Origin of the sequence: Helicobacter sp. MIT 05-5294 (assembly GCF_000765675.1) — a bacterium.
Taxonomy (GTDB): Bacteria; Campylobacterota; Campylobacteria; order Campylobacterales; family Helicobacteraceae; genus Helicobacter_D.
In genome coordinates, this window is the sequence record NZ_JRPA02000011.1 from 1 (window position 1) to 57,671 (window position 57,671).

The window sequence follows — 57,671 nt, forward strand, 5'->3', positions numbered from 1 at the left end:
AAATAATAGTTAAAGAACATTTACTTTTTCACTCTAAAATATTTTTAGCGCAAAAAAGGAAATGGAATTTTAGCAAAGTTAGCTTAAGGGGAGTTGAAAGATTCAAATATTTTTTTAAAAATGTTAATATTTATAATTTTATAGATATATCTAATTTTTATTTATTAATAATTATTCTCTTTTAATAATAAAATGCTAAAATTAGTGCGTTCATTAACATTTAAGGAGAAAATATGAATCAAAAACTAACAACAGCGACCGGAACGCCATTGGCAGACAATCAAAATTCCCTTACAGCTGGCAAAAGAGGTCCTACGCTTTTGCAAGATACTTGGCTTTTGGAGAAATTAGCGCATTTTGATAGAGAAAGAATCCCAGAACGCGTAGTTCATGCCAAAGGAAGTGCTGCTTATGGTGAGCTAACCATCACGCAGGATATTACGCAATACTCCAAAGCAAATATTTTTAGTTCTGTGGGCAAGAAAACTAAAGCATTTTTAAGATTTTCCACCGTTGCGGGAGAAAGAGGCGCAGCAGATGCAGAACGCGATGTGCGAGGATTCGCATTAAAACTCTACACCAATGAAGGTAACTGGGATATTGTGGGAAATAATACGCCCGTATTTTTCATTAAAGACGCAATGAAATTTCCAGATTTTATCCATACACAAAAAAGAGATCCAAAGACCAACTTAAGAAGTGCTACGGCTGCATGGGATTTTTGGAGCTTGCATCCCGAATCCCTGCACCAAGTAACCATTCTAATGAGCGATAGAGGAATCCCGCGAAGTTATAGAGAAATGCACGGCTTTGGTAGCCACACTTATAGCTTTATCAATACGAATAATGAGCGATTTTGGGTGAAATTTCACTTTAAGAGTATGCAAGGAATCCACAATCTCACCAACAAAGAAGCAGAGGCAATCGTCGCTAAAGATAGAGAATCCCACCAAAGAGACTTGTTTGAAAACATTGAAAAAGGGAATTTTCCCAAATGGAGATTCTGCGTGCAGATTATGCCAGAAATTGACGCAGCCAACTACAAAGTCAATCCCTTTGATTTAACGAAAGTTTGGTCACACAAAGATTATCCGCTAATTGAAGTGGGAATTTTAGAGTTAAACAAAAACCCAGAAAATTATTTTGCAGAGGTGGAACAAGCAGCCTTTAATCCAGCAAATATTGTCCCGGGAGTTGGGTATAGCCCAGATAAAATGCTACAAGGAAGACTTTTTAGCTATGGGGACACACAAAGATACCGCTTAGGAATCAACCACTCCCAGCTTCCCATAAATGCTTCTATTGCGCCTGTTTCCAATACACACCGAGATGGGTTGATGCAAATGGGCAAATTTGGCGGAGCAAGGAACTACAATCCAAGCATTTATGGAGATTATAAAGAAGATATGAATGCGATTGAACCACCTCTGCACATACAAGAAGGCGATACAATGGATAGATATAATCATCGCGAATATGAGGAGGATCATTTTAGTCAAGCGGGGGATTTGTATCGTTTAATGAGTGAAAGCCAAAAGGAAGTCCTATGCCAAAATATCAAAGAAGCAATGGAAGGAGTCCCAGCGGAGATTTGTAAGCGACAAATTGAACATTTTACTAAAGCCGACCCCGCTTATGGCAAGAGAGTAAAAGAACTTTTGGGGCTATAAATGCAGTTTGCGGAATCCTTTTGGATTCTACAAACACAGAAAAATCGCTAAAATCCCCCCGCCCAAAGCTTTTTAAAAAAGCCTATTTTTCTATTGGAATATTTGGCAAGAAGCTCTAAAATTTCTTTTCTGCGAAACATAATCGCAAAGTCATAAGGCGTCATTCCCATAGGATTCTTAAAATCGGGGTTTGCTCCATTTTCTAAAAGAAGACGCGCAATTTCTGCATAGCCTTTATAGCATACACCCGAAAGCGGGGTAAGGTTTTTATCATTAGCTTTATCCACTTCAGCTTTGTATTGTAATAGCAGTTTGACACACTCTAGGCTATTATGATAGCTTGCAAGCATCAGCAAAGAATCCCCTTTATGATTTGTGAGGTTTGGATTTAATCCATTTTTGAGCAAGGTTTCTAGGTTTTGAAAGTCATTATTTCTTGCCATATCAAACGACATTGCACAAAGCTCTTCTAATTTGCTTTGTTCTTCGGGTGTGAGTTGCATGGGGTTGCTCCTTGATATTAAAGTTTAGATAGTTCTTCCGCTACAAGTTCGGCTTGTTCAATCACCCTATCCACCGCGAGTTTTTGCATATCTGGCGGATAGCCATATTTTTTAAGCACTCTTTTAACCGCCACACGCAGCTTTGCCCGCACGCTCTCTTTGTGTTGCCAATCAAGGGTGATATTTTGCTTGAGTGTATTAAAAATAGCAATGGCAAGTTCTTTGAGGTTACCTTTGCTCATTAGCTCTCTTGCGCTTTCATTTTGTGCGACAGCTTCATAAAAGGCATATTCATAATCTTTTAGCCCCAAATCTTGCTTTTGTTTCTCATTTAATATGAGTTCTTTGCTTAGGGAAATCAGCTCTTCTATCGCTTCACTCACGCTAATGAGATTGTTTTGATATTTGTGCATTGTCTTTTTGAGCCGCTCCATAAGACTTTGAGCCGAGATTGTATTTTTCAGTCGTGCAGAGAGTTCATCATTTAAAATCTTTTGCAAAGTTTGCAAGGCAAGGTTTTTGTGTCGATGATGTGCAATTTCACTTAAAAATTCTTCTGATAAAATGCAGAGATTTGGTTTTGAAATCCCCGAAGATTCTAATAAATCAATCACCCCATCGCTCACAATCGCATCATTAATGATTTGCTTGATTGCGCTTTGCGAAATTTGAGCCTTACTCTCCTCTTCTTGCTCATATTTCTTTAAACTTCTTTTTATCAAATCAAAAAACGCAACACCCCTTGCTAGATTCTCTGCTTCTGCACAAGGCAATGCCATAATATATGCTTTTAAAAGCCTTGTTGCAAAGTCTAAAAATCGTTTTTTGCCATTGTCTTGTGCAAGGATAGATTCGAGAGTTTGGGCGATAAAAGCGAGTTTGTCTTGAGTGGAGAGATTGAAATATTCCAAAGGGTTAATGCCACAAAGCATTTGCAAAAGAATCTCATAGTTTTCTTGCATTTTTGCAATAGCTTTGTCTTTATCCTCCACAAACTCACCCTTGCCACCGCTTTGGGTATAAAAATCTAGTGCGTTCTTTAACTCATTTGCGATTCCTAGATAATCTACAACTAGCCCAGCGGGCTTGTCTTTATACACACGATTCACCCTTGCAATGGCTTGCATAAGATTATGCCCACTTAAAAATTTATCCATATAGAGCGTATGCAAAGGTGGCACATCAAAACCTGTAAGCCACATATCGCAGACAATGACTAATTCTAACTCATCATCAATATCTTTAAACCTCTTTGCAATCTCGCTTCTTTGTTCTTTGGTCGTGTGGTGTTTGGCGAGCTTTACACCATCATCACTATTTGCAGTGATGATAACTTTGAGTTTGCCTTTTTGATAAAATTCATGATGCCAAGAGGGCATTAAAGCAATGATTTCATCATACAAAGAAGCCGCAATCTCTCGGTTCATACAAACAATCATTGCTTTTCCTCTTAACACCTCTTGCCTTTTACTAAAATGTGCAACAATATCTTTTGCTACAACCTCAAGCCGCTTTTTTGCACCAACAATCTCACAAAGTCGCGTGGCTTTGGCGTTGATTTTGTCTTGTTCCTCATTTGCAATCAACTTAGAATCAAGCTCTTTTAATATCTCTTGCCCCTCAACACTAAGCCCAATTTTAACCAACCGACTTTCATAATAAATCTTCACCGTGGCATTGTCTTCTACCGCTCTAGCAATATCATAAATATCAATATATTCTCCAAAAACGCGCCGCGTGTCTGCGTCTGCTTTTTCTATGGGTGTGCCGCTAAAACCTAGATAAGTCGCATTTGGCAAAGCATCTCGCAAATATTTAGCATAACCATAGCGGAGCTGTGCCTCGTCATTTAACCTTGCCTCAAAGCCATATTGGCTTCTATGGGCTTCATCGCACAAGACAATAATATTTTCTCGCATACTCAAAAGTTCAAAGCTCTCACTTTCGCTTCTAAATTTTTGAATCGTGCTAAAGATAACGCCCCCACTTGCTCTTTTGAGTTTTGTTTTTAAATCTTCTGTGCTTGTTGCCATTATGGGTTCTGTGCGTAAAAGCTCTTTTGATTTTGCAAAGGTCTGATAGAGTTGCTCATCAAGGTCGTTTCTATCGGTGATGATTAGTAATGTCGGGTTTCCAAAAGTTGCAATCGCCTTTGCACTAAAAAACACCATTGTAAGGCTCTTGCCGCTGCCTTGTGTGTGCCAAACCACCCCGCCTCTTTTATCATTACACATTGCAATTTTGACTGATTCTATTGCCTTTTGCACTGCATAATATTGGTGATATGCAGCAATTTTTTTAATGATTTGCATGGTTGATATACCCGATTTGTCGCTCAAAATTTGCTTTTCAAACACGACAAAAAAGCGCAAAATCTCTAAGAGCGTGCGAGGTTTTAAAACCTCAAGGATTTCTATGGAGAGCGATTTATCCTCGCTTCGCCATCGCATAAATCGCGTAAAATCTGCGCTTAAACTCCCAACCTTACTATTTAGCCCATCGCTTAGCACACACAAAAGATTTGGGATAAAGAGATGTGGAATCTGTGCTTTGTAAGTTTGAATCTGCTGATACGCACTTTCTAAAGTCGCGTTTAAGTCGAGAGGATTTTTAATCTCACAGACGACTAAGGGCAAACCATTCACAAACAGCACAATATCCGGTTGTTTTGGCATTTGCGCATGAAAATATAGTTGGTTACACGCGACAAAGGTATTATTTGCTAGATTCTCAAAATCAATCAGGTGTAAGAGAATGCCCCGCGTCTCACCCTCGAAAAACACTTCAAGCGGGATTCCGCGTGTGAGATAAGCGGTGCATTTGGCATTTGCCTCTAAAAGTTCAATATTTTCAAGGGCTTTGAGCTTTTGCAATGCCTCATCAAGTAAGCGTTCTTGTGTTTCGGTGTTTAGGTTGAGATTGCAAAAAGTCTTAGAATCTGCACTCAAATTAATCCTATGCACCGCTTCTCTAAAGACATTTTCTAACACCCACTCGCTGCTTGTGCGCTCTAAATCTTTGCCACTCTTGCATTGATAGCCTAGAGTTGCCAAATGCTCAAGGAGTAGATATTCTATGGCTTTTTCGTTGAGGGGGTTGGTGGGCATTATTTTTCCTTTCGTTGTGTTTGGTGATTTTGGAGGTGCGAATCGATTCGCACTAAATCTATATCTTACCCCAAAAACTCTTGCAAGAGTGTATCTCACATCTTTGAAAAGCTTAAAGAGTGGGGATTCTATGTTGATTTATTGAGTGGGTTTTGCATGGGGTTTTCCTTCTTCTGTTTCTTCCACGACCAATGATTAAGATGTTGCATCACTTAAAAAGTCTTTTTTAATGAAAGATACACCTTTTTGTTTAATTGTTTTCCAGTCATCTTTAAGAGATTTTTCATCTAATACTTCATATACAAACAACCAATATTCATCAATATTATCAGTAAATGATTTTGCTAATTTTTGATAATTTTTTACAGCTGAATTACCTATAAATTTTTTATCATGCAAGTATGCTAATAGTAACAAAACAGCGTCATCAGTTTTCTCAACAATTTCAAATAAATTATCCCGAATCTTAAAATTATATTTTAACGCAAAATATAGGGCATAACTCATTGCTTCAAAAGCATTTTTTTTTCCAAATTCAAAGATATTTGTTGCTATTGCTTTTATTGTATTTTGTGGTAATTTAAATATTGAAAAGACATATTCATCTATCATTCCAATTAAATATGGATAGATTAATACCAAATGATGAATGGTATTTATAAAATATTGTGTAGCTCTAAAAGACAGTTTCTTTTTTGCTATGACTTTTATTGCATATTTTAATATCGCACTATTTTCATTATTTTGAGCCGTTAAATCAAGTGCTGTATCTAAATATGCTCTTGTGGTGCAAAAATCAATTTCATTATTTTTCTCTGTATCATCTTTAGGATATTGGTTGTGAAATAAAAATAAATTTAACTTTCTTACCCAATGTTCAGTAGAAGCTATAGGCAATGAAAGTATTTTTGTTTTTTTGAGGTTTAATGTTAAATCATATTTTCTTAATTCCATAGACAAATCAATCAAAAATTGTTCAGCTTTTTCCATTGTTTCAACATAGCAATCATAATCATCAATATTTCTAATATAGCTATAATTTTTATTGTACATTTCTTTGTCAATAGCAGTTAAAATAATCTCCGAAATGAGATTTGATGAATGACAACCTATTAATATTCCATGTGTTTCCGAATCTTTTAAATTTCGTGTAGCTTCATCTATTTGATTAAAATATTTGTTATTATCCCTTCTACATTCTTTAGCTGTAGATTTTTCAGTTAAAGCCCAAGCTATAGCATGTGTGTATATACTCGGGAAACAATTTGATATGTCCGCCTTTACCAAATATTTTTTACCTATCAATAGGTTTGGTTCTGGATAATCATCAACTTCAAAGTTTTTATAATTCATTTCAAAAAGATGTTTTTTGTCTTTAAGCTTTCTTATATGAATCCTGCTTATTTTGTGTTTTTGTTCTTGTGTTTTCTCTTTAAAATGTTTAAGTAACTTATCCCAATTTTTGGATAAAATCTTACATTGATAATAGTATGCAAAAGGGTTCGGTATTCCTAGAATTCTAGGGATATTGGTATTTCTAATATTTTGGTAATTAACATATTTATGAGCTTTTTTATAAGCTTTTAATCCATTAGTATTATTTTCATCTTTACAAAAATCTAAAAAATACTCGGCAGTCAAAAATGGAGGAATTTTTTCTGCAAATAATCCATATCCAAGCAATCCATCAAATAATTCATCTGTCGAAATATCATGTAATAATTTGCAATAAGAATTGGTATCTACTTCGACTTGATTAGAAGATAAGATATTTCCATTTGTTTTACTCACTTCGCACCTCCATTTTTTCATTAAAAATTTTTGATAAAACCAAATCTCGCATTTGTTCGAGGGCTAGAATCTCTTTTGCATTGTGGGATATTTTATCAAAAAATCCCTTAGCCTGAATCTGAAAATAATCAAGTGTTTCTTTGTCAGGTAGAAGCAAGGGATAATTTTTTATTTTTTCTACATTAAGATTCTGTTGCGCTGAACCCGAAGCTAATAGGTTTAAGTTTTCCCTTTCATTTTTCAAAAATAAAAAGACAAACTCCTTACTACTTTTTGTCTCATCAACCACCAAACCGCAAGCCGCTTGATTAAAAGCCGATTCTTGAGTTAAGATTCCAAGCCTCCCCACCGTTGGGCTTGCATAAATAGCAATTATAACCGAATCTTTGGGGAATAATTTGGCAGATGAATTATTCAAGCCCTCATCTGTAATTTGTTGAATACTTTTAAATAGAAAATTATCATTTAATTCTTTGGTTGAATACCAATTTATGTTTCCACCATAATAAGAATGTTGTTTGGTAGAAGGTGTCCCTCCTGACTGAATTTTAAGACATATATTCTCTAGTGTTGTTTTCTCCCATTCATTGCAGTTGGGATTCTCTATAAAGTGATGGCGGAAGAGAGTGAGGGCGAGGGATTCTAAGGTTTGGTTTTGGCGGTGGAGTAAGTCGATTTTGTCATCAAAGCTACTTAAAATCTCCGCGATTTGGTTTTGGATTGGGAGAGGCGGGAGGGAGATTGTTAGGCTTTCAAAATCATTTTTATTTAAAATAGGAACTGCCGTTCCGTCTGTCCCAAAGATTCTTAAAATAGGATACATATCAACCAGAGAATAATATAAAAAGTTATAGTTTATCATATTGTTAGGGATAATAGCATTGATTTGCTGATTTGTTATGGCTTGCACTTTATTTATTGCTACTTTTCCCATATCTGAACCAATACAAGTTACTAAAACTGAATTTGGAGGCAAAACAATTCTTGAAAATCTATCTACGCCCTCATTAGAAATTTTTCTTGCCGAATCTGAAGCATACTTGCAATAGTTTTTATAGTCTGTGGGAGTAATAAATAGCATAGAATCTCCCCAATCTTGTGGGTTATTTTGTGAGGGTGTTTTACCTGTAATCACTTTACCCACTTCCCCCAACCTTACTTCCCTCCATTCCTCTTTATGGAGCGATTCGAAGAAGTTTGTAAGATTTTCATTGCACAAAGTCATTTTATTCACCATTGTTCCTAATTATCATAATGATATTGTAATGCAATGCAGCTTTGAATCTCCCCTATATTCGTAGCATCGTAGAGGTTATATCCTAAACGCAAAAGCAAGATTTCTAAATCTTTTTGAAATCGTATTTTGGTCGGCTTATTGTGAAAAATCTCATTTCTTGCGTTGCGGATTTGGTCGATTTTGTCTATCAAATGTGCTCTTGTGCCATAGCTTGGGAGTGGTTGGCTTTTGTATTCTTTGGATTCTGTGAATAATGAAGAAAGTTCGCTCCAATGATTGGCTAAAATTTGCTTTAAATCCCCTAAGGAAAATATGTCAAAAACATCAAAAGTATTTTGAAAGTCAGAGATTTGTAAATGTCTTTTGTGCGTAATGTCTGCAATTTGCTTTAAAAGTCTGTTTTCCTTTGCATTTTGGCTTTGAGATTTCAGAAACCAATCGTCTTTGTCATTGTTGTATAGATTTGCGATTTCTACTGCTAATGTGCTACGCAAGGCGTTTTCAAAGCAATGCAGAAGTAAAAATTTAGCTTGATGCTCTTTGCGTCTTTTATTGTAGATATTCATAATCGTATCAAAAAGATTATCAGTAGGGTATTTCGCTAATATTTTTTGCGTTTCTTTGCATGCTCCCCATAAGTATCGATGATGTAAAACCCTTATACTTTGCTTGATGCGGTTTTCAAAATCAGGCGTTAATAAATGTGAATAATGAGTAAAAAGTTCTTTTATCTTGTGTAAGTTTTGAGATTCTAAACTAAAATTACTCATCGCAATTTCCTTATTAATATTGTATTTATCTTTGCTTTGCTATAATCTCGCTAATTCAGAGGTCTTACTGCCATGAATGGCGGGTGCTCCTTAGTGAGAGGATACTCTGAATTTCTTTTTCACTATTTTATCTAACTAATCCTTACTTAATAAAATCCCATTTCTGAAAGTCTCATTATAGATTCTTTTTATGGATTTCCTCGCTTAAATCTACCTTGCAAAACCATCTTTAAGCATTATAACATAAACTGGCTACTTGTTTTCACCGCCCAGCAATGCTAGGTTTTGCAAGATTTTCTCGCTCAAAATCTGCTCCTGCGCAATCTGCTTTTCAAGCTCGGTTTTGAGCCGCGAAAACTCGCTTTCAAAGTCAAAATCTTGCTCATCTTCAGCCAAACCAACATAGCGTCCGGGCGTGAGGACAAACCCAAGCTTTGCAATCTCTTCAATGCTTGCACTCTTGCAAAATCCCTTGATGTCTTCATATCCCGCATTGTTTTGCCATTTATGGTAAGTCTCTGCGATAGTTTCTATATCTTTTTGGCATAAGATTCTGTTTTTGCGGTTAATGAGTTGCCCACAATTGCGTGCGTCTATAAAAAGTGTGTTTGGGTGGTTTTTGCCGCGTCTAATAAACCACAAACACGCGGGGATTTGGGTATTTAAGAAAAGCTTTGCAGGGAGATTGATAATACATTCTATCAAATTAGATTCGATAAGATTTTTGCGAATCTGCCCTTCGCTGCTTGTGTTGCTTGTTAGCGAGCCTTTGGCAAGCACAAACCCAGCTCTGCCTTGTGGGGCGAGGTGGTAGATGAAATGCTGAATCCACGCATAATTAGCATTTCCGCTTGGTGGTATTCCAAACTTCCAACGCCCGTCATTTTCTAGCAACTCACCGCCATAATCAGAATCATTAAAAGGCGGATTAGCGATAATAAAATCAGCTTTTAAGTCTTTATGTGCGTCATTAAGAAAACTTCCCTCGCTATTCCATTCAACCTGTGAAGAATCAATCTGTCGAATGGCGAGATTCATTTTCGCAAGTCGCCAAGTGGTTTGGTTGCTCTCTTGTCCATAGATTGAAATATCATCAATCTTGCCTTGATGACTTTGCACAAAAGCTTCACTTTGCACAAACATTCCCCCGCTGCCACAACATGGGTCAAACACGCGCCCTTTGTAGGGTTCTAAGCACGCGACAAGCAGTTCTACGACACTCTTTGGCGTGTAGAATTGCCCGCCTTTTTTGCCCTCACTTAGTGCAAACTCACCCAAAAAATATTCAAAGATATGCCCCAAAATGTCGTTATTATGGACACTATCACCCTGCAAGGATTGGTTTGAGAGTAAATCAATCAACCCACCAAGTGCGATAGAATCAAGATTTTCTTTGGCATAAACTTTGGGCAAAACGCCTTTGAGGCTTGCATTTTCTTGTTCAATTTCTTGCATTGCTTTATCTAAAATTGTGCCAATATTGCTTTGTTTAGCTTGGCTCATAATATAATCCCACCGCGATTTTGGCGGGACAAAAAACGCATTATGCGCATGGTATTCGTCTCTATCTTCTGTGTCTCCACCCTCATTTTGCACGATGTCAAAGATAACTTGAAAACTATCACTAATATATTTCAAAAACACCAGCCCAAGCACGATATGCTTGTATTCTGCTGCGTCTATGTTTTTGCGGAGTTTGTCGGCGGATTTGAAGAGGGTTTTTGCTAGATTTTGTGTTGTTGCCATTGTTTGTTTTGCCTTTTATATCTTTCAAATTTGGAACACTTATTTTGTGTGCTTTTTATAAGATTTTGTATTTTGGCATTATAGCCTATTTGTTTCAGAAATGAGATTCTAAAGTTTTTAGGGTATCCATTCGATAATTCCCTGTTGTGGGTGATTTGCCCTCCATTGCAAGAGTTCTTCAAGAGTTTTGACATTTCCCTCTATCACTGCCTGATAAATTTCTATTCCTGCAATATGTGTTTCATCAGGTATTTCATATTTGAGTTTAAGAATCGTCTCTTTTTGTTCTGTACTCATTATTGCAAGGATTGCTTCTGCTTGTTTTTCAAAATATCCTGCATATTTGCTGCCTTGCACGATATGAATCATATCAATTTGCCATTCTTGCGTGTCTTGATACCACGCGTGCCATTCTAGGCAATTATCTTCTTGGTCTAAAAGATTGCGATATTGTATATGAGTAATGCGAGGGTTGCTCGCAATTTTTGCGATAGCGGCAAAACTTTGTGCAATATTCAGTTGTGGTGTATAGATATGAAAGTCAATATCACGATGTTTGGCGAGCAAACCCATTTTGAGCGAACCAATAAGGTTAATTTGCGCACCGATACTTTGCCAAGCCTGCTTGATTTGGCATTCTTCGATAATCGCAAAAGCTTTTTGTTGGTTGGTCTGTGCGAGTTGGGAGGGGTGCATAAGAGTTCCTGCAAAATTTAAATATTAATACTAATTTTTATAAGTCTTCCAAACATCTTGTGATAGCTATTCTTATATCATCGGCTTCTGTATCTCCTTGTCCTTCAGCGGTGCAAATAAATACAGGCTCTTGAGTTTTAGCATTAAGAATCTGAATAGATACTTCAAGCGTATAACCAAACCCCACATCTCTTCTGCCTCCTTGTCCATATTTAACCACAAGTGTTTGAGTAGGATTAGTGATATTCTCTACAATGATAAATCCCTTTTTCATTAAAATACCAGAGATAATATCTGTCGGATTAATACTTTTAGATAGGCTGTAAGAATATCCTCCACTTGTCCCATATCCCACATAGCCACTCCCCACACTAGAATTTAAAATTTGTGTCTGCCCTACAAAGGCATATTTATAACTACTTATATCCCCAAATCTTTTTACCTCTACGGGCTTTAAAACAGCTGCACAACCCGCAATGAATAATAAACCTAAACATATTAATAATACCCTCACCATTGGCTCTCCTTTTGATTTTTATTTTGCAAAGCTTCTATATCCCAAATTTTGAAAAAATCTTGCATGAGTTTTTGTGTTCTTTCTCTTATATTATCTTCATTCCATATCTTTTTATCAAGTATTTCTCGAGTGATAAGCAAATCAGCACAATTTTTAATACAATTCTTGCGAGTGCCATCGCCCTCAAGCTTGATTTTCCAAGAGGCATTTTTGATTGAACTATTAAGAGAACCTTTTAGGAGTGTCATATTACCTATTTGATAAATCAAATCCTCCGCGTGTAATTCATCTTTTGCAATTTTTCTCCAATTTTCTTCCCAAGATTCAGGCATAAGATGTTCTAATGTCCATTTGTAAGAAAGCTCTATACTATCTTGCTTTTCTTTATTAATGTATCGTCTATAAAGCTCTATCCAAAATAAAATTAATGCCGCTTTTTTGTTTTCAAGATAATCATCTTTAGACATTAAACAATCTTCAATTTTATATTTTTTAGGAATATCTTTTAAATTATCCCTTAAAAATTCCAAAGGTTTATTTATGTCAAGTTTTCTTGTAATATTCGCAAACATTTTATTATACTCTTTTGTACTTTCACTGCACAACCAACGGGTTAAAATAAAAATCTCTAATAATTTTAAGCAATCTTTCAGTGCATCATCTTTATTTTTTAATTTCAATTTCAAAGCTAAGATTAAAGGCATTATAGTGTTTGTATCTGTGATATTTAAAATATGAAATAAACGCTGCTCATCATTTACAAAACACAAAGGAGTTTCTTTTGTGATGTGTGGGAAATTCTGATAAATCAAAGCATATTCTTTAATCTTTTTCAAAAAAGATTCTAGCTTCTTTGTATCAAAATTTTTTATTTGTGTCTTATAAATATCACTTAAATTTTCTAAAGTATCCTTTTCAACATCAAAAAAGCCTCCAATAATCGCAAAAGCGTGTAAGAAAATCTCACTTTGCACCCTTTTTAATCTTCCTGTGCTAACTTCTTCTTCCCAAAATTCTTTGTTCTCTTTTGTTTCAAATAAACACTCCCAATATTCTTGATAAAGTCTTTCATAATCAGAATTTAACTCCATAGCTTTTGCAAAAAGTGCATTTTTGATAATATCAGTTGCTGTTAATTTTAAGCCTGCAGTATTAATTGAGTCGAATATTTTTTGTTCATCTTCATTTGTATCCAAATTAATAGTTACCCATAATTTAGAATTAAGAATAAAATTTAAAAAATCTTTATAGGATTTTTCTTTGTTTATCTGCTCTGTAAAATATTCATAACAGCGAATTAATTTATCCTTTATCTTTCCCTTATGCTTACCTTCTTTATATCTTTCAATATCTTGCAAAGAAGCAAAATCCTTCGCTTGTAAAATTTCATTAAATGAAATTCTATCGATTTTAGAATGCTGAATTTTTGGACTTTTTTCCTTAGTCGGTTTCTTAAATAAATAATTTGCATAATCTACTTTATCATCAGATTCCAATTTATCATATAAAGACTTTACCAGAATAGAAAATGTCGTCAATCTTTGTTGCCCGTCAATCAAGCTTCTCTTTGTCCCCTCTCCTGCACTCGTAGAAAGTTGCTTGAGCACAACAGACCCTAAAAAATGCTCCCTCTTATTTGCGTAGCTATCTCTCAAGTCTTCAAGAAGTTGCTCCCACTGCTCTTCCTCCCATACATATGCCCTTTGAAAGAATGGAATTTCAATCAAAGATTCTTGCTCCATAAAACCAAAATTATTTTCATTTGCTTTCATTCCCCACTCCTTTTATTTTAATTTTAAACTCATTCGGCAATTTTATAAAAAACTTAAGAAACAAGAGCTTAAAACGCTTCTTCCGCTGAAGCTTTTAGAACAATAAAATAAGATAAAATGACAAGTTAAGATAACCACAATCAGTCATTTCTTACCCCATTTAGTCTATAATGCCATAAACCACCAAATCCAACAATAAACACGCCAAAGGAGCTACAATGCTAAATGTCATCTTTGATATGGACGGGACGCTGCTTGATAGCGAGGATTCTATTTGTGCAGCCATTGCGGAGATTCGCCATGATAGACATCTCCCTCCACTTCCCAAATCTACTATCCAGCACGCGATTCATACGCCCGGCATAGATTGTGCGAAAGTCTTTTATGAGATAGAGAATTTTCCGCATAGAAGTTATAAAGTCGGCTTTGAAACATATTTTAAAAAGCATTATGAGCAAGCAGTATTGTTTAAAGGGGTGCGCGAAATGCTTGCATCTTGCAAGACAAAAAACTACTTCTTAGCTCTCGCTTCTAATGCCCCACACGATGGGCTTCAACCTATTTTAGCGAGACACAATATCGCGGAATATTTTGATAGTATCATCGGCACGAATTCAAGCATAGAATCCAAGCCCAGCCCGATGATGATTTATAAGATTTTAGAATCTGCACCTTTTACGCAAAGTGTGTTTGTAGGGAATTGCGCCAAAGATGAGGGAGCAGCGCGTAATGCTAAAATTCCTTATCTCCAAGCAAAATGGGGCAGTGATGAGAAAAAAGAGAATGAGTTTTGCAATGCAGAGGAGCTTTTAGCCAAACTTGAAGCCTATGAGCAGGGTTCTAAACCAATGTGAATCTAGTGATATGGCATTAATTGCTCTAAATCGTGCTTTTTGGTAAAACATATCTTTAAAGATGAAATCGGCGAGGCTTATGCTAAAATCAAGCTCGTAACCTTTAGTTCGTATGATGTCAAGGATTTTGATGATGTGATTCATATTGGAGATTTTATCAATGATGTGAACGCTTTGCCAACAAAAAGAGGCTCGAGTAAAATGGTAAATTGCGCACTTATTACGGCGATGAGCCATTTTACCAAAGATAATGGCTTGAAAAAGGAGATTTACCTCATCACCGATAGAGACAAAAAGCGAGATTATCCCTAGCAAAACGCATAAAATCTATGACCCAGATAATCCCGATAATCCTGTGGAGTGATAGAAACGATAAGGGCAGTCACAAAAGCTTGATTATGGGCTTTATGATTTTGTCGCATTGCTAATCAAGTCGTAAAACTAATATATGAAAGAATTGGTTTTGATTTATGGTGGAATCTTTGGAATCCTTTAGTTTTTGTTTATCGCATTGACTGCAATAATCCAAAAAAGCTTTTTCTAATTCATCTAATGTTTTGTATCTTTCCCCTATATTTCCGCTTATTTCTTTATCAAGAAAAGAATATTTTATCCCATTGTTATTAGTTTTTCCTGCTAACACAAAGAACAAAATGCGAGTTAATGCAAATATTTCATGGTGTTTAGCATAGCCATCAAAACCCACCCTTGATAAATCCGAACAATCATTAAAAGAACCCTTAATTTCTGTATTTTCATTTGTTAATTCACTATTTGGTATTTTAACTAATCCAAAATCAGAAATTTTTACCACAAGTAAATCGTTATCATATTTTTTAAATAAAATATTATTTGAACTTATGTCTCTATGGAGTATATCTTTAAAAAGATATACTTATAAGGCTTTGATAATTTGTAAGCCTATATTTTTCCTTATTTGCATTTCTAAGCTATTGTTATGTTTATCAATATAAGACCTCAGGGCAAAATCAGCATATTCCATAACATATTCATTTCTTTGAGGATTAAACGAATAAACTTCCAATATATAGGGATTATTAAATGATTTCATTGTGTCAAATTCAAGTCTAAATCTTTTCAGCTCTTTTTCACTTAATCCGCTTTTTGCTCGTTTTAATACAAAATATTTATTATAAAACTCATATTTATATTTAAAAACTTGGGCATAAGAACCTTCGCCAACTAGTTTTAAATTTACTGATATTGTTGGATTCATTATTTATGAAATCCTTACGAACATAGCCTTTTATACCTACAATAGTATATCTTTGAATCTCTTTTCCACCCAAAACCTCATAAGAATCTTTGCTTTTGTTTTTTTGGATTTTATTTTGAAAACTTCCGCCTCTAAAACATTCTGCCAAATCTAATAAATTGATTTTGTGTTTTTTAATTTTAAGTCTAATTTCTAACTCTTCTTTGCTTAAATTATTAGGGGAAAAGTCAAATAAATCAAAATTTTTTATCAATCATTATAGGTTTGGGCTGTAATGCCTTTTTGCCTAGCAAAAATTATCATTTCAAGCAACACATAGCTCCACGCTTTGCCACAATCAGCAAGTAAAAAGAATGTTGGTTTGAGGAAATCTCTTACTTCTTTCCGATTTACAATATATACGAAAGATTTGGGAATAATCAAAGAATTAACTCCTTGATTTTTATATTCTCTACCCCTCAAGATTAAGCAACACCACCGCGCATAGCACGAGTGCGATGCCCACATAGCCGATTGCTCCAAGTCGTTCTTTGAAAAACACATATCCTCCCACCGCTGTGCCGATAATCCCTACTGCACCCCAAGTAGAATACGCGACGCTAAGGGGTAGGGTTTGTATCGCAAACATAAGCGCGGTGAATGCAGCCCAAACCATTAGAATACAACCAATTGTGTAGCCTTTATGTGTGAAAGCATTGGATTTTTTCAAAAATAAATTCGCGATGATGTCTAGCACCGCCGCCAACACCACAAGCCCCAACGCCCAGCTCATTGGCTCTCCTTTTGGGCTTCGTGCTGTTGGGAGTTGCGTTGGGATTCTTGCTCGTTTGATTCCATGCATTCCATAGATTCAGCCGCCTTTTTAGCTTCTTTAGCTTCGCTTTTCTGCGCCTTAATCTCGGCATAGTTAATCAGCCCAATGCCACAAAAGCTAAGCAGGATTCCCAACTTTTGTGTCCAAAATAGCTCCTCACCAAAATAAAAAAGGCTAATCCCCACGACACATACCGCACCCAAGACCTCCCAAATCGCGTATGCTACGCTGATTGAAAGTCTTTTGAGTGAGAGTGCCATAAAATAATACGAAACCACGAGCAAAACGAGCATTGACACAAAGCCAAATAACGCGCCCTCACTTGCTTTCATTAGATTAACCGCTAACACTTCAGTCGAGATTGCAGCGACTAAAAGGCAATACGCGACTTTAAGGCTCATTGTTTAGCCTTTGGCAAATGTGGTGCGAAAGGGCAAAACTCGCAATAACAGATTCTCACTACTTTTCCTTTAGATTCTTTGATGTCTCAAAGCATTATAACCCACGCAAGGTTTAAGGCGTCTTAAGCCCCTAGCGCGCGACCAGCTTTAGCCCCACCACGCCAATAAGCAACAACACAATCAGCCCGATTTTGAGTAGCGAAAACGGCTCACCAAACACCACAATTTCAGCTAGTTATTGTTGCTCCTTTATTTGATTTCTATAATTTCTGTTTATGCGTTCAGAATCTGAAATATCCCTAATCCTTTTTCCATACAATATGTCCATTAATATTATGCTTTTCATAAACTTCTAGCACATCTTCTAAAAAATCTATAAGTTCTTGTTGGTTTGATTCCTTTGTGCTTTCTAGCATTCTTAAAAACATTTTCTTACCTGTTTCGGTTTGTTTGAGATTCTTTTTGAGGAAATTATGTTTGCTGCAAAGCGTTTGCCCATTTTCTAAAGTCGCTTTGCCACCCAAATCTTTAGGCTTGATATGGTCAATATGGAGCTCTACTCTTTCTTTTTTGCCCATACCACAGATAACACATTGATAATTATCTCGCTCCAAGATTTGCTTTTTAAGTTTTGGGCTAAAATCCTCCAAATCATCTCTTAAACTCACAAAATCTGGGTCATAACGATAGATTTCTTTTGCAATTTTTACAAATAACCTTTTTGGTGCAAACTTCTTATGCCCCTATCTGGGTCGCGAAAAACTTTGCCTGTGCGTTTTTGCCACTCATTTACTACCCAATCCACAACTTCAGAGCGTGCAACATCTCTTTTAGGATTTGCCTTAAAAAATTCCATAATCAAATCAAGCTGACTACCTTGTTTTTCGCTCATTAAATAATCCTTTTTCTTTTTTCATTGTTTCTAAAAATCGCTTTTTACTAAGTTCACAATATTGCTTATCAAGTTCAATCCCAATAAATTGACGATGGTTAAGGCAAGATTCTATCATTGTTGTGCCACTCCCATTAAAAGGGTCGCACACCAACATCGCCCACAAAAGAAAAAAGCTTGATACATCGCTTGGGCAACTCTCTAGGAAAGGGAGCAGGGTGTCCGATACGCTTTTTGGATTCTCCATATAAATGTCCATAAACCATTTGTCCAAGCCATAAATTCTTCTTTGCTAATATCGCTCTCCCCTTTATGCTTTTTCTTCCACTCACCCTTATAAAGCACAAGAATCAACTCCACAGGCGCAATGACATAGGGGGCAGAAGCACTTAGCCAACTTCCCCGAGCAGTGCGGCGTGAGATGTTGCCCTCATTCCAAACAATTGTGCTATGATATTTCTAGCCAACTTCTTTAGCAATTCGTGTTAAATCCGCGCCTACAGTTTGTTGCCCACCTTTATTTTTATCCAGCGGAATATTAAGGCAAAATCGCGCTTCATCTTTTGCCCAAAAATAGCAATTTACTATCCATTGTGCGCTAAATTTTAAGTATTCTTCATAATTTTCAGAATCTACATTAGAATTGTAATCTATACCGACACTATAAGGAGGCGAAGTGATGATTAAATCAAGGCTTTGAGGTTGTAAAAGTTTTTTATCAAGCACAGAGGAATGATAGAGTATAATATTATCAGCAATAGACAATGGATCCCCATCATCGCTTGTCAATGTCTCTATTTGTGTCTTTATCATTTGTTTCTCTAGTGTTGAAATATTCCAATTATATCATCTTTTCACTATCGTTTAGAATCTGCGCATTTTATGTGCTTCAAGCCGCTCATTTTAAGTTTAGAAAAACTCCCGAATAATCAGTTGCGTTGAAATCGCAAAACACAGACAAATCACAACAGGTTTAATAATCTTTGTGCCATGTTTGAGTGCAAGTTTTGCTCCAGTCCTCGCTCCAAGTGCTTGTCCAACGCACATTATAATTCCCAAAACCCACAAAACATTCCCACTAAGCACAAAAAACAATGTCGAGGCAATATTGATACTAAAAACTATCCAACGCGAAGATGCTAAGGCTTTACTAAGTCCATAGCCCCCAACGCTAACAAGCATTGTGAGAATGAGTGTGCCAATTCCCACACCCAAAAACCCACCATAAAAACTCGCACCCGCGCAAGTGCCATAGAGTAGGGCTTTGTGCGGTGTTGTCGCTCTGTCGGTGTCGCTGATGTTGCGCGAGAGCAAGAAATACGCGCCAATGGTAATCATCACAAAGGGCAAAATTTTTGAGAGAATCACGACTTCTACAACCTGCACACTAAGCGCACCAATGCTTGCAAACACGACCGCGATACCGATACACACAGCGTTTGTGCGCATATCGACCAAGCCCTGTGCATAATAATGCGCCGCACCAGTAAATGAGCCAACACACGCTTGGAGTTTGTTTGTCGCAAGCGCGGCGAGGGGGTTTATCCCACTCAAAAGCAAGAGTGGCATGGTGATCATTCCCGCCCCGCCCGAGAGCGAGCCAACAACCCCGCCAAAGATTGACGCAAAAAACAAGATAAGATACCAATAGAACGCGACATCTTCAAAGCTTGGTGTGGTGATGAGTTCAAGCATGGGGTCTCCTTGTATTTTTAAGGTTTGAAATTATAGCATTTACGACAAGCCCCCTGCGCTCATTTGCATTAATTGCGTGGAGCATACATTATAAGACAAACGCCAAAAAGCACTAAGATTCCGCCTATAATGTCCCACATATCGGGCTTAAAACTATCAAATTTCATTGCCCAAATAATAGAAAATACGATAAAGATTCCCCCATACGCAGCATAAACTCTGCCAAATCCTTGCACTTGCCAAGTCGCCACCACTCCATACAATGCAAGGCAAATCATTCCGATTATGCCTAGCATCAACCCTTTTTCTTCTTTTAGCCAAATCCAAACCAAATATCCCCCACCCACTTCTAAAAAAGCTGCGAGAACGAAAACCAGCAATGATTGCAACACTATAAGAACCTTACGCGTCCCAACCAAAAAGGCTTTTGTTAGTATCAAGCTTTTTGATTGCGCTTAAATCTTGCAAATCAAGCTTAAAATCAAAAATGTTGATATTTTCTATCATGCGCTCTTTTTTAGAGGTTTTGGGGATTACATTAATCCCGCGCTGCACCAAATAGCGCAACCCGACTTGCGCAGGAGTTTTGCCATATTTTTCACCGATTTGTATCAAAGTAGGATTCTTAAAAAAGTCGTTATTGCCATTAGCAAAAGGACTCCACGCCTGCATAATCGTGCCGTGTTTTGCCATCGTTTCTTGCAAAGCTTCGCGTTGAAAAAACACATGGGTTTGCACCTGATTAACCGCCGGGATAATTTGGCAAGACTTAATAAAATCAAGATAGGCTTTAGTATCAAAATTTGAGATTCCGAGTGCTTTAATCTTGCCTTGTGCATAGGCTTCTTCCATTGCCTCATACATTTCTTTTGACTGCGCATAAGGGCTGTGGATTAACAGCAAATCCACATAATCAAGCTTGAGTTTATTCAGCGATTCTGCAATGCTTTTTTTGGTCGCCTTATAGCCCATACCGCTTGAAAGTTTTGTAGTGATAAAAAGCTCCTCGCGTTGATAGCCATTTTTGAGACTTGCATTAATTGCCGCTCCCAAATCTCGCTCATTGTTATACATCTGTGCACTATCAAAAAGGCGATAGCCCACACTAAGTGCGTCTTTAACCGCCCTCTGACAATCCACCTCGCGCAAAGCATAGGTCCCAAGCCCAATGATTGGCATCATCACGCCATTATTAAGCGTAAGATTCGGGATTGCATTTGTGTCTTTTGAATTCTCATCTGCCAAAAGTGTTCCGATTCCAAAGTTTGCTAACGCCATTGTTGCTCCTATCTTTGCCGAAGTTTTGAGAAACTCACGGCGGGTATTTCTCGCCTGATTTGTCTGAAGATTCCAAGTGTTGTGATTCATGATTTTTCCTTTGATTCAAGATGAATTTGTATGTGCATTGAACGCTCCTTTTAATATTTCTTTTGTTTCGCGCATTCAAGATTTTCATACATCTTGTGTTTTTCTTCTAAGATTTTTAAAATCTCTTTTGTTTTTGCCAAATCTTTTTTGACAAATTCTACTTGCTTTTTGATGATGTCTTTACGCTCTTTTAGGGTTTTGTCGCCCTGAAAATAGAGGTCAATATAATGCTTTATCGTCTTAATGTCCATTTTGGTTTCTCGTAAATACTCAATCCAACGCAACGCGTCAATATCGTTTTGGCTAAAATACCGCACTTTATTCTTGTCGGTTTCCAGATAGGGGAATAGCCCCTTTTTAATCCAAAAGCGAATCTTGGTTGAGGGGATTCCTGTTTTTCGCTCTACTTCTATAATCGTCCAAGCCATTTGATTTCCTTTAGTGGTTTTGTGATTCTTTTGCCCATACTATCTTGCAAAAAATGTTTCAATCGTAACGACTGCGGTATTTTGTTGGTGCTGTGGCGCAATAGAATCGGTGAGGATTCTTAAAATCTCTGCACCTAGAATATATCCTCTTGCTACTTCACTTGCACTTAAATCCTCAAACCGCCTTGCCATTGGGGGCAAATCAATCGTAAGATGTCATTGCTATCTATCTGCATTTTTTATTGCAAAGGCGCAATCGCATCAATCGCACTTAACGCATTAAGGCTTCTTGGGTAGCCAATATATGGCACAAGCGCGGTAACCACAGCGATAAGTTTTGCTCTATCATTGCCAATTCTAATATTCCCCGCGACATGGGCTTTGACTTGAGAATCTGCCCCACCCATTGAGAGGATATACACAAAAGTTAAGAGTTCGCGGAATTGCAGCTCTAAACCTGTGCGCGTGTAATAATCACCAAAGCAATTTGCTGATAAGAATCTGCGGATATGCTGATAGTCTTTGGGTGCATTTGCATTGCCTTTGTCTATCGCTTCTCCAAAAAGCTCTCTTTGGGTCTCTAAGCCTTTTTCTTGGCGGTTTTCTCGCGTGGTGGTGCTTTGGGCTTCTAGGGGCAAGGTGATATGATATGCTTTGAAAATCTCATTGGTTGCGGTGATAAAGTCAATGCTCTTGCCCATTCCGACATAAGGTGTCGCTTGGTAGAGTATCTCTTTAATCGCTATGGGCGAAACACCATTTTTAAGTGCGGCATTTAGAATCGTCTTGTATTCACTTAAAGCAGGGATTGCCACGAGTGAAGCAAGGATTATCAGTAGTCGTTCTTGTAGTTCTAGCTTAGAATCGACTATGACTTCATCAAAACTGAAATTGACATAATTGCTAAAAAACTCGGGGTCGGTTTTTGCCAGATCGCTTTGAGCGGGCGAAACACCAAAGAGGGTTTCAAAGTTTGCTCTTGCATTTTCTGTGAGGTTCATTGTGTCTCCTTGTGTGAGTTTGGGGGTGTGGTTTGATTCTATTGCGCTTTGGGTATGAGAATCTTTGCATGCACTAAGCGAGATTCCAAGCCCGCCTAAGCCAACTAAGCCCCCAATTTTTACCGAAGTTTTTAAAAACTCGCGGCGGGTTTTAGAATCTAGTTTTTGCGATTCTGTTTTCATTATTTCTCCTTTTGGTTTAGAATCTTAGGCTTTGCCTTAGAATAATAAATCCATCGTCATACAAATCGCATGACTCCTTGCATAGAAGTAAAAATGAAATTATAAAATATGAGAGTTAGTATCAGTCAAGGGACTTGAATTGATAAAAATAAAAATTATGATTTTCTAATTGCCTCTTCTACTTTTGCTTTAGCCTTTTCTAGCAATATCTTTGCTTCTGTTCGTAGAGCAAAGCTTTGAATGATTTTAGATTCTATGGTTTGTTGAATCTGTTTATTAAGGATTGGGATAAGCACATTTTTAATCTCATCAAGCTTCCAATGTGCAATAATCGAACCTCCACTATCCCGCTCTGCTTGAAGCTCGGTTGTAAGGGAGTTGAGAATTAAGGTTAAATATTGAGGCAGAATAAGACTTTTGTCTTTTATCTGCAAATGCAAAATCGCCCCGCTTGTGATACATTCTAAATCTTTTTCTAAACAATAAGCAAGCCCTATACTCCCATCTTTGCTTAATAAAATCATATCTTTTTTCGGATATAAGTTTTTTAATTCTTCTTCATTAAAATCTGCAGAATCTAAATAGATTTCACTTTGATTGATTCCAAAATGGCTAAGATTACTCACACGAATAAAAGGGATTCCGCTTTCTCTGTATGCTTCACTACCGGGTTCTATGGATTTTTTGATTTCTACCAAATCTCCCAATCTTGCATAGTGTTGAGATTTGATTAAATTTTCATTTTGCTCATATTTGGTTTGATAATATTCAGAATCTAATCTACTAGTTTTTAGGAAAGATTCTTTTAAAGTTTTAATCGTGTAATTTATGGGTTGGGTGTTGGCATTGAAATGCTTTTGTGCGATTTCATTTGCGCTTTGAGATTCTGTATTACAAAATACGAGTTCTTCATATAACAGCCATTCGCCCAAACGATATTCTTGTTTTGACTCTTTAAGTTTGGCTTTGATTTGCGGGTAGTAGATTCTAAAGATTTTGCTTATAAGGAGGGCATTATTCCCCCCCCCCCCCCCGCACAATAGCAGATTCTACTTTTTCTTTAGCAACTTGTAGAAGATTTTTCGCCTCTTTGCGTAATGCGAAGCTTTTTTGAATATGAGCGGCGATTTGGGTTTGAATCTCTAAGGAGATTTTGGGGATAAGTATATTTTGTAATTCCTCTTTGGAAATAGCTGTTAAAATTGTCCCACTTGGAAATTTTTTCAAATATTCTTGAAATATTTGAGATTTAAACAAAACAAGCAAGGTTTCACTATTGATAGATTGTGCTTTCAATACATAGAATCCTGTTGAAACAATACAATTATCAAATTCTTCAGTAATTAAAGCACAACTACTCAAGCTCCCCTCAATACTAGAAATAATCAAGTCCCCTTTTTTAACAAGTCGTCTAGCCCTTGTAGGGAGATTTTCTCCTAGCTCCTCTAAAGGCTCATTAATATTGCCATTACCTCCAATGTTTGCAAGCTCTATATAGCGATATTTTTCTTTAGCATTTGGAGTAAAATTAGAATCCTTAATCTCAATAAGGGTTAATGCCATAAAACCGCCTTGATAGTTTTTGATATATGATTCGATTTTGTCATATTTGGTTTGGTAATATTCGCTATCCAGCCTGCCAGTTTTGAGGAAAGATTCTTTGAGTGTGCGAATGGAGATATTTATAGAATTTTGCTTATCTTGCAAAAGACTTTGCAAGGGATTTTTAGGGTCAAGTCCTAATTCTGCATATAAAATCGCTTCTGCCTCTTTATACAACTCTTTGCTTTGTTCTAGGGAAAAATGAGAATCTTTAACAAGCTTTTCAATTTCTAATTGAAATTCCATAGAAAAAAGGGGAACTAAAAGTTTTTCATAAAAATCGGTTGGCACTCTTTGTCTTCCACTTGTTCCAACCATATTATCAGCAGCAATCTTTCTTATAGATTCTCTATTTAAATAGCAAAATACAAACTCTTTTAGAAATCTTGAATCCTGTATGCGAAACACATTAAATTCTGTGCTACCAAAACCAATTTTATTTTCCAAATCAAAGGCTATCCCACATTTCCCGTGCTCCATACAAGGGGTTATTTTTGCAATTAAAATATCATTTTCAGCAAAATAGGTATAGCCCTTTTCAAAATCTTGTATTTCTCCACATTCTCTATCATTAATAACTCCATTTCCCAAATTTTGCATTGATAAAAAAGTAACTTTTGTATTCTTGTTTAAATGCGAAATTTCAGTTTTTGAAGGATTAATAAGTGCAATTTTAGATAATTTTTCATATACTAAATTCTTATTGATACATAAATTTGATTTTTTAAAAGGTTCGCTATCAATTCTAAAACTATCATTATCCTTTTGCACTTCGCTAAGCTTAAGCACACTCACTTCCAAATGCGGAAATTTATCTTGCAAGGTTTGGTTTGGATTCATTAATAGCACTCCTAATAATTTAATAAAATTTTAAGCAAAAATATAATAAATCTTTGCTATGATTACATTTCTTTCAAGGCGGATCCTTTTCCGCCATTTCCACTTTATATTTATTTCCATCATTTTCCCTTATAAGTAAAGTTGAAATTTAAGATTTTTATATAATATCTGTTCTTTCTAGGGGGCACTTGCCACCATTTCTAATTTTGCGCATAAAACACCAAATCCTTATGAAAACTTACTAACAAATCATCAAGAAAATCTTTAATTTTGTTTGGGTGTATAGAAATAATTGCGCTTTGGTTAAAGCTTTGTATCATCCCCTTCCTTTGATATGTTTAAAAAAACTAAATATTTATATATATTTATACAATATGTTAAAAAAAATAAAAAATTTTAACATATCATATCATATCAGTGGGTTACTTAAAATTTTAAATAACCTCACATTAATAAAATACTTATTTCTGCCAATTTTAATACACTCCAAAAGGGTTAATTTTTCGCAAGTTTTAAGGTATTTGGAGGCACTTTGTCGGCTTATTTTTAGTTTTTTTTCTAAAAATTCTATTTTTGTATAAGGATAAAAAAACAGGGCTTCAATCAAGTCTTTGCTATAAATTTTATCAGCATTGTTTTGTAAAACTTCAGCAGCATCTTTCATTGCTTTATCAATATCTTTGATTCTTTGAATTGTAGCGATTGAGGTTTTTTCTATGCCTTGTAGAATATAGACTATCCATTCATTCCAAGCCGCATTTTTGCTCACTTGCTCTAAAAGATGATAATACTTATCTTTATGCTTGATAATATAAGCACTCAAATACAAAATGGGTGTATCCAAACGCTCCTTGAAGACAAGATAAAGGATATTTAAGATTCTGCCTACTCTGCCATTACCATCATAAAAAGGGTGGATTGTCTCAAATTGATAATGAATAATCGCAAGTTTTATTAAGGGGTCAAAATTATCTAAATCTTCATTGATATAACTTTCTAAATTATTCATAAGCCTTAAAATATCGTCTTTGTGCTGTGGGGGGATATGTTTAATCTCTCCTGTGGCTGGGTTTTTGAGCATTGTCCCGCTTTGGGTGCGAAAACCTGCATAATTTCTCTCTAGTCGCTTTTGAATCTCTAAAATATGTTTGTTGCGCAAAAGATTTTCTTTTTTAATCAATCTAATACCAAGCTTAAGTGCTAATTCATAATTTTGCACTTCTTTAGCATTTTTGGTAATTTTACTTTCGTCAATCTGTGCTAAAAATAGCTCATCATGTGTAGTGATAATATTTTCAATTGCATTAGAATCTTTTGCTTCTTGTAAAAGTAAAGAATTGATTAAAATATCTTGATTGGGGATAGTTTTTGCAAACCCCTTAAGCTCTCCTAATCTACCTGAAGCTTTGCTCAAAAGCTCATAAATTTTTATATCCAAATGAATGTTAATTGGCAATTCTTGAGGGATAAATTCTTTTTTGCTCATGCTTACTCTCTCCAAAAGCTCAAATTTTCTGCTTTGGCAAATTCTATAAAGGCTTCTGTGATTCCATCTCGTTGCAAGTCTTTGTATGTTTCATATCGCTTTTGGTATTCGCACATTCTTTCATTGAAAGATTCGTCGCTTTCATTTGATTGTCTGATAGGCTCTTCACCCTCAAGATGTGGGTGAAATAAATCATGCCTAACAACCAAATGCCCATGAGAATCTAAAAGCGGATAATAAATCTTTTCCCCTGAATTGTCCTTGCTTGGCTCACTCATTGTTGCAAAGAAAATGTTGTAATCTTCACATTTTGGGCAAAGCTCTTGACCGCTCTCATCTTCGCCTCCCCATTTTTGCAAAAATAGCACAGAAGTTTTTGTGCCTGTGTGAGGCTTAAAGACATTACCATGCAGTCCTACAACAGCTAGGATTCTCGCTTTATCCGCAATAAACTCCCTTATATATTTATCGCTAGAGTTATTGAATCTCCCCTGTGGAAGCACAATAGCCATACGCCCACCGGGTTTTAACATATCTAAGTTGCGCTCAATAAATAAAATATCGCGTCCTACTTTGCTTTGTAGCTTACCATTGGCATTTTTGCTTAGTTCATATCTGCTTAGAATTCTGCTTTCTTTAATATCTCCTGCAAAAGGTGGATTTGCCATTAAAATATCAAAACTAAAATCGCGATTTTCATTTTTATTTACCCTTAGTTTTTTGAGTTTCTTAAAACCCTCATTATAGACATCATTCCAATTCTCATCTTTTACCCATTCTTCCCAACGCTCATAATCAATAGAGTTAAGATAAAGCACATTCGTATGCCCATCACCTGCGATGAGATTTAGCATTTTGGAAACTCGCACGCTTCGCTCATCAAAATCTACGCCAAAGATTTTTTCTTTGACATAATCTTCACATTCTGGGATTTTTTTCTCCGCTGTGAAAAGGTGGCTTGCTTCAATGCCTTTTTCTTTATAGATTTGCTTCCATACATAAAAGCAAGTATGGATAGGGAATCCGCAGCTACCACTTGCAGTGTCTATCATGGTTTCTTCTTTTGTGGGATTAAGCATTTTTACACACATATCTATCACATAACGCGGGGTAAAATATTGTCCTTTCTCACCTTTGGCAGATTTATTGACAAGGTATTCAAACGCATCATCAATGACTTCTAAGTTTGAGTTAAAAAGCTTGATTTTTTCTAATGAACCAACACAAACGCTTAAATGTGAGGGGGAAAGTTTAATTTTTTCGTCTTCATTAAACACGCCCTCCCATTTTTTCTTTGCTTTATTAAAAAGTTTTTCTATTTTTACTTTGAGTTCCGAATCTGATTCACCATAGTTTTTAAAATCAAGATTACGCGTTTTGTCCCTTGCCCCTTCTAACTCATCATAAAGCTTGATAAAAATGAGTTTGAAAACTTCTTCAAATACATCAACTCCAGCATTTGCCAAAACTTCATCTTCCATTTCTGTAATAATATCTCTTAGGCTTCTTTTTTGTATCGTTAAAATATCTGTTTTTATCAAGTCATCAAAGGTAAAAGGCTCATTCAAAATATCTTTAAGGCTTTTATCGCTTGTAGGGATATTGGGGATAGATTCAAAATAATTGGGGTCTTTGCGGTGGTAATAGCTAATTTGGTTACCATTGCTCCATACTGCCATTGTCGCACCTGTGGCATTACAATAGCTTTTAAGCTGCTCTTTGCCTTCTTTGAGCTTTGGCTTTTTAACTTCTATGATAATATAAGCTGAAGTGATTTGGAGTTTGTCCATTACCACAATATCTGCCCTTTTCACCTCGCGCCCAAAATGAACAGAATATTCTACTTGGATTCGTGATTTAGGATATTGGTATTCATTGATGAGCTTATCTAAATAAAGTTGGCGAACGATTTCTTCGGGGGTGAGTTTGATTTCTTTATCGCGTATGAGGCATAGCACATAATAACTTATGCCACTTTTACTTTCTTTTGTGGTGATTTTGGATTCTAGTTGCATTATAGAATCTGCACTAAACAAATCAAGCTTATAATTGGAATTTTTCAAGATTTCTTGTAATAGCATTCTTTCTCCCCAATGCAAAATGTTTTTAAAAGCGTAACAAAAGCCCCTTTAAAATTCGCTTCTTTCCATGTAGGATTTCTGCTTTAAGGAGAAAATTGTGCCAACTTAGGACTTCTCAATATTTTCTTTACATAGTGGCTTCTACTCAAACTCCAACATCTTTAGCACCCTTGCGGGGTTACCCCCAACTATCGCATTTTCTGGCACATCTTTAGTAACCACCGAACCCGCTGCGATAATCGCATTATCGCCAATTGTTACGCCCGGGCAAATGGTTACATTAATCCCAATCCACACGCGATTACCAATCACAATGGGCTTACAAAAGGTCGCGGTGCGATGATAGGGGTCAAAGTCATGGTTAATGGTTGTAAGGCATACTTTGGGCGCAATAAACACATCATCACCAATTGTGATTCCCCCTCTGTCCATAAATGTGCAAGCCTGATTCATAAAAAAGTTTTTACCCACGCGGATATTTTTCCCAAAATCTACATAAAAAGGTGGGATAATCCACGACTTATCATCAAGCTTTTGCCCAATGATTTTGCTAAAAAGTTTGCGTGATTTTTTAGGGCTGTGTGCGCTAGAGTTAAACTTATGGGTAAGCTTAATCGTCTCACGAATCACCGCTAAAATCTTTTCGCATTCTGGGTCGTTCATATCGACAAGCTCGCCTTCTAAATCGCGTATAAAAATATCGCGATTCGTTGTTGGTGCGGGTGTGCTGCGCGCTGAAAGTTTGGTGATGAGTTTCTTTTTATTGCTTTTGGATTCTTTCATTATTTTTCCTTATTTGGTTTTATCTGCTTCTTGAACAAACTTTTCATATTCTTCATCGCTTAGAATCTCTAGCCAAGTAACATTTTTGCCATTTTTTTCGTGTGTTAAAGCGATATGTGAGCCACTCTCTTTAAACCCCGCACCATGCCAATGCTCGACATCTGGTGGGCAAAGCACGACATCGCCGGGTTTGGCAATCTGCGTAACCCCGCTTTTTGTGCCGGTGTAAATCGTTCCTTTGGTAACAATCAGTGTTTGTCCCGCTGGGTGCGTGTGCCACGCGGTTCTAGCGCGGGGGCTAAAGGTAACCTCAGCTCCGCCAAAAGGGCGGTAGGTATCGCTTTTGAATAGCATTTTGACATTCACTTCGCCGCTAAAGATTTTAGAATCTCCCTTAAAGCCTCCTAAGCTACCATTTTTTACGACTTCTTGCTCTTGCATTTTTGCCTCCTTTGCATGTGCGATACTCAAGCAACCCATTGTTGCGACTAATGCCAAACTCACGATTTTTTTCATTGGTTCTCCTTTGTGTTTTAGATTTTTCCTCTTAGATTCTGCTCTTGTTGATTGCTTCGCGTAAGCTCGCAATGACAAATGGAGAATCTTACAAGTGTCTTATCTGTCATTGCGAGACTTCATTAGAAGTCATGGCAATCTAACATGTGATATTCCTAATTATATAGGATTCGTTGCCTGTTGATTGCTTCGGCTAGCGCCTCGCAATGACGATAAAGACACTCAATCGCTAAATCGTCATTGTGAGAGGCTTTGAGAATGTGGCAATCTAACATATTGCCACACTCATTTATTTACTCGCAATGATAGGCTCATATTGCCTCAATCACGCATTCCCAAACACCTTTTGTAAATGCGCTTCATATTCTGCCAAATACCGCTCTACTTGCGGGTTTTTTACCACATCATTACATAGAAAGCTAGGCAACTTTTGCATTCCGCAAAACTCATGTGCCTTGTGCAAATGCGCAAACACACCATCGATTCCAATGCCCAAAAACTGCGTTTTATCTGTAAAAGCTTCAAGCGGGGCGTTCCAAGTGCTGCAAAGCATATAGCTTTTGTTTTGTGCCAAACCGCCGCTGCCATATTTCTTGCTTGGGTCTTTTCTAGTCCTGCCATCATCATTAAAAAGCACACCATGACTTGCCAAATACACTTCATCGATGTATTTTTTGACAATCCAAGGTTCGCACATCCACCAAGCGGGGAATTGGTGAATAATAGAATCTGCCCATTTGAGGTTTTGCACCTCTTTTTGCACATCATAACCTTTGTCAATAATGACTTCTTTGGTTTCGTGTCCTAGCTTGCTTAGTGTTTCTTTTGCGAGTTCGTGCAAGGTTGTATTAAGCCTGCCCTTAGAGTTTCCAAACTCTTTTGCGCCATTGAGTAGGTAAATTTTCATCTTTGCTCCTTTGTGTTTTTTGATTGAATCCTGTGCATTTGCAAGCGAGATTCCAAAACCTCCACTTGCAATCCCTAGCCCTGCTAAACTGACCATTTTTGCCGAAGTTTTTAAAAACTCGCGGCGATTTTTAGAATCTGACTTGTGCATTTTGCTCCTTTTGTGTTTTTGGTCTTAGAATCTTTAGCACATCGTTTGCGCATCTTCTTCCCTCTCCACAGCGATTTCTACCAAATTGCCATCGGGGTCTTTGAGATAGATTGAATCAAGCTTTGCCCGCGCACCCGTTCTTTGCACAACGCCCGCTTCAAGCTTCACACCTTTTGATTCAATCTTGCGCTTAATCGCGTGAATATCGCCCTTTGCAAGCAGGCAAAAGTCTAACGCGCCATCACATGGCTTACTCGCGGCGGGTTGAAACTCGCCAAAATGTTGGTGGATATTGATTTTTTGGTTGCCAAAGCAAATCGCATAGCGTCCATTTTGCTCTCTCACCTCGCATTCTAAAATATCCCGATAAAACGCGAGGCATTTTTCTAGGTTGTTTGTAAGCAGGACAATATGGTCAATCGCGACTATCATTTAACACTCCTATTAAAGATTCTCACCCAAAAACTGCACGATTTTATCAAAGGGAATTTTACTCGCATTATCATACAAATCTACATGATTAGCATCGGGAATGAGCAAAAGCTCTTTATTCTCGCCTTTGAGCTTCTTGTAAGCGTCCTCGCTAAAATATCTACTATGCGCTTTTTCGCCATGAATCACCAACACCGCATTTTGAATCTCATCGCTAAAGCTAAGAATTGGCATATTTATCAGCGATAAAGATGAGGTGAGATTCCACGCACCATTGGAGTTTATCGCGCGTTTATGAAACCCGCGTGGGGTTTTGTAATAATCAAAATAATCCTTGATAAACTGCGGCTCATCACCACTAAGCTTCTCGGGTAACCCGCCTTGTGGCGCGTAAGTGCCACTCTTGAAGTCCTTTGTGCGCTGCGCGTTGAGGCTCTCTTTGAGTTTTTGCCGCGCTTTTGCGTCCATTGCGTCAAAATATCCCCGCGCATTGACGCGTGTCATATCATACATTGTCGAGGCAATCGTCGCCTTGATGCGCGTATCCATTGCTGCGGCATTGAGCGCAAAGCCCCCAAAGCCACAAATGCCCAAGATTGCGATTTTATGAGAATCCACTCCCGCGAGGTTGCTTAGATAATCCACCGCTGCGCTAAAGTCTTCGGTGTTGATGTCGGGCGAGGCGACATTGCGGGGTTCGCCGCTGCTCTCGCCCGTGTAAGATGGGTCAAACGCAAGGGTGATAAAGCCCCTTTTTGCTAGGGTTTGGGCATAAAACCCGCTTGCTTGTTCTTTAACCGCACCAAAAGGTCCCGCGATTGCGATTGCGGGGAGCTTGGCGGCTTTGTCTGTGTTTTTGGGCGTATAAAGGTCGCCTACGAGCGTGATTCCATAGCGATTTTTAAAGCGCACCTTTTGCACCTCTACCGCTTCGCTTTGTGCAAAGACTTTGTCCCATTTGTCGGTTTTGCTTGTTTTGTCTGCTTGTGCCATATCGCACCCTCCTAAGAATAAAATTACTAGGCTTATGCCTAAAAGTGTTGAAAAAAGTTTGCCAAATGTGTTTTGCATGGTTTCTCCTTTTTGGTTTGGCATTTTTATGCTTTGATATATCAAAGTCTTGCGAGATTCTTAAGGCTTTATGAGAATCTACACCCTAAGGCTGCTCATATCAATCACAAAGCGAAAGTCCGCCTTGCCCGCCGCGACAACCTTATATGCTTCATCAAGCTGATTGATTGGAATGATTTGCACTTTTGGGTAGATTCTGTTTTTCACGCTAAAATCTAGCATTTCTTGCGTTTCTTTAATCCCGCCAATCACGCTAGGGTAGAGCTTTTTGTTTTGAAAGTTCCACACAAATTCATCAAAATCAAGCTTTGGCTTGTCTTTGCTTGCAGGAAGCCCCACAATCGCCATTTCACCGCCGAATTTGAGCATTTTATGATACGCATTCACATCATAATGATAGGGAATCGTGCTAATGATAAAGTCAAAAGTGTTGGCAAACTCGCCAAATCGCGGGCTTTTGACATTCACAAACTCTTTTGCGCCAAGCGCTAAGCACGCATCTTTCTTCTCAACAATATCAAAGCATGTTACCTCTGCACCGAGCTTTGCCATATATTGCAACGCCATATGCCCCAAGCCCCCAACGCCAGCAACAGCGACTTTATCGCCTTTTTTGACTCTTGAGAACATAATAGGCGAATAGGTGGTAATCCCCGCGCAAAGAAGCGGCGCGACCTTTTCAAGCTCGGCATTTTTGGGGACTTTAATCGCAAATTTTTCGCTTAGCACGATGTTGTTAGAATACCCGCCATAGGTGTTTGCACCGCCATGGAAGACATCTTTGCTATTATAGGTAAAAACGGTTTTGCCATTTGTGCAATACTGCTCTTTGCTTGCCTTGCACGCCTCGCATTCGCCACAACTATTGACCATACACCCCACACCGGCGTAATCGCCAACCTTAAACTTGCTCACATTTTTGCCCACCGCAACGACTTTGCCCAAAATCTCATGCCCGGGGACAATGGGATAGGTGGGTGGGTGGTGGTCGCCGCTTACGCTGTGCAGGTCGCTATGGCAGATGCCCGCATAGAGAATCTGCAAAAGCACATCATTTGCGCCCAGCGAGTGGCGGGTGAATTTGAAGGGTTTAAACTTCCAGTCTTTAGAATGCGCGGCATAGCCCACGCTTGGAATCTCCTCGCCTTTGAGGGCTTCTTGTAGCCCAAAGGGTGTGCTTGCTGCGGTGTTTGCCGCGTTTGTATTGCTCGCATTTTGGGCAAATAGGTTTGCCCCAAAGCCCAAAGCAGCCGCACCACCGGCGATTTTTGCAGAGGTTAGCAAAAACTCTCTGCGCGTTTTGTCGTGTTCGTTTTGCATATTTGCTCCTTTAAAAGTGAAAACAAAATTATAAAACCTGATACCTAGTATTTGTCAAGAGAATCTTGCTATTGCCATTGTGTGCGTGCTTTAGCGCGGTGCGGGCTTGTTGATTCCAAAGCTTTGACGCACACCAAAAGCAGGAGTAGTGCAGAGCCGCACAATCAAATCTGCGATACTCTTGCGCGAAATGCGTGCGCTTGGGTTCTTAAAAGCCTCGCCTTTTTGGGTCAACTCATAATCAATCTCATCAGCATTGCTAAACCACTGCGCGCGGATAATCGTATAATCAATATCAGAATCTTCGATGATTCTCACCTCTTCTCTGTGCGGGGCAATATAGCTCGCAATGCGCGCGAGTTCGCTATCGGGAATCTCTTGGTATTGCCCATTATACACGCCAAATGAGGTAATCCAAACCAGCCGCTTTAGCCCGACTTCGTGCATTGCCTCAATGATAGTTTGTGCCATTTGAGGGGTGTTTTTGCCATAGAGATTCGCATAGACGACATTGACATTTTGCATTGCCGATACAAGCGAATCTTTGTTGGTCGCGTCTCCTTCGACAACCTCAACGCGTGGGCTTTTGAGGTGTTCAAGCCGCTTGGCATTGCGCAAAAACAGCTTGAGATTGACATTGGTATTGTCCAAAAACATCGTGGTTGCCACGCGTGCAACGCTGCCATTTGCACCGATAATCAGCACTTTGAGCGGTTGGGTTTTAGAATCTTTAGAATCTTGCGCGTTTGCAAAGTTTGGCAAAAGAGCCAAAGAGACTGCCAAAACAAGGGCTGCCAAAAGCCCTCTGCGGGGGTGGGTAGATTGTTGCATCGCTGCTCCTTGTTGAAAAATCAAAGTGGATTATAAATGATGAGAGTTACTATCAGTCAAGGGGAAAAGAAAGATTATAGATTTTCAAGCTTTAAACTCAAAAGCCATTGGTGGATTTTGTCTTGGGGTAACTGCGCAAAAGCTGTGCCTTGTTGCAATGCAGTTTGGTTAAAAGATTTGAGATTCTTGTTGGTTTTTTCAAGCTGTTTAAAGGGCATTTCAAAGGCATTGAGAATCTGTGTTTTGGGGCATAGAGAGCGGATTTCTTTGAGTGCATTACCAAATCCAAAACCTGCATTTGTGATAAAAGGAGCAAGGCTTTTGCTCTCTAGGGGGGCTTTGGTGCATAAAGTTCTAATCGGTGAAGAGAGGCTTAAGCTCCACAAAGGAGAACCCACAAGCAGGGTGCGATACGAATCTAAAAACGATAAATCCTCTTGCAAAGCAGGTGTGAAATGCTTGTCTTTTTCGCGCGTTGCTTGTGCAACCATTGCTTGATAATCGCTTGGATAGGGTTGCGTTGTGTGGATTTGATACAAATCAGCTTGGAGCAAAGTGCGTAAATATAGGGCTAAAATATGGGTATTGAGGGTGCGCGAATAATACACAATGCAGATTTTATTTTGTGCACTCTCCTTTGCAAGGGCGGGGAAAGAAAGGGCAAGACTAAGGGCTGCGACTTTTTGAATGAAGATTCGGCGGTTGGCTGAAACAGGCGGCATGGAAAATCCTTTGAAATTTTGGCGGTATTATAAAGCATACCACCAAGTGTTTGTCAAGAGCAATGTTGGATAATATATGGAACCAATACAAATCAACTTAAATTTTAGGTATAATATTTGCTAAAATCAATATGGCAATAAATATTATGAATATCAATAATGCACTAATTAACAACAAAATAAACATTAACGATTATAAACAATATTCTTTTAAAGATTTTTCAAAATTGCATCAAATGACTGCTTATTTAGCTATGTTCCCTCCGAATCTCCCCTATTATTTTATTAAAAATTATTCTCAAAAAGGAGATTTGGTGTTTGACCCTTTTTCGGGCAGAGGCACGACAGCTTTTGAAGCTTGTAGAATGGGAAGGATTGGAATTGGGAATGACTTAAATCCTTTGGCGGTATGTTTAACAAAAAGTAAGATTGATATACCAAAGAAATACAATATACAAAAAAGGCTTCAAAACTTAGAAAAAGATTTTGCAACTAAGTGTATTACAAACAAGCAAATTAATGATATTTCAGATGATATCAAAATGCTTTATGAAGAGAATCAAACATTACCGCAGCTACTTTACTTGAAAAATCACTTAAATAAAAAAAATAAAATTGATAATTTTATCCTTGCGATTTTAACAGGACTTATGCATGGCAAACATAGAAAAGATGGGACTTCTATCTATTGCAGTATTGATATGCCCAATACTTTTAGTATGTCGCCCAATTATGTTAGAAATTTTATTGCCAAACATAATCTCCAAAAAATCAAACAAGATGTATTTTTCCTTTTAGAACAACGCATAGAATCTTTGTTTCAACAATCAACAAAAGAATTTCAAAATTTATCTGAATATCAAAAAGGCTATTGTTTTGCCAAAGATGCGATTCAAAGCGCAAGAAGAATTATCAAAAAATATGGAGAAAATAGTGTTCAATTGATTATTACCTCTCCTCCCTATTTAAAGAATATCAATTATGGAAAATATAATTGGATTCGGCTTTGGTTGCTTAATAAAGAAGTAGAAGAAGTAGATAAAAATGTCAGCATTTACCATAAGGCACAAAAAATTAAAGGCTTAAAAGATAATTTAGCTTTCAAGAATTACGCACAATATATGCAAAAACTTTTCAATAGTTGGTATGAGATTCTAAAACCAAAGTCTTATGCTTTTGTAGTGATTGGAGATATTGAAGAAAAAAATCTCGCACAAGATACTTGGCAATATATACAAGACAATGGTGGATGTCAATTACGACTTCAAGCGATTTTGGAGGATACAATTGAGGGCGAAAAAGAGAAGAAAGTAACAAGAATTTGGGGTGCAAAAAAAGGTAAAGCAACTAAAGTTGATAGAATCTTGGTCTTACAAAAGGAGTAACAATGGCAATTACAGATTCATTTTCAGATTCAAACCAGTCCCCAAAAGAATTAGTAGAGGCAAGAGCGCATTTTTTTGAGGAAATCAAGCAGGATAAAAATTTTGTTGGTAGCCTATATGACTTAGATTATGAAGAAGCTAAAATCTTACTTAATGATTATGATAAGAATGAGGTTAAAGGCTTACCTCATGGCTGTTTATTGATAGCAATTTATAATAATGAATTAAGGCAAAATCAAACAGAAGGAATTTTACTTAGAGTAATTGGAGTTTCTGAAATTCCACAAAAGAAAGAAATTATACAAAGTATAACGGATTTTTATATCTCAAAAAAGGAAAGTAGAACAAACATAAATCCTGATATTTATACAAAATATTTTTATCAGTTTTCGGGTTTATCTTGCAGGGCTTTAGGAACATTCTTTTTAGATAAAGATAAAAAATTAATTTTTGGAACGGATATAGAAAACTTTTTAGGAGCACATAATTATAGAGTTTATAAACCACAAAAAGAACAATTGCAAATCATTGTGAATGAAAATGCAGAACTTCATAATGATGAAATACAAGAAAAAATAGGAATCTTAAGATATGCCTCTAGTCAATCTTATGATGAAGATAAAAATTATGCCCCAGATGTTTTCTTAAGGACAAATGATATTGTCGCGAGACGCACAGCTTTTTTTGGAATGACGAGGACAGGTAAGTCTAATACGATTAAAATTATTATCAGTGCTATTGAGAATCTCAATATAAAACAAGAGAGAAAAATAGGGCAAATTATCTTTGATATTAATGGCGAATATACTTTTAGCAACAAGCAAGATGAGGGTTCAATCTATGATAGATTTAAAGAAAGGGTAATTCGCTTTAGCACTTCGTTAAAGAAATCCCAACAGCACCCTGATGTCCGAGCGGTGCAATATAATTTTTATAATGATGAAACTTTGGAAGGATCTTTTAACTTGTTATGTGATGAATTATTGCTTATTAAAACAGCCGATTATTTTAAAGATTTTAGAAGCATTGATATAATCTCTGAGAGCGACAATGGAGAGCAACAACGAGCCATTATGAGAAAACGAGCAATCTATAAATGCATTTTAAAAAAAGCAGGATTTGAGCAAAAAAATGATTATAAACTTAAGTTTTATCGCTTCACTCTTGAAGATAAAAATGAAGACAAAAAAGACAAAGAAAATAATCAACCCCATAATGGTATATCCATTGAAGATGCTTGTAGATATTTTGATAATGTGGATTTATCAAAAACGAGTAAAAAATATCAAGATGATAAACAATATGCAGCACTATTAAAAGTTCTTCAAGCTAAAAATAATATAAGCGGGTATAAAGCTTTAATGGATTTAAAATCCTTGCATTCCCTTGAAGGAGGTAATGACTATAAAAATGACATAGATTCAGCACTGCGCAAGGGACAAATTATCTTGGTAGATTTATCCACCGCCTCAACAGAGACACAACAAAAATATATAGATAGGCTTTGCTCTTATATCTTTTCCAAATCTATGGAAAAATTTACTAATGATGAAGAACCAGAATATATCCAAATGTATTTTGAAGAAGCACATAATATTTTCCCCAAAGATGATAAAGATTTAAAGAACATTTATAATCGTTTGGCAAAAGAGGGAGCAAAACTTAAGATTGGTATCAGCTATTCTACGCAAGAAGTCAGTTCCATTGCCCCAAGTATCTTAAAAAATACACAAAATTGGTTTATTTCTCATCTTAACAATAGAGATGAAATTAAAGTTTTAGAAAAATATTATGATTTTGCTGATTTTTCACAAAATATTATCCGCAATAGTGATGTGGGATTTGCTAGAGTAAAGACTTATTCAAACAATTTTATCATTCCTGTTCAGATTCAAAAATTTGAAACAAGAGGTTAAAATGGCATATTTTAACGAAAAAGCCTCCAAAATCAATCATCAATATATCATTGAGAATCCAAAGGTTAAAGCTTATCTTAATAAATGCGAAAAGATAGGGCAGAATCTGCCTTTGGAAGTGGATTCCCAAGCTATCACTTTACCGATACGCAATATACAAGATAAATTCTCTTTTTGTATTGAACGCGTTATTACCATAGATGGAGGCTATCAAGAAGTAAATATTAATGAGAATTTTCCCTCACAAAGACTCTGCTATTATAATATAGGCATTCTGATGTTTAGTGTTAAAGATTTAGAAGCAGTTGAAATACAACAAACAATCAATCCAAGCGATATAGGTAAGTTAGAAAATCTTGAAAGATTTAACTTTGTAGTACCCACACAAAACATTCGCTTAAAAAATGAGGATTTTATCACTACATTTAGAAAAACTTTCTATGAAGAAGTTTTTACAAAAAATTATCTTAATGAGGGTAATAAAAATAGCTCATTTATACACACAATCAAATGGCTCGTTTTTCAAGAGTATTTAGATTCAGATTCTAGAGGTAAAGGCTTTGTAAAATTTGCTTGTCCTCACTGCAAAAAAATACAAAAATTTCAAAGGCAAACACCTAATTATTTAGATGAACAAAATAATTTTATGGAGTGTTCAGAATGTAAAAGCATAATTTATATTACAGATTGTTTTGACTTACATACTTTAATTGATGAAATCAATGGAGCAACATTGATAGAATCTTATATCATGAGTGCTTTTGAAATTATCCTAATGTTCTCAATGTTTAGATTTCTTTTTGAAGAAGATAATATACAATGGTTGCCAAAGATTCTTTTTATCAAAGATGGACCTTTGGCTTTATTTAGTCGTCTTGATGATTTTGCCTTTAAAGTTGTGCGTCCATTTATACAATTTCTCTATGCAAAATCTTTAAGGGATAAGATTAGCTATGTGAATTTGGTAGGATTAGATAAGAGCGGTATGTTTGTAGAACATCTTAAAAACATAGAATCTAAAATTCCTTTAGGAAACATTCTTTTGCCAAATTTAGATTATATGAAAAAATATATTACGGGGAATAATGCTTCGGTTTTTGGGGAAAATACTTATTTTGGTATCAAAATGTTTGTGAGAAAAGAAAAGGAATTGTCCTTTGTCTTAGATGTTGCTATTCCATTTGATGAAAGTGTCAAATATAAAGATTACATTAAACAGCCAAAAATTGAGGATTTCCTCTCATTAAAGAATATTTTAGAAATATTGTTTCAACTCAAATGTGATTTATATGATAAATCTTTTATTCCTATTGCTATGGTTAATAAACTTGTTTCTCTATCAAATATCCCGAGCAAAAAGATACTAACTATTTTTTCACGAGACAAATTATCCTAATTGGGGATTCAATGCAAATTTTCAATCATTCTACATTGTTGGCAGGACATATTCTAGCCCTTTGGACGATGATTGTTTGGGGGGCGACTTTTAGCTCTACTAAGCTACTTTTGGAGGATTTTTTAGCGAGTGAGATTCTGCTGTTTCGGTTTTTCATCGCCTTTTTATTCCTGCTATTTTTGCGCCCCAAAGCCCTAGAATTTCGCGGAATCAAAGCAGAGATTCTACTCGTGCTTTGTGGGCTTAGTGGCGGTTGTTTGTATTTTTTATTAGAAAATATCGCGCTTTATTTTACAACCGCTTCTAATGCAAGTGTGCTGGTCTCTATTAATCCGATTTTCACCGGAATCTTAGGCTTCTTGCTTCTTAAAAAACATTTAAGCCGATATTTTTTGTGGGGATTCCTTTTAGCAAGTGTTGGAATCGTCCTCGTGATTTTTCGCGGGGAATTTTCCCCAACCCTCTCTCCATTGGGAGATTTGCTTTGTTTAGCAGCGGGGATTGTTTGGTCATCTTACACTATCATTTTGGACAAAGTTTTTATTCTTTTCAAAGGACAAAGCCATTTGCTCATCACGCGTAAAGTGTTTTTTTATGGGATTCTTTTTACCCTGCCTTTTGCGATTTTTGGCTCATTTTCGCGCGGGGATTTTCCACTGCATCGTTTTTTGGAGATTCCAAACTTGTTAAATCTCTTGTTTTTGGGATTCGTAGCGTCTGCTTTATGCTATTTAAGCTGGAATGCCACAATGAAGATTCTTGGCGTTTATAAAGCAAGTGCTTATATTTACACGATTCCGCTTTTTGGCGTGTTAAGCGCGGTTATAAGTCTAGGTGAAAGGCTTGATGGCTATATTGTTGTCGGCGGGATTCTTATCTTGCTTGGGTTAATCTTATCGCAAAAATAGGCTAAGATTCCACAAAACAATCCAATCAAAGAAACAAAATTGAAAACAACGATTCATTACCCTTGATATACTTTGTGAGATTATCTCTTTTGGGTTGTTGCAATGAGAGTGTGGAATCTAAAAATTCTATGCAAAAGACAAAAAGAAAAATCTTGAATCTAAAATTAACCCCTGCTAAGATTTAGAATCTTATCCCAAAATTCTATCCTTTTAAACAATGCAAAACGCTTAAAAGCCGAGATTCTACTTTATGTAAGGGCTTTATAATGCTCTCCCCATTGCTCCAAGCTCTCAATCACGCCTTTAAGGCTTTGCCCTAGCTCTGTGAGGCTATATTCTACTCTTGGTGGGACTTCGGCATAAACTTTGCGCTTGATAAGCCTCGCATCTTCTAATTCGCGGAGATTCTGTGTGAGAACTTTTTGTGAAATGCTTTGGTTTTTGGTCGCGCTAATGGATTTTTTTAGCTCCCCAAACCGCTGCACTTCACCCAACAAATCGCGGATAATGAGAAACTTCCATTTGTTACCAATGAGGTTAAGCGTAGTTTCTATCGGGCAAGGCGAGTAGTAATTCGCTTGTTTTTGTGTTATTTTTTTCCTAATTTTTTCTTCCATTTTGCCTCCAAGATTCAAAATTTTGTGCGAAAATTGTAGCCTATAAAGCTTAAAATATCGCAATAGTATCAAAAAGAATACTAGATGATAAAAAAATCCCTACTTGTTTTTTTAAACTTAGTGTGGCAAGATTCCATTGCATTAATTCACAATGAGCAAACGCTCAAAAAGGAGAATTATGAACTATTCAAGACGCAAGTTTGTCCAAACTACAGCACTTCTAGGCTTTGCTGGAGTTTTTGGATTCAATTTCGCAAACGCGACAAACACAGACGCAAATCATAATCTAAACAAAAAAGGAGCAACAATGAAAATAGCAATCTTAGCAGCAAGTGGCAGAGTAGGCAAACTCATCACCGATGAGGCACTCGCCAAAGGTTACGCGGTTAGCGCATTTGTGCGTGATAACAAAAAGCTTAGCCCCAAACCAAACCTCACAATAATCCAAAAAGACATTTTTAGCCTCAACGCAAGTGATTTGCAAGGCTTTGATGTGGTGATTGATTGTTTTGGTGAATGGAAGCAGCTTGATTTGCACAAAAAGCACATTGAACATCTTGTAAAGATTCTAAAGGGAAATAAGGCGAAATTCCTTGTCGTAGGAGGGGCTGGAAGCCTCTATATGGACAAATCGCACACCACACAACTCATTGATACACCAAACTTCCCCGATGAATACAAGCCTTTAGCGAACGCACAAACAGAGGGGCTAAAAGTTTTGCGCGGTGTTTCAGATATTAATTGGGTGTTTGTAAGCCCTCCTGCTGAATTTGTCGCTGATGCACCTAAAACCGGAAAATATAAAATCATCGGCGAAGAATTTGAGGTCAATGACAAGGGCGAAAGCAAAGGAAGTTATGCGGATTATGCAAGTGCGATGATTGAGATTGCGGAGAATCCAAAATACAGCAAACAACGCGTGGGTGTAATTGGGCTATAGATTCTAATCCCTACTCCCTTTGCAAGGGAGTTACAGCCCAATAATTACTTTAAAATCTGCTTTGCGATTCTCTTGCATAATCCTACTTTAGCCCGTATTCCTCACACCCTGCGCGATTCCGACAATCGTTGTAACAATTTGCTTTGCGATTCTTTCCCTTTGTTCTTCATATTGCGCATTTTTGTAGGCTTTCATCAAATAAAGCTGACAAAAACTAAGACTTGTCAAAAACGGCTTTCTAAGCAAAATAGACTCTTGAATCAGCTTTTCACTTGCAAGTAAGGATTCCTCACTGCGCACAAAAAGCAACCAATCCAAAGTGAGATGATATTCGTTTTCTATCATTTGCCAAATTTTCTGGCGCAAAGCCGCGTCTTCAACGAAATCATTATAATGCTTTGCGATTCCTAAATCCACTTTTAAAAGAGCTTGAGAAATATTATCAATCGTGGTTTTAAAAAACAAATTTTCTTGATAGCAAAGCCTTAGCTTCTCTTTTTGCCCACATTGCCTAAATGCCGCTTCTAAGCCACTTCCCAAACCATACCACGCAGGGAGAATCGCGCGATTTTGTGTCCAAGCAAACACCCACGGAATCGCGCGTAAATCTTCAACATTTTGCGTATCCTTGCGCTTAGAGGGACGCGAACCAATGTTTAATTGCGAGATAAAATGAATCGGCGTTGCAGATTTGAAATATTCAATAAAACCCTCTGTCTCATAAACAAGATTTCTATACGCGCGATAAGATTCTGTGCTAATGGTCTGCAAAAGGGATTCAAACTTCGAATCGCTCGTTTCCAAAAAGGTTTCAAATCTATCATACACTGACTTTTTAAGCAGTGTCGCAAGTGCGCTTGATAGGCTAGATTCCGCCTTTTTGGGATTGAGATATTTATAGCTAATCACTTCGCCTTGCTCGGTAGTTTTTAGGAATCCCGCAACACTATTTGGCAAAGAAGAAAGCAAAGCATCTTCTAATGCTCCACCACCGCGGCTAACGCTCCCTCCGCGCCCATGAAACAATCTAAACTTCACATTCAATTCATCTTCTAGCAAAATAAGATTCCCAATTGCCTTACGCAGCGAATAATTACTCGCAAAGATTCCGCCATCTTTGCTGGAATCCGAATAGCCAATCATAATCTCTTGGCGATTCTTGCGTGATTGGAGATACTCGGCATAATGCGGATTCGCACTAAGTTCGCGCAAAATCTTCGGCGCGGATTCCAAATCCCCAATCGTTTCAAAAAGTGGCGAAATAGAAATGCGCGTTTTCTTTCCCTTGCACCACAGCCCACTTTGCTTGGCAAACCAAAGCACACAAAGCAAATCATTCGCGCTTTGACACATAGATACAATGCAAGAATCAATGATATTATCGCTGATTCTATCCCTTGCCCATTTGAAATTCACAAAAGCAAGTAAAGTCTCTTGCGTGGAATTACTAAGCTTACCATAAAGCGCGTTTAAATCTATCAAAGGCTTACTTAGTGCGTCATTAAGAATCTTGGTTTGCTCTGTGCTTGGTAGCGTCAGCAAATCGCCCTGCACGAAGCCAAGATTTGCAAAAATCTCTGCGAGGGCTTGCCAAAATACATCGCGATGTTGGCGAAAATCAAGTCGCATTAGATGAAATCCTGCAAGAAGCACGAGATTCCTTAGCTCTTTTAGATAAGTCGCACTGCATTCATCAAGCGATTCTATTAGCATTTCAATCTCGCTAATAAACTCTTTGGAATTTTCATAAATGTAGAGTTTATTTTCGTTAAGCATATTTTGGGGGAGGTTGAGCATAAGGATTCTGTTTTGGAGTTTTTGACGCATACAAGTAAGCTTCGCACGGAAAGGCTCTTGTAAAAAAAGCTTTTTAGCGAGAGTATCTAAATGCTCTTTGTCTTTTTCTAGGCTTTCCACTAATGCGTCGCTTGGAGTCGCGTATTCTTGGGCGATAGAAAGCTCACGGATTAATTTATCAATCATCTTCAAATACTGCTGGATAATGGTTTGGTGTTGGTGTTTCATCACTTCAATCATCACGCGATTGGTTACATAAGGATTGCCATCTCTATCGCCACCAATCCAACTTCCAAGCAAGATAGGGGATTTTTTCAACACAGAATCGCTAGTGTCGCCCAAATGCTCTTTTAACACATCTTGCACTTCTTGCAAAATCCGCGCCCCGCTTTGTAAAATGGAGCTTTCCATAAAATAAAGCAGATTATCCAATTCAAAAAGCACTTCAATCTTTTCACTGCGGACAATATGACTACGCCAAAGCAGATTCAAGCGGTATTTCAAATGCTCTTTCGCGCTCTTTTCTCCAAACTTAAACCACAAATGCAAATCATTATACATATCATGGTAGCTTTCTAAAAATGTTCGGCGCAGGGATTCTGTGGGGTGCGCAGTGAAAACAGGATAAAATTGAATCTTTTTTAAAACCGCTTTAATATCTTCTGTATCGTATTTTTGGGCTTTTAACTCTTCAATGGCGCGAAGAATCTGCCCCTTGCTCTGCCGCAAACTTAACTGATACCGCTCATCAATGATATTTAATAACAAATGATAAAGCGTAAAAGACTTGATGAGATTAGAAATCTCTTGCGAACTTAGCTCTTGTAGCAGGTTGGATTCTTGTTCAAACAAAAAATTTGGATTCTCTCTAAGAGAAACAAAAATCGGCTTGATATTAGGAGCAACCTCATCTAGCAATTCGCTCAAAGCAAGGAAGGCAAATTCTATTTCTTTGGATTTTTCCATTTTGGGATTCCTCATAGATTTTTACGACTTTAAAATGCAAAAGTCAATCGTGGAATTATAACGCGTTTTAGCATTTTTATCTAATGCGGAATCTCGCAATGACGCAAGGTTTCCCCAAGATTCCTAATTGCTTTTAAATCGCTTAATGTGCGGATTTTTGGAATCTCGCACAAACTCTTTAGGATTATAAAGTAGTTTTTTAGCAAACGATAGAATTTCATATGTGAGATTCTCACTAACAAAAAATCCGGAATCAGAAAATTTAGCATTTTTAATAAAAAATTATTATTATAAATTTCAAAAAGATAAGGTTTATAAATCAAAGATTTTAATCCAAAATGAGTTTTTTGGTATTTTGGCACTTCCAAAAACTTCTTCCCGCCCAAGAAAATCTGATAAAAATCAATCCTACAAACGCGCCTATATTTACGCCCTTGCCCTCTTCCACTCTTGTAAAAACTCTCACCAAAGCTATAAAATTCATTTCTAAGATAATGGATAAAGCGCAAACACTTCGCCTCATCAAAGACAAATTGCCCTTGCAAAACCTCTCGCAAAGCCAAAACCAAGCTTTCCCTATCTCGCGCCTTGAGATTTAGCCCACAAAAATGATAAAACGCCTTTCCACAAACAATACAAGGCTTCTTTGCCAACATCGCATAAACGCCCACGCCAGAATTAAGCGTCAAAACGCATTCGCAAAGTGCCAACAAATCCAAAAGATTCGTATCATCGGGAGCGAAAACAATGTTTTTATATGCTTTTTTATTGATTTTTGAAGATAAGGGGTGTTTTTTGGCGACAAATGCGATTCCACCACCAAACTCTACAATCTCCAAAAACCCATCAAAACTAAAAGGTTCGCGCGTAAAATGCAAAATCACAGAATCGCTTTGCACTTGCAAAGGCACGAACACAACACGCCTATTTCCGATTCCAAGCCGTTTTGAGAGTTTAAATGCGCCTCTAATCCTACCTTGAGGCTCTAAAAACTTCCCCCCCCCCCCGCAGCTAAAATGTTTGCAATATATTGCTTGGTTTGTGTGATTTGCTCTTGATTTAAAGGGCGATTCCAATGCTTTTCATCATAACTCGTAGAATCTGCATTAAACCCACAAGAATCAAAAAACCAAGAATCCGGTAACGCGCCTCTATCAAAGCAGAGATAGGGTAGATTTGCCTCGCGCACGAAATCATAAATTTCTTTGCGTTTGGGATTGCCATAAGGATTTGGAAAGAGAATCGTAGAAATTTGTTGCACCTTTAAAAACCCCAAAAACTCCTCTTTGCTAAACGCATTGTCCTTGAAAAACTCCTCCTCGCTTTTATGTAGAATCTCGCCCAAATACACATTTGCCCCGCGCAGAGATTCCAAAAGCAAACCCTTATGCCTACAAAGCAAAAGCACCTTTTGCCCCTCTGCATCTATGCTTTGCAAAGGCTTTATGGAGTGCGTTTTGCGATTCTTTAGATGTTGGTAAAAAAGCGCGTGGTTTTGCTTTTTTCTATCAAAATAACTATTTTGATTTGGCTTAATATGCCAAAAATGATACAAATAGATTCCATACAAACTCGCTTCATTTCCTAGCAAAGAAAACCAAGCACGAAAGCCTTTAAATCTAAAAAAATTCCAACTCCCATCATCGTATTCTAAACTTTTAGGCATTTTATCAAAATGCGTTGTCGCGCAAAGCAAACGCACAAAAAAATCGTGGTCTTCATAACTATGCCCCACAAACGCACTATCATTCCCGCCAATTTCCAAAAATTTATGCCGATTCACCACCACACTACTTGAAACTAATGAGAAAAAGTCAATCCATTCGCGTTTGCCACTTATCAAGTCTTCGCCAATTAGCATATCCCACAATGCCACTTCCTCTTCTAAAAGCCTTTGACTTCCTTGTTCGCTTAAAAACACAACAGGCAAACAAATCAGCGCATTGGGATTCTTGGCTATATTCTTAACTTTGATAAGTTTTAATAGCCTTTGAAGATTCTCGTTTGAGAGATGATAATCCACATCTAAGGGCATTACACAATCAGAGGTTGCGCACATTGCGCCGAAATTTCTACATTCTCCTTGTGAAAATTATCATTGGTTAATCTTATAATATTTATGTCCATTTTCTTGCACGATTTGTGGCAGTTCTTAATACTCACAACTAGAGAATCCCTCCACGAAAATCACTTCTACACTTTTCATCACTGCGCAGAGTTTTTGCCTTATTAATCACTCTATCTTTGATAAACTCTCGCTCAATGCTTATGCCAAATGGGATAATAATAGAAAGTTTGGGCATTTTTTCTCCAAAAGCTAGATTCTGTCTTCTACCAAATTATAACAAATTTTTATCAGATTATTTTTTAACTTTTCTTGTTGTAAAATTCCCAAAACTTTAAAAACCTAAAAAAGGCAAAAAATGAATCAAGAAACTTTAAAACGAATGGATTTGGATTTTGTATTGCATACTTATGCGCGAAATTGGACACACTTTGTCAAAGGCAGAGGTGCTAGGCTTTATGATGAAAAGGGCAAAGAATATATTGACTTTGGTTCTGGAATCGCAGTGTGTAGCGTAGGACACGGCAACGAACGACTTGCCCAAGCAATCGCAAACCAAGCAAAAAATCTAATCCACACTTCCAATCTTTATTTGATTGAACCCCAAGCGAAACTCGCAAAAAAACTCGTAGAGCTTAGCGGATACGATATGCGCGTGTTTTTTGCAAACTCTGGCGCGGAGGCAAACGAAGGCGCACTCAAAATCGCTAGAAAATTTGGAGAAGAAAATGGCGAACTCAAAAGGTATCAAATCATCACTTTAGATTCCTCCTTTCATGGGCGCACGATTAGCACCCTCAAAGCCACTGCGCAGAGCAAAATGCACCAATACTTTGGACCATTTCCCGATGGTTTTGTGTATGCCAAAGACTTAAGCGATGTTCCAAACAAGATTAGCGATGTTACTTGCGCGGTGCTTTTGGAACTTGTGCAAGGAGAGGGCGGAATCACGCCTTTTGACAAACAAGAGATTCAAAACTTAGCAAAAACCTTGAAAGAAAAAAATGTCTTGCTAATGGTTGATGAAGTGCAAACCGGAATCTATCGTAGCGGAGAATTGTTTGCTTCACAAGTTTATGGAATCACGCCTGATGTGATTACCACCGCCAAAGGTTTAGCGGGTGGTGTGCCTATTGGCGCAGTAATGACGACTTTAAAGGATATTTTTGCGCCCGGAGACCATGGAAGCACTTTTGGCGGGAATTTCCTCTCTACAAGCGCAGCCTTAGAGGTGTTGGAGATTCTACACACTCACAAACAAAGCGGGGAATTGGACAAAACCATTGTATATTTTACGCACAAATTGCAAGATTTGCAAAAGCGCAATGCAGAGATTTTCACAGAAGAAGTGGGTTTGGGGCTTATGCGTGGACTTAGAGTGCGAGATTTAGAAACTTTGACAAAATTCCTTAGCGTTGCTTTTGAAGCCGGTGTTTTAGTGCTTAAAAGCGGTAGAAACACGGCACGATTCTTGCCAAGCCTTAATATCACCAAAGAAGAAATTGACGAGGGCTTTAAACGCATAGAATCCTGCCTTGCCAAGCTTTAATCCAAGGGTCTGTTTAGGATTGTCGCGTCTCTCGCCTCACTTATTGAATTACAATCCCAACCAAAGCCTAATGCAAAACTCACAAACAAGAAAAGGCAACTTTGATTTTCTCTAAAACAAGTTTTAGAGAAAATCTTTCCTCATTGCGAAGCCCTTGTAAAGGGCTGTGGCAATCTATAATCTTGGCTTAAGTGAGATTCTATAATGGAATCTTAAAAGCGAGACTTACATTTGGATTGCTTCGCTGCTTCACATCTCGCAATGACGAGTTAGCAAAATCACGGGTTGTTTAAAGATTATGGATTTGCAAGTGTGGGCAACCTTAATGTAAATGTGCGCTTCGGCTTTGCCTCGCAATGACGCAAGTGGTGGAAAAGTATGCAACAAGCATAGAATCTTTTGGAGAAATTCTACATTTCTCTTGACAAATACTAGCTCTTATATTTTATAATTTCATTTTATTTTTGCTTTAAGGAGACAAAATGCTTTTAAAAGACAATTTAACTCAAGCACAAAATGGACAAAGAATCACGGCTAAAGGCTATGCGGTTGCGCACAAAAGCGATTCGTTCAAGCCCTTTAGTTTCTCGCGCCACCCACTAGGGGCAAATGACATTTTAATAGAGATTCTGTATGCTGGAATCTGCCACAGCGACATTCATAGCGCACGAGAGGAATGGCACAAAGGAATCTTCCCAATGGTGCCCGGTCATGAAATCGCTGGGCGCGTGGTGGCTGTGGGCAAAAATGTGAGTAAATTCAAAGTCGGCGATTATGCGGGTGTAGGCTGCATGGTTAATTCCTGCGGAGAATGCGACGCGTGCAAGAAAAGCCAAGAGCAGTTTTGCGAACGCGGACAATGCGTCTTTACTTATGATTGCCACGATTGCTTTCATAATAATGAGCCAACCTATGGCGGGTATTCTAACAACATTGTAGTAAGCGAAAAGTTTGCCGTCAATGTCCCACAAGATGCGCCACTTGAAAAGGTAGCACCCTTGCTTTGCGCAGGAATCACAACTTATTCTCCGATTAAATTTAGCAATGTCAAAGCGGGTGATAAAGTCGCGGTGGCTGGATTTGGTGGGCTTGGCGTGATGGCACTCAAATACGCACTCAAAATGGGTGCGGAAGTGAGCGTGTTTGCGCGTAATAAAAACAAAGAAAAAGAAGCCCTAGAACTCGGTGCAAAGGCAGTTTATACTGACACCAAAGACTGCAAGGAGCGATTTAACTTCATCATTTCCACGATTCCGACTGCTTATGATGTCAATGCTTACGCGGAGTTGCTTAAATTCGGCGGTGAAATGGCGATTGTGGGTTTGCCACCGGCAGATGAAAAAGTTGCTATTGACTTGACAAGGCTTGTGTTTGCGGCGGGTAAAAAGGTCTATGGTTCGCTCATTGGCGGTATGAAAGAGACACAAGAAATGCTTGATTTCTCGCTCAAACACAAAATTTATCCAGAAACCGAAGTGATTTCTATTACACAAATCAACGAAGCGTATGAGAATCTAACTACCGGTAAAGCGAGATTCCGCTATGTAATTGATATGAAAAGTTTGCAAGAATAAACTTGCTAAAACAAACGCGATTCTTAATGCCATTAGCGGGATTCCTAGATGGAATCCCAAAGGGAATTGCCATACTTCGCTACGCTCGTTCGCAATGACACTAAGACAGACAACTAGACAAAGCAATCCATAATTTGGAATCTCGCCTTAAGGATTCCATTGTAAAATCCTCTTAATCTCATTATTATAGATTTGCATAGCGCGGGTGAAATTTGTTTCACAAATTGCACACCACGAATTACATTGCAATTCTCGCAATGACGCAATAGTAGAATCGTAGATTGCCACAGATTCCTAACAAAATCTTCGTAATAACAAGGATAAAACAAAGCAAAATGCAGAATCCCAATCAATTAATCAACTAAAAACCTTTGCTAATTTGATTTTGGAACAAAACTTGCTTACTCTTTGTTTGAAATTCAATATTTAGGAGTTTGATATGAGCATTTTTGGTTATAGCCCAGCGCGTCTTCTCGCACAAGAATCCCTAGACCACAGGGCTGTGCGCAGAGATATGATAGCTAGTAATATCGCGAATGTCTCTACTCCAATGTATCGCCCAAAAGATATAAATTTCGAGCAAATGATGGCAGCCAAAGCGGACGAGATTTTCAATCGCAACCGCAAATTAGAGCTTGATGTGGCGATTACAAACAAAAATCATCTATTGCCTATTGAAGATATGAGTCTCAAGCGTCCGACAATGTTTTATCGTGATGGGCATTTATCTAGAAATGACGGCAATAGTGTGGATTTAGATATTGAAACAAGCGAAATGGGAAAAAATGATATTATGTATCAAGCAATTATTGGTGCATTACGCAAACAAGGTGGAATCTTCACTTACGCAGTGGAATCTTCACGCAATATTTAAGGAAGTTAAATGTTTTTATCTAGTTTTGATATTAGTGGCTATGGACTTTCGGCGCAAAGACAAAGAGTTAATTTAATCTCAAGTAACATTGCCAACGCAAACACCACGCGCACAGACGAGGGAGGACCTTATAGACGCAGAGAACTTGTGCTAAAAGCGTTTGATTTTGATAAAGTTTTAAATCAAAAGTATGAAAAAAGCAATAATTTGCTAGAATATGAAGATCCATTAGATGAAATGGATAGTTTTGATGAGCAAAGAAAGCCAAAGCCTACGCTAATGAGCGTTTATGTGGATAAAATCGTGCGTGATGATACGCAGCCCAAGATGAAATACGAGCCAAATCACCCAGACGCAAACTCTGAAGGTTATGTCGCGTATCCCAACATTAACGCAGTCGTAGAAATGGCAGACTTGATTGAAGCAACAAAAGCTTATCAAGCAAATGTTGCTGTGTTTCAAAGTGCTAAAAATATGGCAAGCACGGCGATTACAATGTTCCAAGCATAAAGGATTATCAATGGAAATTAACAAATATGGGGTAGATTTAGAGAAGCTAAACTCTAAGCTCCAAGATGTTCCAAATCTTGCGCCAAATCACGATTTAAACCCGCCCTCAAAGAGCTTTGGAAGTATGCTCAAAGACGCAGTTGATGAAGTCAATGAATATCAAAAAGTCAATGAGCAAGTAATGGCGGATATGGCAACAGGGCAAATCAAAGATATTCATCAGGCTGCGATTGCGATTGGGAAAGCCGAAAATAGTATGAAGCTAATGCTAGAAGTGCGCAATAAGGCAATCAGTGCTTATAAAGAATTAATCAAAACACAAATGTAACTTTTACGCCTAAGATGAATGACGCCAAATCCAAAAAAGCGGGTAAAATCCTACTTCTATTCCTAACAATAGGAATAGGATTCGGCATATTTTTAGGCACAATTTTCTACCATAATTTCACCACGCGCAAACTTCCAAATTTCCAAGCAAAACGCGTTGAAAATGCAATTAGAGGCAATATTTACAGCAGCGATGGATTCTTGCTTGCTTCAAGCAAAAAAGTCTATAAAGCCGTGGTAAATACTTATAATATTAATCCACAAAAAAAAGAATTATTCATCAATCTTTTTAGTATTTATAGCAAAATTCCCAAAAGCCAGATTCGCACCAAATTGGAGCAAAAAGGCAATGTTACGCTTTCTTATAGCATTGATTCTAAAAGTGCGAGTTACCTCAAGCAACTCAATCTCAAGCTTAATCAACTAGATGTTTTTCAAAGCTATGAAGATGAAAATGGGCATATTTTCAAATATGGCTTATCTGTCGTAGAGAGCGGAGAAAGCAGAGATTATCTCTATCAAGACACAATGGAGCCGATTTTAGGCTATACCAACAAACAAAACGATACGAATATCACGCGTGTGCAAGGAGTCAAAGGAATTGAAAAAAGCTTTGATAGCGAGTTAGAACCGATGAATGATTTGCTGATGATTGGGCAACGCGATATTGGATTTAATGTGATTCTAAACAAAAACTCTACTTTCAAAGATAGAATTGATGGCTATGATGTGATTAGCTCCATTCCGCTAAAACTGCAAAAAAAGATTGAACGACTTGCGGACGAAAACACTAAAGGGCTTGGCGCAAAAGAGATTCTTATCGGAATTGTAGAAAGCAAAAGTGGCAAAATCCTAAGCCTCGCAAGTAGTGCGCGATTCAATCCTAATGAAATCACCAAAAACGATTATTCTAGGCTCAACGCAAATGCGATTGAATACTCCTACGAACCCGGAAGCATCATTAAGCCCATTATTTACGCGATTCTGCTTGATAAGAATCTCACGCGCCCAGATGAAGTGATTGATTTAGAAAATGGACGCTTTAAGTTGCACAATTTCTATATCACAGACACGCATAAGCTCAAATCCTCAACCGCCGAAGAAGTGTTGCTATATTCAAGCAATATCGGTATGGCAAAAATCGCCCAACGGCTAAGTCCTAGCGAATACAATGCAGCCTTACAAGCCTTTGGTTTTGGCAATTTAAGCGGGATTGATTTGCCTTATGAACGCGTGGGCGTGATTCCTGATGCTAAAAGATTCCAAAGCGAGGTTTATCGCGCCACGGTGTCTTATGGCTATGGATTGCGCACGACTTTTATGCAAATGCTCAAAGCCTACAATATCATCACCAATCACGGAATCTCTTACGAGCCTTATTTGGTGGAATACCTCCAAGATTCCAAATCTCGCTACAAACTCAAACACCAAATGCCCCTTAGAATCCTAAGCGACAAAACCGCAAAAGAAGTCAAAAACACTCTAGTTAAAGTCGTCAATGAGGGCACAGGCAAAACCGCGCAAGTGCAAGGTATAACAATCGGTGGTAAAACAGGCACGGCACATATTGCGCAAGGCGGAAAATATGTGCGCAAATACAACAGCTCATTTTTTGGCTTTGCAAACGATGAAAAAGGTAACGAATACACGATTGGTATTAGTGTATTTGAACCCAACGAGACAGAAGCTTATTTCGCGGCGCGCACCGCAGTGCCGCTTTTTAGGGAAGTGGTAAATCTACTCATCAAAGAAAATTATTTAAACCCTTAAATCTAAAATTCCTCAAAATTTCTTAAACTCTCTTGACTGATAGTTACTCTTATTGTTTATAATACATTCACATTTTTACACTAAGGGCATTTATAATGAAAAACGCTTTGATTTTCTTGGCAGTTAGCTTAAGTTGTCTATGGAATTTCGCCTTTGCTAATGAAGCAAAGGTTAAAACGCTAGTCATCGTTTCACACCCCTACCCTGAAAGCTCAACCTTAATCAAAGGTTTAGAATCTGCTGCTAGAAGTGTTAAAGGTGTGAATGTGCGAAACCTAGAAAGCATTTATGGTTATGATACGCGAAGCATTGATGGGGCAAAAGAGCGCAAACTCACGCGTGAAGTGCAACGAGTCGTGTTTATCTTCCCCACACATTGGTTTAATATCACGCCAATGATGAAAGCCTATCTGAACGAAACTTGGGGGAGTGTGGGACCCGGGCTTTGGCAAGGCAAAGAAATGCTTGTTGTCGCCACAGCAGGTGGCGGACGCAGCACCTATGGAGCAAATGGCAGAGTGGGTGTAGAACTTAAAGATGTGTTTTTGCCAATGAAAGCAAGTGCATTGCATTGTGGAATGAAGTATTTAGAACCGCTTGTTTTTGAGGGAGTGCGAGTAAGTGAGCTAGAGAATTATCAAAAAGCCTTGATAGAGCGACTAAGTCATTAAGGAGAGTAAAATGCAAAGAAAAGCGAGATTCCATAATCTAGCCTTAAAAGCCCTTATCAGAATGGCAAGTTTGGTAATTTTAAGTGGAATCTGTATCGCAGAGATTGCCAACGCAAAGGAGGAAACAATGCAAGTGATTATAGAGTTTGACAACCAAAAGGTGCTTATAGAACTTGAAGAAAACGCAACTTCAAAAGCGTTTGTGGAGATGTTACCCCTAGAGCTAGAATGGAGTGATTTTGCAAACAAAGAAAAAATCACCTATCTACCAAGTAAGCTTCAAGCAAAAGGAGATTCTAGCTATATCCCACAAATTGGGGATTTTTTCTGCTATGCACCTTGGGGAAATGTCGGAATCTTTTATGAAAAACAACCGCCAAATAGTGGGCTTGTCTTTATGGGTAAAGTCAAAAATGGTTTAGGGATTCTAAAATCCCAAAACAAACCTTTTAAGACGCAAGTCTATCTCACACAATAAGGAGAAACAATGAAAGCTTTAGTCGCGTTTTTTAGCGCAAGTGGTATCACCAAAGAAGTTGCGCAAAAGATTGCAGAGATTGCAGAATCTCAAATCTATGAGATTGTGCCACAAGAGCCATACAGCAAAGCTGATTTGGATTGGACAAACGAACAAAGCCGCACAAGCATAGAAATGCGCGATAAATCCTCGCGCCCAAAAATTGCAAATCCTATTGATATTGGCAATTGTGAAATTATCTTTGTGGGTTTTCCAATATGGTGGTACACCGCGCCGCATATTATCAATACTTTCTTAGAATCGCGTGATTTTAGCGGCAAAATCATCATTCCATTTTGCACAAGTGGCGGGAGTGAATTGGGTAATGCACCCAAAGATATGCAACGCTCTGCTCCTAATGCGATTTTTAAACAAGGCAGACTAATGCACTTTGGCGAGAGCAAAGCAAGTCTTAAAAAATGGCTTGATAGTTTAGGATTAGAAGTGTAGATTGATATAAATTTGACAAGGAGGAACAATGGCTTGGACGATTAAAGAAGTCTCAAAACAAACCGGAATCTCACCACATACTTTGCGATTCTGGGCGAAAGTCGGGCTTTTTGAAACCTTTATTGACAGAGATGAAAATGGGGTGAAATATTTTGATAAAAGAGGTGTGGAGCTGATTGCGTGGATTGCTTGTTTGCGCGATACAGGAATGAGCCTCAAAGATACCAAAAAATATATGAAACTGATTGCTCAAGGCAGGAAAAGTGCAAATGAGCGCAAAGAAATGCTACTCAAACAAACCGCGATTCTTAAACAACAGCTCACAAACATTCATCAAAGCATTGAAAAGCTTGAACATAAAATTAGCATTTATGATGAGATGATTGCCACAGGCAAAGATTTGCTTCATTCAAAGATTCACTAAAGGAGAAAGAATGAGCCAACAAACGCGTAGAGAATTTTTGCAAAATTCGAGCAAATTCATCACTGCTTTGGCACTTTTTAGTAGCGGGATTGGCACACTAAACGCACAATCGATTACCCAAAACAAAGGAGAAATCATGCAAGATTCTAAAACCTTACCCACAGAATCGCTTACACGCACACTTGGCAAAAGCGGAATAAAAGTCTCGAGCATTGGGCTAGGTTGTATGGGAATGAGCGCAAATCATGGACCCGCAAGAGACAAAAAAGAAATGATAAAACTCTTGCAAAAAGCGGTGGATTTGGGCTATACATTTTTTGATACTGCCGAAGTCTATGGACCCCACACCAACGAAGAATTGCTTGGCGAAGCACTAAAACCCTATAAAGACAAAGTCATCATCAATACAAAGTTTGGATTCTATTATCCTTTTGGCAAACAACAGCTTGATTCGAGCAGAAAATCTATTATTCGTGCGGTTGATGGAAGCTTAAGACGATTGCAAAGAGATTGTATCGACCTCTATACGCAACATCGGGTAGATATTGATACACCGATAGAAGAAGTTGCCCAGACGATGCAAATGCTTGTCAAAGAAGGTAAGATTAAAGCATGGGCATTGGGCGAAGCAGGAGTTAAGACAATCGAAAAAGCGCACAAAGTCTTTGCACCTGTGGCAATGCAAAGTCAATATTCTATGGCTTTTCGTGAGTTAGAGAATAATGGCATTATGGACACATGCGAAAAATTGGGCATTACGATTATCGCATATAGCCCACTTGATAGGGGGTTTTTGGGTGGAAGTTTTGATAAAAATACCACCTTTCACCCTACCCTTGACTTTCGTGCGTCTATGCCGCGCTACACCAAAGAAGCCCTAGAAGAAAATCAAAAAGTCATCGACTTTATTAAAGATGTTGCAAAAAATAAGAGCATTAATGGCAAACCCGCAAGTGTTGCGCAAGTTGCTTTAGCGTGGATACTCTCAAACAAAAGTTTTGTTGTGCCAATCCCTGAAACAACCAAGATTCACCGCTTAGAAGAGAATCTTAATGCGCGTTTATTGCACTTTAGCCAAGAAGAGCTTAAAGAGATAAATGCACAACTCAATAAGCTTGTTATTGTGGGTGAAAGATATGCGCCCGGGAGCGATGCAGCAAAAAGTGTGGGGTTATAAGGATTCGTCTCGTAAGCACCATTTGAAAGATTTATGAATTTTATAGGAGGCACGACCGCTAAAGGTCGCTAACCTCCTAAAAATTCATAAAAACTTCCAAAGCGCGCCCACGATACTAGAATCCCGACATTATATAGCAGATTTCATAAAGAGGTTATAGCTTAAAGGCTTTTATTGACTTATTGTCTTAAAAGTTTTTTCAAAAACTCGAAAAAATACTCTTTGGTTGATTGTGAAACTTTTTTGAGATATTTTTCAACCACCCTTTTGCCATCATCAGAATCTGCAACCGCTATCACCCTGCCTGTTTTATCATAAATCCACCTATCCCTATCGGGACGATTGCAGACCTGACATTGTGGGATAATGTTACCAATCTCTAAAGGCAAAGCAGGATTCATATGTCCCTCTTGTA

General features: G+C 37.7%; 59 protein-coding genes and 2 pseudogenes (1 of these 61 running past the window's edge). 20 read left to right on the top strand and 41 right to left on the bottom strand.

All coding sequences use genetic code 11. The features are described 5' to 3' along the window. Both LS69_RS10855 and LS69_RS06565 read left to right on the top strand, forming a co-directional pair. A partial coding sequence (locus tag LS69_RS10855) for a hypothetical protein (protein WP_238699214.1) occupies positions 1-185 on the top strand: 185 nt, incomplete at its 5' end. A 48-nt stretch (positions 186-233) separates the two neighbouring features. Beyond that, positions 234-1,670, top strand: coding sequence for a catalase (locus tag LS69_RS06565; RefSeq protein ID WP_138123364.1), 1,437 nt, complete (start codon positions 234-236; stop codon positions 1,668-1,670). 47 nt (positions 1,671-1,717) lie between these two features. Here the strand turns inward: LS69_RS06565 and LS69_RS06570 are convergent, their stop codons facing one another. The 9 genes from LS69_RS06570 to LS69_RS06610 all read right to left on the bottom strand — a co-directional run bounded on the left by LS69_RS06570 (position 1,718) and on the right by LS69_RS06610 (position 13,809). Next, the gene (locus LS69_RS06570) at positions 1,718-2,173 is read right to left on the bottom strand and encodes an ankyrin repeat domain-containing protein (RefSeq protein ID WP_138123366.1); all 456 of its coding nucleotides are present in this window, start codon (positions 2,171-2,173) and stop codon (positions 1,718-1,720) included. A 17-nt stretch (positions 2,174-2,190) separates the two neighbouring features. Beyond that, a complete protein-coding gene (locus tag LS69_RS06575; protein ID WP_138123368.1) occupies positions 2,191-5,280 on the bottom strand; it encodes a type I restriction endonuclease subunit R in 3,090 nt (1,029 codons plus the stop codon). Between the two features lie 195 nt (positions 5,281-5,475). Beyond that, on the bottom strand, positions 5,476-7,071 hold the full coding sequence (locus LS69_RS06580) for an RNA-directed DNA polymerase (protein ID WP_202978663.1): 1,596 nt from the start codon (positions 7,069-7,071) through the stop codon (positions 5,476-5,478). Then, a complete protein-coding gene (locus LS69_RS06585; protein WP_238699231.1) occupies positions 7,064-8,296 on the bottom strand; it encodes a restriction endonuclease subunit S in 1,233 nt (410 codons plus the stop codon). Before LS69_RS06585 ends, LS69_RS06580 begins: the two co-directional genes overlap by 8 nt. A 17-nt stretch (positions 8,297-8,313) precedes the next feature. Next, a complete protein-coding gene (locus tag LS69_RS06590) occupies positions 8,314-9,078 on the bottom strand; it encodes a CAAX protease (RefSeq protein WP_138123374.1) in 765 nt (254 codons plus the stop codon). A gap of 252 nt (positions 9,079-9,330) precedes the next feature. Then, positions 9,331-10,824, bottom strand: a complete 1,494-nt coding sequence (locus LS69_RS06595) for a class I SAM-dependent DNA methyltransferase (RefSeq protein ID WP_138123376.1) — start codon at positions 10,822-10,824, stop codon at positions 9,331-9,333. Between the two features lie 117 nt (positions 10,825-10,941). Next, positions 10,942-11,520: a phosphoglycerate mutase family protein gene (locus LS69_RS06600; RefSeq protein ID WP_138123378.1), complete on the bottom strand. Its 579-nt coding sequence runs from the start codon at positions 11,518-11,520 to the stop codon at positions 10,942-10,944. Positions 11,521-11,557: 37 nt separating this feature from the next. Beyond that, entirely contained in the window at positions 11,558-12,037 is a 480-nt protein-coding gene (locus tag LS69_RS06605) for a DUF4136 domain-containing protein (protein WP_138123380.1), read from the bottom strand. Continuing rightward, on the bottom strand, positions 12,031-13,809 hold the full coding sequence (locus tag LS69_RS06610) for a DUF262 domain-containing protein (protein ID WP_138123382.1): 1,779 nt from the start codon (positions 13,807-13,809) through the stop codon (positions 12,031-12,033). Before LS69_RS06610 ends, LS69_RS06605 begins: the two co-directional genes overlap by 7 nt. A 218-nt stretch (positions 13,810-14,027) precedes the next feature. Here LS69_RS06610 and LS69_RS06615 point away from each other — a divergent pair, with 218 nt between their 5' ends. Together LS69_RS06615 and LS69_RS06620 are read left to right on the top strand one after the other, a co-directional pair. Beyond that, a complete protein-coding gene (locus tag LS69_RS06615) occupies positions 14,028-14,663 on the top strand; it encodes an HAD family hydrolase (protein WP_138123384.1) in 636 nt (211 codons plus the stop codon). A 39-nt stretch (positions 14,664-14,702) separates the two neighbouring features. After that, on the top strand, positions 14,703-14,975 hold the full coding sequence (locus LS69_RS06620) for a hypothetical protein (RefSeq protein WP_138123386.1): 273 nt from the start codon (positions 14,703-14,705) through the stop codon (positions 14,973-14,975). A gap of 112 nt (positions 14,976-15,087) precedes the next feature. Here LS69_RS06620 and LS69_RS10860 read toward each other — a convergent pair. The 26 genes and pseudogenes from LS69_RS10860 to LS69_RS06740 all read right to left on the bottom strand — a co-directional run bounded on the left by LS69_RS10860 (position 15,088) and on the right by LS69_RS06740 (position 35,423). Further along, positions 15,088-15,900: pseudogene (locus LS69_RS10860) on the bottom strand (protein kinase family protein). Then, on the bottom strand, positions 15,836-16,153 hold the full coding sequence (locus LS69_RS10865) for a hypothetical protein (protein ID WP_238699216.1): 318 nt from the start codon (positions 16,151-16,153) through the stop codon (positions 15,836-15,838). Before LS69_RS10865 ends, LS69_RS10860 begins: the two are co-directional and overlap by 65 nt. Further along, entirely contained in the window at positions 16,150-16,323 is a 174-nt protein-coding gene (locus LS69_RS10465) for a hypothetical protein (RefSeq protein WP_194145455.1), read from the bottom strand. Before LS69_RS10465 ends, LS69_RS10865 begins: the two co-directional genes overlap by 4 nt. Before the next feature lie 28 nt (positions 16,324-16,351). Next, complete coding sequence (locus tag LS69_RS06635; protein ID WP_138123392.1) at positions 16,352-16,672, bottom strand: multidrug efflux SMR transporter; 321 nt, start codon at positions 16,670-16,672, stop codon at positions 16,352-16,354. Beyond that, entirely contained in the window at positions 16,669-17,115 is a 447-nt protein-coding gene (locus LS69_RS06640) for a multidrug efflux SMR transporter (RefSeq protein ID WP_138123394.1), read from the bottom strand. The genes LS69_RS06635 and LS69_RS06640 overlap by 4 nt, the downstream gene beginning before the upstream one ends. A gap of 299 nt (positions 17,116-17,414) precedes the next feature. Beyond that, a complete protein-coding gene (locus tag LS69_RS10870) occupies positions 17,415-17,783 on the bottom strand; it encodes an HNH endonuclease signature motif containing protein (RefSeq protein WP_238699219.1) in 369 nt (122 codons plus the stop codon). 38 nt (positions 17,784-17,821) lie between these two features. Beyond that, positions 17,822-18,007 carry an HNH endonuclease gene (locus tag LS69_RS10875; protein WP_238699221.1) on the bottom strand — a complete coding sequence of 62 codons (186 nt, stop codon included), beginning with the start codon at positions 18,005-18,007 and terminating at the stop codon, positions 17,822-17,824. Next, positions 17,988-18,820 (bottom strand): annotated as a pseudogene (locus LS69_RS06655) (site-specific DNA-methyltransferase). The gene LS69_RS10875 and the pseudogene LS69_RS06655 overlap by 20 nt, the downstream one beginning before the upstream one ends. A gap of 96 nt (positions 18,821-18,916) precedes the next feature. Continuing rightward, the gene (locus tag LS69_RS06660) at positions 18,917-19,702 is read right to left on the bottom strand and encodes a TSUP family transporter (RefSeq protein WP_138123396.1); all 786 of its coding nucleotides are present in this window, start codon (positions 19,700-19,702) and stop codon (positions 18,917-18,919) included. A gap of 68 nt (positions 19,703-19,770) precedes the next feature. Continuing rightward, positions 19,771-20,094, bottom strand: coding sequence for a YnfA family protein (locus tag LS69_RS06665; protein ID WP_202978664.1), 324 nt, complete (start codon positions 20,092-20,094; stop codon positions 19,771-19,773). A 10-nt stretch (positions 20,095-20,104) separates the two neighbouring features. Beyond that, positions 20,105-21,070: an aldo/keto reductase gene (locus tag LS69_RS06670; RefSeq protein ID WP_138123398.1), complete on the bottom strand. Its 966-nt coding sequence runs from the start codon at positions 21,068-21,070 to the stop codon at positions 20,105-20,107. 50 nt (positions 21,071-21,120) lie between these two features. Continuing rightward, positions 21,121-21,498: a MerR family transcriptional regulator gene (locus LS69_RS06675; RefSeq protein WP_138123400.1), complete on the bottom strand. Its 378-nt coding sequence runs from the start codon at positions 21,496-21,498 to the stop codon at positions 21,121-21,123. Between the two features lie 39 nt (positions 21,499-21,537). Next, positions 21,538-21,690: a hypothetical protein gene (locus tag LS69_RS10470; protein WP_194145456.1), complete on the bottom strand. Its 153-nt coding sequence runs from the start codon at positions 21,688-21,690 to the stop codon at positions 21,538-21,540. A gap of 47 nt (positions 21,691-21,737) precedes the next feature. Continuing rightward, positions 21,738-22,499 (bottom strand): carboxymuconolactone decarboxylase family protein, encoded by a 762-nt coding sequence (locus LS69_RS06680; RefSeq protein WP_138123466.1) that lies wholly within the window; start codon positions 22,497-22,499, stop codon positions 21,738-21,740. Positions 22,500-22,837: 338 nt separating this feature from the next. After that, entirely contained in the window at positions 22,838-23,722 is an 885-nt protein-coding gene (locus LS69_RS06685; RefSeq protein ID WP_138123402.1) for a methylase, read from the bottom strand. After that, on the bottom strand, positions 23,697-25,124 hold the full coding sequence (locus tag LS69_RS06690; RefSeq protein WP_138123404.1) for a restriction endonuclease subunit S: 1,428 nt from the start codon (positions 25,122-25,124) through the stop codon (positions 23,697-23,699). The genes LS69_RS06685 and LS69_RS06690 overlap by 26 nt, the downstream gene beginning before the upstream one ends. A 409-nt stretch (positions 25,125-25,533) precedes the next feature. Continuing rightward, positions 25,534-26,610 (bottom strand): Fic family protein, encoded by a 1,077-nt coding sequence (locus tag LS69_RS06695; protein WP_138123406.1) that lies wholly within the window; start codon positions 26,608-26,610, stop codon positions 25,534-25,536. A 2-nt stretch (positions 26,611-26,612) separates the two neighbouring features. Continuing rightward, positions 26,613-28,691 (bottom strand): N-6 DNA methylase, encoded by a 2,079-nt coding sequence (locus LS69_RS06700; protein ID WP_138123408.1) that lies wholly within the window; start codon positions 28,689-28,691, stop codon positions 26,613-26,615. A 141-nt stretch (positions 28,692-28,832) separates the two neighbouring features. Further along, on the bottom strand, positions 28,833-29,474 hold the full coding sequence (locus tag LS69_RS06705; RefSeq protein WP_138123410.1) for a sugar O-acetyltransferase: 642 nt from the start codon (positions 29,472-29,474) through the stop codon (positions 28,833-28,835). A gap of 9 nt (positions 29,475-29,483) precedes the next feature. Further along, a complete protein-coding gene (locus LS69_RS06710) occupies positions 29,484-29,990 on the bottom strand; it encodes a cupin domain-containing protein (RefSeq protein WP_138123412.1) in 507 nt (168 codons plus the stop codon). Positions 29,991-30,315: 325 nt separating this feature from the next. Then, entirely contained in the window at positions 30,316-30,897 is a 582-nt protein-coding gene (locus tag LS69_RS06715; protein ID WP_138123468.1) for an NAD(P)H-dependent oxidoreductase, read from the bottom strand. 183 nt (positions 30,898-31,080) lie between these two features. Then, a complete protein-coding gene (locus LS69_RS06720) occupies positions 31,081-31,479 on the bottom strand; it encodes a VOC family protein (RefSeq protein ID WP_138123414.1) in 399 nt (132 codons plus the stop codon). A gap of 12 nt (positions 31,480-31,491) precedes the next feature. Then, positions 31,492-32,472, bottom strand: coding sequence for an alpha/beta hydrolase (locus LS69_RS06725; protein ID WP_138123470.1), 981 nt, complete (start codon positions 32,470-32,472; stop codon positions 31,492-31,494). Between the two features lie 156 nt (positions 32,473-32,628). Then, positions 32,629-33,870 carry an NAD(P)-dependent alcohol dehydrogenase gene (locus LS69_RS06730; RefSeq protein WP_138123416.1) on the bottom strand — a complete coding sequence of 414 codons (1,242 nt, stop codon included), beginning with the start codon at positions 33,868-33,870 and terminating at the stop codon, positions 32,629-32,631. Positions 33,871-33,960: 90 nt separating this feature from the next. Then, complete coding sequence (locus LS69_RS06735; protein ID WP_138123418.1) at positions 33,961-34,701, bottom strand: SDR family oxidoreductase; 741 nt, start codon at positions 34,699-34,701, stop codon at positions 33,961-33,963. Positions 34,702-34,775: 74 nt separating this feature from the next. Continuing rightward, entirely contained in the window at positions 34,776-35,423 is a 648-nt protein-coding gene (locus LS69_RS06740; protein WP_138123420.1) for a flavodoxin, read from the bottom strand. A gap of 146 nt (positions 35,424-35,569) precedes the next feature. Between LS69_RS06740 and LS69_RS06745 the strand changes: the two genes are divergently transcribed. From LS69_RS06745 to LS69_RS06760, 4 genes are read left to right on the top strand one after another with little or no spacing between them, the layout of a single operon-like run. Further along, positions 35,570-36,808 (top strand): DNA methyltransferase, encoded by a 1,239-nt coding sequence (locus LS69_RS06745; protein WP_138123421.1) that lies wholly within the window; start codon positions 35,570-35,572, stop codon positions 36,806-36,808. Between the two features lie 2 nt (positions 36,809-36,810). Further along, entirely contained in the window at positions 36,811-38,724 is a 1,914-nt protein-coding gene (locus LS69_RS06750) for a DUF87 domain-containing protein (protein WP_138123423.1), read from the top strand. Position 38,725: 1 nt separating this feature from the next. Next, positions 38,726-40,120, top strand: coding sequence for a DNA double-strand break repair nuclease NurA (locus tag LS69_RS06755; RefSeq protein ID WP_138123425.1), 1,395 nt, complete (start codon positions 38,726-38,728; stop codon positions 40,118-40,120). A gap of 11 nt (positions 40,121-40,131) precedes the next feature. Next, positions 40,132-41,028, top strand: a complete 897-nt coding sequence (locus tag LS69_RS06760; protein ID WP_138123427.1) for a DMT family transporter — start codon at positions 40,132-40,134, stop codon at positions 41,026-41,028. Positions 41,029-41,276: 248 nt separating this feature from the next. On the opposite strand, the gene LS69_RS06765 is transcribed toward LS69_RS06760, so the two are convergent. Then, positions 41,277-41,645 (bottom strand): helix-turn-helix domain-containing protein, encoded by a 369-nt coding sequence (locus tag LS69_RS06765; RefSeq protein WP_138123429.1) that lies wholly within the window; start codon positions 41,643-41,645, stop codon positions 41,277-41,279. A gap of 307 nt (positions 41,646-41,952) precedes the next feature. Here LS69_RS06765 and LS69_RS06770 point away from each other — a divergent pair, with 307 nt between their 5' ends. After that, positions 41,953-42,585: an NAD(P)-dependent oxidoreductase gene (locus LS69_RS06770; protein ID WP_138123472.1), complete on the top strand. Its 633-nt coding sequence runs from the start codon at positions 41,953-41,955 to the stop codon at positions 42,583-42,585. A gap of 87 nt (positions 42,586-42,672) precedes the next feature. Here the strand turns inward: LS69_RS06770 and LS69_RS06775 are convergent, their stop codons facing one another. The 4 genes from LS69_RS06775 to LS69_RS10890 form a co-directional block, all read right to left on the bottom strand. Then, positions 42,673-45,348 (bottom strand): phosphoenolpyruvate carboxylase, encoded by a 2,676-nt coding sequence (locus LS69_RS06775; RefSeq protein WP_138123431.1) that lies wholly within the window; start codon positions 45,346-45,348, stop codon positions 42,673-42,675. An 80-nt stretch (positions 45,349-45,428) separates the two neighbouring features. Beyond that, a complete protein-coding gene (locus tag LS69_RS10880) occupies positions 45,429-46,424 on the bottom strand; it encodes a hypothetical protein (RefSeq protein ID WP_238699223.1) in 996 nt (331 codons plus the stop codon). Continuing rightward, a complete protein-coding gene (locus LS69_RS10885; RefSeq protein WP_238699225.1) occupies positions 46,334-47,407 on the bottom strand; it encodes a hypothetical protein in 1,074 nt (357 codons plus the stop codon). Before LS69_RS10885 ends, LS69_RS10880 begins: the two co-directional genes overlap by 91 nt. 106 nt (positions 47,408-47,513) lie before the next feature. After that, positions 47,514-47,651 carry a hypothetical protein gene (locus tag LS69_RS10890; protein ID WP_238699227.1) on the bottom strand — a complete coding sequence of 46 codons (138 nt, stop codon included), beginning with the start codon at positions 47,649-47,651 and terminating at the stop codon, positions 47,514-47,516. A 120-nt stretch (positions 47,652-47,771) separates the two neighbouring features. On the opposite strand from LS69_RS10890, the gene LS69_RS06785 reads away from it, so the two are divergent. The 11 genes from LS69_RS06785 (at position 47,772) to LS69_RS06835 (ending at position 57,256) form a co-directional block, all read left to right on the top strand. Beyond that, positions 47,772-48,962, top strand: a complete 1,191-nt coding sequence (locus LS69_RS06785) for an aspartate aminotransferase family protein (protein WP_138123433.1) — start codon at positions 47,772-47,774, stop codon at positions 48,960-48,962. Between the two features lie 482 nt (positions 48,963-49,444). Beyond that, complete coding sequence (locus tag LS69_RS06790; RefSeq protein ID WP_138123435.1) at positions 49,445-50,536, top strand: NAD(P)-dependent alcohol dehydrogenase; 1,092 nt, start codon at positions 49,445-49,447, stop codon at positions 50,534-50,536. A gap of 439 nt (positions 50,537-50,975) precedes the next feature. Beyond that, positions 50,976-51,410 (top strand): flagellar basal body rod protein FlgB, encoded by a 435-nt coding sequence (flgB, locus tag LS69_RS06795; protein ID WP_138123437.1) that lies wholly within the window; start codon positions 50,976-50,978, stop codon positions 51,408-51,410. Between the two features lie 9 nt (positions 51,411-51,419). Beyond that, the gene (gene flgC, locus LS69_RS06800) at positions 51,420-51,920 is read left to right on the top strand and encodes a flagellar basal body rod protein FlgC (protein ID WP_138123439.1); all 501 of its coding nucleotides are present in this window, start codon (positions 51,420-51,422) and stop codon (positions 51,918-51,920) included. Between the two features lie 10 nt (positions 51,921-51,930). Continuing rightward, positions 51,931-52,248, top strand: coding sequence for a flagellar hook-basal body complex protein FliE (fliE, locus tag LS69_RS06805; protein WP_138123441.1), 318 nt, complete (start codon positions 51,931-51,933; stop codon positions 52,246-52,248). A 14-nt stretch (positions 52,249-52,262) separates the two neighbouring features. Further along, entirely contained in the window at positions 52,263-54,017 is a 1,755-nt protein-coding gene (locus tag LS69_RS06810; RefSeq protein WP_138123443.1) for a penicillin-binding protein 2, read from the top strand. A gap of 95 nt (positions 54,018-54,112) precedes the next feature. Further along, on the top strand, positions 54,113-54,688 hold the full coding sequence (locus LS69_RS06815) for an NAD(P)H-dependent oxidoreductase (protein ID WP_138123445.1): 576 nt from the start codon (positions 54,113-54,115) through the stop codon (positions 54,686-54,688). Between the two features lie 10 nt (positions 54,689-54,698). Continuing rightward, positions 54,699-55,166 carry a cyclophilin-like fold protein gene (locus LS69_RS06820; RefSeq protein WP_138123447.1) on the top strand — a complete coding sequence of 156 codons (468 nt, stop codon included), beginning with the start codon at positions 54,699-54,701 and terminating at the stop codon, positions 55,164-55,166. A gap of 9 nt (positions 55,167-55,175) precedes the next feature. Beyond that, positions 55,176-55,655 (top strand): flavodoxin, encoded by a 480-nt coding sequence (locus LS69_RS06825; RefSeq protein WP_138123449.1) that lies wholly within the window; start codon positions 55,176-55,178, stop codon positions 55,653-55,655. 28 nt (positions 55,656-55,683) lie between these two features. Next, a complete protein-coding gene (locus LS69_RS06830) occupies positions 55,684-56,079 on the top strand; it encodes a MerR family transcriptional regulator (protein WP_138123451.1) in 396 nt (131 codons plus the stop codon). 10 nt (positions 56,080-56,089) lie between these two features. Next, the gene (locus LS69_RS06835; protein WP_138123453.1) at positions 56,090-57,256 is read left to right on the top strand and encodes an aldo/keto reductase; all 1,167 of its coding nucleotides are present in this window, start codon (positions 56,090-56,092) and stop codon (positions 57,254-57,256) included. Positions 57,257-57,435: 179 nt separating this feature from the next. Here LS69_RS06835 and LS69_RS06840 read toward each other — a convergent pair whose 3' ends face one another. Continuing rightward, positions 57,436-57,671, bottom strand: partial view of a hypothetical protein gene (locus LS69_RS06840; RefSeq protein WP_138123454.1) — the final stretch only. 493 nt of this gene lie beyond the right edge of the window; only the last 236 of its 729 coding nucleotides appear in the window; its start codon lies beyond the right edge, outside the window; it ends in the stop codon at positions 57,436-57,438.

Coding starts and splice junctions, on each gene's coding strand:
- LS69_RS06695 (WP_138123406.1), bottom strand. CDS start 26,610: ATGAGCAAAAAAGAATTTATCCCTCAAGAATTGCCAATTAACATTCAT.
- flgB (WP_138123437.1), top strand. CDS start 50,976: ATGAGCATTTTTGGTTATAGCCCAGCGCGTCTTCTCGCACAAGAATCC.
- LS69_RS10890 (WP_238699227.1), bottom strand. CDS start 47,651: ATGCCCAAACTTTCTATTATTATCCCATTTGGCATAAGCATTGAGCGA.
- LS69_RS06635 (WP_138123392.1), bottom strand. CDS start 16,672: ATGAGCTGGGCGTTGGGGCTTGTGGTGTTGGCGGCGGTGCTAGACATC.
- LS69_RS06575 (WP_138123368.1), bottom strand. CDS start 5,280: ATGCCCACCAACCCCCTCAACGAAAAAGCCATAGAATATCTACTCCTT.
- LS69_RS06690 (WP_138123404.1), bottom strand. CDS start 25,124: ATGAATCCAAACCAAACCTTGCAAGATAAATTTCCGCATTTGGAAGTG.
- LS69_RS06565 (WP_138123364.1), top strand. CDS start 234: ATGAATCAAAAACTAACAACAGCGACCGGAACGCCATTGGCAGACAAT.
- LS69_RS06770 (WP_138123472.1), top strand. CDS start 41,953: ATGAAAATAGCAATCTTAGCAGCAAGTGGCAGAGTAGGCAAACTCATC.
- LS69_RS06585 (WP_238699231.1), bottom strand. CDS start 8,296: ATGACTTTGTGCAATGAAAATCTTACAAACTTCTTCGAATCGCTCCAT.
- LS69_RS06720 (WP_138123414.1), bottom strand. CDS start 31,479: ATGATAGTCGCGATTGACCATATTGTCCTGCTTACAAACAACCTAGAA.
- LS69_RS06640 (WP_138123394.1), bottom strand. CDS start 17,115: ATGAGCCTTAAAGTCGCGTATTGCCTTTTAGTCGCTGCAATCTCGACT.
- LS69_RS06730 (WP_138123416.1), bottom strand. CDS start 33,870: ATGCAAAACGAACACGACAAAACGCGCAGAGAGTTTTTGCTAACCTCT.
- flgC (WP_138123439.1), top strand. CDS start 51,420: ATGTTTTTATCTAGTTTTGATATTAGTGGCTATGGACTTTCGGCGCAA.
- LS69_RS06615 (WP_138123384.1), top strand. CDS start 14,028: ATGCTAAATGTCATCTTTGATATGGACGGGACGCTGCTTGATAGCGAG.
- LS69_RS06670 (WP_138123398.1), bottom strand. CDS start 21,070: ATGAATCACAACACTTGGAATCTTCAGACAAATCAGGCGAGAAATACC.
- LS69_RS06825 (WP_138123449.1), top strand. CDS start 55,176: ATGAAAGCTTTAGTCGCGTTTTTTAGCGCAAGTGGTATCACCAAAGAA.
- LS69_RS06725 (WP_138123470.1), bottom strand. CDS start 32,472: ATGGCACAAGCAGACAAAACAAGCAAAACCGACAAATGGGACAAAGTC.
- LS69_RS10885 (WP_238699225.1), bottom strand. CDS start 47,407: ATGTGCGCAACCTCTGATTGTGTAATGCCCTTAGATGTGGATTATCAT.
- LS69_RS06830 (WP_138123451.1), top strand. CDS start 55,684: ATGGCTTGGACGATTAAAGAAGTCTCAAAACAAACCGGAATCTCACCA.
- LS69_RS06700 (WP_138123408.1), bottom strand. CDS start 28,691: ATGCTATTACAAGAAATCTTGAAAAATTCCAATTATAAGCTTGATTTG.
- LS69_RS06735 (WP_138123418.1), bottom strand. CDS start 34,701: ATGCAACAATCTACCCACCCCCGCAGAGGGCTTTTGGCAGCCCTTGTT.
- LS69_RS06740 (WP_138123420.1), bottom strand. CDS start 35,423: ATGCCGCCTGTTTCAGCCAACCGCCGAATCTTCATTCAAAAAGTCGCA.
- LS69_RS06705 (WP_138123410.1), bottom strand. CDS start 29,474: ATGAAAGAATCCAAAAGCAATAAAAAGAAACTCATCACCAAACTTTCA.
- LS69_RS06775 (WP_138123431.1), bottom strand. CDS start 45,348: ATGGAAAAATCCAAAGAAATAGAATTTGCCTTCCTTGCTTTGAGCGAA.
- LS69_RS10875 (WP_238699221.1), bottom strand. CDS start 18,007: ATGAGCGAAAAACAAGGTAGTCAGCTTGATTTGATTATGGAATTTTTT.
- LS69_RS06660 (WP_138123396.1), bottom strand. CDS start 19,702: ATGCTTGAACTCATCACCACACCAAGCTTTGAAGATGTCGCGTTCTAT.
- LS69_RS06790 (WP_138123435.1), top strand. CDS start 49,445: ATGCTTTTAAAAGACAATTTAACTCAAGCACAAAATGGACAAAGAATC.
- LS69_RS06820 (WP_138123447.1), top strand. CDS start 54,699: ATGCAAAGAAAAGCGAGATTCCATAATCTAGCCTTAAAAGCCCTTATC.
- LS69_RS06600 (WP_138123378.1), bottom strand. CDS start 11,520: ATGCACCCCTCCCAACTCGCACAGACCAACCAACAAAAAGCTTTTGCG.
- LS69_RS06595 (WP_138123376.1), bottom strand. CDS start 10,824: ATGGCAACAACACAAAATCTAGCAAAAACCCTCTTCAAATCCGCCGAC.
- LS69_RS06710 (WP_138123412.1), bottom strand. CDS start 29,990: ATGAAAAAAATCGTGAGTTTGGCATTAGTCGCAACAATGGGTTGCTTG.
- LS69_RS06835 (WP_138123453.1), top strand. CDS start 56,090: ATGAGCCAACAAACGCGTAGAGAATTTTTGCAAAATTCGAGCAAATTC.
- LS69_RS06745 (WP_138123421.1), top strand. CDS start 35,570: ATGAATATCAATAATGCACTAATTAACAACAAAATAAACATTAACGAT.
- LS69_RS06815 (WP_138123445.1), top strand. CDS start 54,113: ATGAAAAACGCTTTGATTTTCTTGGCAGTTAGCTTAAGTTGTCTATGG.
- LS69_RS06590 (WP_138123374.1), bottom strand. CDS start 9,078: ATGAGTAATTTTAGTTTAGAATCTCAAAACTTACACAAGATAAAAGAA.
- LS69_RS06610 (WP_138123382.1), bottom strand. CDS start 13,809: ATGAAAGCAAATGAAAATAATTTTGGTTTTATGGAGCAAGAATCTTTG.
- LS69_RS06570 (WP_138123366.1), bottom strand. CDS start 2,173: ATGCAACTCACACCCGAAGAACAAAGCAAATTAGAAGAGCTTTGTGCA.
- LS69_RS06750 (WP_138123423.1), top strand. CDS start 36,811: ATGGCAATTACAGATTCATTTTCAGATTCAAACCAGTCCCCAAAAGAA.
- LS69_RS06605 (WP_138123380.1), bottom strand. CDS start 12,037: ATGGTGAGGGTATTATTAATATGTTTAGGTTTATTATTCATTGCGGGT.
- LS69_RS06785 (WP_138123433.1), top strand. CDS start 47,772: ATGAATCAAGAAACTTTAAAACGAATGGATTTGGATTTTGTATTGCAT.
- LS69_RS06755 (WP_138123425.1), top strand. CDS start 38,726: ATGGCATATTTTAACGAAAAAGCCTCCAAAATCAATCATCAATATATC.
- LS69_RS06765 (WP_138123429.1), bottom strand. CDS start 41,645: ATGGAAGAAAAAATTAGGAAAAAAATAACACAAAAACAAGCGAATTAC.
- fliE (WP_138123441.1), top strand. CDS start 51,931: ATGGAAATTAACAAATATGGGGTAGATTTAGAGAAGCTAAACTCTAAG.
- LS69_RS06760 (WP_138123427.1), top strand. CDS start 40,132: ATGCAAATTTTCAATCATTCTACATTGTTGGCAGGACATATTCTAGCC.
- LS69_RS06680 (WP_138123466.1), bottom strand. CDS start 22,499: ATGAACCTCACAGAAAATGCAAGAGCAAACTTTGAAACCCTCTTTGGT.
- LS69_RS10470 (WP_194145456.1), bottom strand. CDS start 21,690: ATGGCAAGGCGGTTTGAGGATTTAAGTGCAAGTGAAGTAGCAAGAGGA.
- LS69_RS06715 (WP_138123468.1), bottom strand. CDS start 30,897: ATGAAAATTTACCTACTCAATGGCGCAAAAGAGTTTGGAAACTCTAAG.
- LS69_RS06810 (WP_138123443.1), top strand. CDS start 52,263: ATGAATGACGCCAAATCCAAAAAAGCGGGTAAAATCCTACTTCTATTC.
- LS69_RS06675 (WP_138123400.1), bottom strand. CDS start 21,498: ATGGCTTGGACGATTATAGAAGTAGAGCGAAAAACAGGAATCCCCTCA.